The sequence below is a fragment of the Bombilactobacillus sp. ESL1187 genome (assembly GCF_058107155.1).
This window is the reverse complement of the sequence record NZ_JBYLTZ010000001.1, coordinates 1,499,456-1,557,126: the sequence shown is the minus strand read 5'-3', so window position 1 is coordinate 1,557,126 and position 57,671 is coordinate 1,499,456. Positions and strand designations below refer to the sequence as shown.

The following is a 57,671-nucleotide window of genomic DNA, read 5'->3' as shown; positions in this document are numbered from 1 at the left end:
ACGAAAACCCACTTCTCCAGTGGCTATCGGAACCAAAATGGCAACCGAAATGACAGTGACCCCCCAATTAATTCCTTGTGAACGAATCACACCCAGTAAATGCCCCGTTTGCGGTAAAGCTTTTAAAATTAATACCACTAATGTAGCAATTAATAATGAATTATTTTTGCTTAAAAAAGCTACTACTAAGATAATAGCTAAAAATAACCAACTCTCCATAAAATCTCCTCAATATTCAACATCTTACCATATAATCGTCTTTCTTGCTTGGCGACTCTTAGTGACAATTTGAAGGCAAAATAAAAAGCAGGAAATTAATCCTACTTTTTTACTAATTAATTAATTGAACTTTAAAGTGAGTTCGAAGCACCACGGTAAACATTACCACGACGTGAATCAACAGTAATAACTTCATCATCTTTAATTAACTTAGTAGCATCTTGAGCACCAACAATAACTGGAATACTTAAAGCAATTCCCACGACTGCAGCATTAGATGTTAAACCACCATTTTCTACCACTAAGGCACTAGCTTTTTCAATAGCTGGGAAATAGTCTTTATCAGTATTTTCGACAACCAAGATATCTTGATCACTCATTTTATCAATAGCTTCTTGAGCACTATGGGCAACAGTTACTTTACCAATTACTGTTTCATCACCAACGCCTTGGCCTTTGACTAAGTTAGAACCAATTAATTGAACTTTCATCAAATTAGTTGTACCACTTTCGCCAACTGGCACACCGGCAACAATTAAAATCAAATCGCCTTCCTTAGCAAAGCCTAATTCTTGAGCTTTTTGCGCTGCTAAGTCAAACATTTCATCTGTGTTTTCTGGACGATCTGCAACAACTGGATAAACACCCCAGTTAACTGTCAAACCACGTTGAACTTTTTCATCAAAAGTAACGGCTAAAATATCCGCACTTGGACGATATTTAGAAATCATCCGTGCTGTATAACCAGAATTAGTAGCTGTAACAATCGTCTTGATACCTAATTCTTGGGCTGTCCGCACTACAGATTCACCAATGGATTCTGTTGCGTTAGAACCCTTATATTCTTCAAAACGTTGTAAAGCTAAAGTATTGGCACCATCAAGTTGTTCTTGTGTCCGTACATCAATGCGGCTCATAGCATCAACAGCTTGCACAGGATAATCACCATTAGCACTTTCACCAGATAACATTGTGGCATCAGTACCATCTAACACAGCATTGGCAACATCAGTAACTTCAGCCCGTGTAGGACGTGGATTTTCTTGCATCGAGTCTAACATTTGTGTAGCAGTAATAACCGGCTTACCTAAAGCATTGCACTTTTTGATTAAATCTTTTTGAACAAATGGGACGTTTTCAAATGGAATTTCCACACCCATATCACCACGAGCAACCATCAAACCATCAGAAACCTTTAAGATTTCATCAATGTTATCAATACCTTCTTGTGATTCAATTTTAGGGAAAATTTGAACTTGTTCTTGATGCTTAGCTTCCAATAATTCACGAATGTCTAACACATCTTGAGCTTTCCGTACAAAACTAGCAGAGATGTAGTTAATGTTGTGATCTAAACCGAAGTTGATATCATCAGTATCTTTTTCGGTAATACCTGGTAAGCGAATTTCCACGCCAGGCGCATTAACACCCTTCTTAGAACCAATAACACCATCATTTTGTACAACAGTAACTAATTCTTTATGAGCTTCGTCTTTTTCAGTAATCTTTAAATCAACCAAACCATCATCGATTAAGACGTGACCACCAACATGAGTGTCATCATATAAACCAGGATAAGTCACTGCAATTTTTTCAGGATTACCTGTAAAATCAGGATCCATCGAAACGCGAATTACATCACCAGTATGAGCTTCAAACTTACCGCCTTCTTGAACAGTCGTCCGAATTTCTGCACCTTTAGTATCTAACATAATACCAACGATTTTACCAGTTAACTTTTCAGCTTCTTTAACCATTTTCATCCGTGACAAATGTTCTTCATGGTCACCATGAGAAAAGTTAAAGCGAAAGACATTAGCACCTGCTTCAATCAATTTAGAAATTGTTTCAACATCGTTACTTGCAGGTCCTAAAGTACTAACAATTTTAGTTCTTTTCATTAATTTTCTCCTCAAATAAATTAATCACACAACTTAATTAGCATACCAGAAAATATTACTTAGCTAAAGACTTGTTTATACCGTATAAGCTTAAATCTGGTTGATGTTTTTCGTCAAATAAATCGGTCATTGGATGATAGGTTAATTGATTATTTTCTGTACCAATAGCAATGCCGCCTTTACCTTCAGCCAACAAATCAACCGCATAAGCTCCCATTTTGCTAGCAAGTACGCGATCACGAGCTGTCGGAGAACCACCACGTTGGACATGACCTAAGACTGTACTTCGAGCATCAAAATCACCATATTGTTTTAATTGCTCCATAAATTCATCGGCATGCATGACTCCTTCAGCCAGCACAATAATTGTGTGCTTTTTGCCACGCGCCCGTAAAGCTTGAATATTTTGCGCAATTTGGGCAATATCGAATTCTTTTTCGGGAATAATAATCTCATCAGCACCACCAGCAACACCAGCCCACAAGGCAATATCACCAGCACCACGGCCCATCACTTCAATCACAAAAGTTCGTTCATGACTAGCCGCAGTATCACGAATTTTATCAATGGATTCCACTACAGTATTAACCGCAGTATCAAACCCAATTGTAAAATCAGTATACGGAATATCGTTATCAATGGTTCCTGGTAACCCAACCGCATTATAGCCATGCTCGGTTAAACGCAAAGCACCGTGATAAGAACCATCACCGCCGATAACCACTAGCGCATCAATACCAAACTTCTTCAATTGCTCAATTCCTTTAAGTTGGCCTTCAACTTGAGCAAACTCTGGATAACGAGCAGAATACAGCATAGTACCGCCCCGCGTAATAATATCACCAACGTCAGAACGTTCCATCTTAAAAATATCACCAGCGACTAATCCAGCATAACCATAATTAATCCCGTACACTTCAAAGCCTAGTGACATTGCTCGCCGCGCTACCGCACGAATAGCGGCATTCATTCCGGGCGCATCGCCACCACTAGTCATGACACCAATTTTTTTCATCATCACACCTCACAGTTAATGAAACTACATACAAAATATACCATTATTTTCGAAAAAAAACAGTACTACTTTCCAGAAAAGTTGCTTTATTGATAACTACAATTAGTTTTGCCGAAGGCCTGAATTAACGAATTGCGGCTTTGTTCATCGTATTTAATCCAATATTTTCGATTCAATAAAAAATTTTCACTATTTTCAGAAAAACAAGCAATTACTGGCGTCTCTCCGGGATATTTTTGGGTTAAAGTCATTAATTTTTTAATATGTTTTGGATCTTTTTTCTGAAATTTAACAAACACGCGATGTGGCGGCACCTTTTTTAATAACGGAGCTGCTTTGAATATTTTATCAGCGATTAATTCTGGGCGTTGCTGCTGATCGGTGGTAACTTTCACCCGTATTAGATACACCTGATTTTTAATTAAATCTATCGTTTGAAAAGTGCGGGGAAAGACCGTCACTTTAAGAGTTCCTAACTGATCGCTTCCGGTTACAAAAGCCATTTGTTGCCCTTTTTTAGTTCGAATCACTTTAATATTCTGAATAAATAACAAAATATTGGCCGTTTGACCAACAACCAATTGTTGGCTAGAAACAATGGGATACAGCCACTTTAAAGTCTGGTATTTATCAACCGGATGTCCCGAAATGTAACTACCTAAATATTGTTGTTCCTGATCCAATTTTTCCAAATGACTATAATCTGGAATTTTTTTAGCTTTGGGTTTTAAAACATCAAACAAAGAAATACTATTATGCGCCAAATGTAAGCTTTCCAAGAGATCCGGTAACTGGTCAACAATTTGTCTGCGATTTTCATGTAAGCGATCAAAACAACCACTTTTAATCAACGGCGTAATCAGTTCTACATTGCGAAAACGTTCATCAATTCGTTTGACAAAATCTAACAGACTTGTAAATTGACCTTGTTGTCGAACTTGCAAAATATTTTGCAAAAAATCACGACGAACGTGTTTAATAAACAATAACCCAAAACGTAAACTCTGCTGTTCAATCGTAAAATTGAGGGTACTTAAATTAATATCGGGGCTGAGCAGTTTAATCTTTTGTTGTCGTAAATCTTGTAAATAAATGATAGTTTTATCACTATTCAAATTAGCGTTTAATAAAGCTGCAAAAAAAGCCTGCGGATAATGAACCTTTAAATAAGCCAACGTATAAGCTAATTGACTATACGCTACCGAATGAGCTTTATTAAAACCGTAATTAGCAAACTTTTCTATATATTCAAAAACTTGCTGTGCATTTTTTAATTGATGACCGCGACTCACGGCTTGTTGGATAAATTGTTGCCGCTGTTGTTGCATAATTTGGCTATCTTTTTTGGCAATAGCACGGCGTAATAAATCCGCTTGGGCCAAGCTAAAACCGGCCATTTGCGCTACCACTTGCATAACCTGTTCTTGATAAATCAAAATACCATAAGTGGGTCGTAAAATTTCTTTCAAGGAATCATCAGGATAAGTAATAGGTTCTTGATGATGTTTGCGCGCTATAAAATGGGCAATATTTTGCATGGGACCAGGACGATACAAAGCATTAACTGCCACAATATCAGCAAAATCATCAGGTTTTAATTGGCGTAAAACCGAACGAATGCCGCGCGATTCAAATTGAAAGATACCGTCTGTTTGGGCCGTTTTAAAAAGTTGCAAAGTGTCTGGATCATTCAATGGAATTTGCATGGGGGCAATTGTGACTTGTTGAGATTGCTGAACTAATTCTAAAGCTTGCGCCAAAATTGTCAGATTACGTAAACCTAAAAAATCAATTTTTAAAAGTCCTAAAGCTTCCACATTACCCTTCGTTTGCTGAGTTAACCAAGTACCTTCACTCCCCCCCACTTGTAAAGCGACGGTGTCCGTTAATGGTTGTTGACTCAAGACAATCCCTGCAGCATGGGTCGAAAAATGTCGTGGTAAGCCTTCAATTTGCTGTGCTACCTGGAATAGAGTTTGATTTTGACTAGATTGTCCCACCAAAGTCCGTAACGCTGAAGATTGTTGATAAGCTGTAGCCAATTTAATCCCCAATTGCTGCGGAATTGCTTGAGACCAGCGCTTTAATTCAACCTGACTCAATCCCATTACACGTCCTACATCTCTTAAGGCCTGTTTAGCTGCAAAAGTACCAAACGTGATGATTTGCGCCATGTGTTCTTGACCATATTTTTGCTGCATATATTGCACTAGTTCTTCCCGGCGATTATCAGGAATATCCAAATCAATATCTGGCATATCAACGCGTTCTGGGTTTAAAAAGCGTTCAAATAATAAATCATATTTTAAAGGATCAATTTGGGTAATTTGTAAAGCAAAACTGACTAACGAACTAGCTGCTGAGCCCCGCCCTGGTCCGGTTAGAATCTGCAATTGATGTGCTTTTTGCACAACATCTCGAACAATCAAAAAATAATCCGCGTAACCCATTTGGTTAATAACTCGTAATTCATATGCTAACCGCTGCTGATAATTCTTTGGAATGGATTGGGGCGCAAAATACTGTTTTAATCCTGCTCGCGCCAGCTCAGTTAAATATTGAGCAGCAGTTAAATGTTTTGGCGTGGCAAAATGAGGTAACTGGGTGCGTTGAAACTGTAATTCGACTTGACATTCTTGTGCTAATGCTAAAGTTTGCTGCCAAGCTGTTTGTAAATTCAAATTAAGGCATTGCTTTTGACAAGCTTGGGCTGAACGTAACGAATGATCTTGCGTATTAGTTGTCGTCGTCAACTTATCTCCTGTTGCTACATGCTGCAATACCTCTTGACTAAAAGCATCTTGGGGTTGCAAGTATTGAACATCATCTAAAATCACACAAGCCAAATTTTGTAGTTGACTTAACCGCTGCCGTAAATTAATTTGCTCTGTTGTAAAATTACGTAAATCTAAACCAACATACAAATCATGGGGTTTGATTTGCTGTAACCGTTGTAAATATTCGGGTGCTTGTTGTTGATGGCGCGTTAATAAAACTTCTAATTCACTGCGCCCCTGAGGAACAATTAAGACTAAATCCGTTAATAATGAGGAAAATTGTGTTAAATCTAGCGCCGTCGTTTGTGTCTGAATTTGCGTAGATAATTTTAATAAATTATGATATCCACGAACATTTTTGGCAAGCACAATTAGTGGATAATCATTTTCTTGATCTAATAACCCGGGAATTAACAACGTCATCCCTAATAGCGGGCGTAAATGATTTTGCTTAGCTAACCGATAAAAGTCTACCAAACCATAGGTCACGTTAACATCTGTTAGAGCAACTGATTGATATCCCAATTGTTTTGCTTGCTGAATTAATTGTGGCAAGCGAATGGTACTTTGTAATAAAGAATAGCTACTTAAAACTTGCAACTGCGTTGTCATTAGCCAGTTCACCTCTTTAACTATTTTATCTTAAATTTCCATGAGTTTTCACGCAAATAAAGTGAATTTTGTGGTAAAATCCAATTATGAAAGTGAGATGAATAAGATGAGATATTTCACTAGTTTATTTTGGATTTTAATCTACGGACAAATCTTAGGTTATATGGGAGCAGCTTTAACTAGCACCCAATACCAACCGATGACCGCCTTAATTATTTCTATTGTATTTACGATTCTTTTCTGGATTTTAACGGCTGCGTTAGATTCACCTTCGAAAGCTAAAAAAGAGTAACTTTTGATTAAGTTACTCTTTTTTTATGGATTAACTAACTTAGTTCCAGTACATTGCCAGCTAGTTAACTATTCAGCCGTTAGGTAAAAATAGACTTGCTTTTGTGACAATGCCATTTTTAATACCCGATGTTGCGAATGAATGGCCTTAAAAGTAGTTTGTTGACTACGCGTTTTTGTTAATTCATGTTGCATTTGTTTCAATACTTGACGGCCATTAGCCCCTGATAAAGTACAGATAATCATTAACGATTGTACCAATGATTGCAAATCTTTGGGCTTTTTCAAGTTTTGCAAGGGTGCAATTAAGGTCAACCCCATTAATTGTTGATCTTGGACACTAGCCCGCAATGTTTGCTGTGGCGTGTGGAGCAGATCAGTAATCGTATTGGTCATTGTTAGTGGTAACACCCTTTGACGCATCATCATATTATATTTTTGAGCAAACTGCGCATAATTTCCCAAAGATTTCATTGCTTGAACAGGTACTTGTTTAGTCACTGTTTGTCCCTGTAAGCGACTACGCAATGTTACTTTTTGTTGGTGTTTAGTGCCCCAGACGTTAATCACAAAATTACCTTGTTGATTAGTTACTGCATGCCAAGAACTTTGAGTCCCTACACGGTAACTAATTTTAGCTTGTCGAGGAACGTGACCTTTAATCGTGGCTTGCATCACATTTACCGGGTAACTTTCCCGACTAGTTTTGAGATAATTATGATTAGAACAGGCAGTTAAGCCTAATAACAAGGGAAGAATAATGAGCCATAACCATCTTTTCATGAATTATCACCTGAATAAAATTTAAGACAGACTAACCGAATTAATCTGCCTTGAAATAATTATAATTAATTTGCTTGATTACTTGTTACTACTTGTTTGCCTTTGTAATAACCTTTTGGTGAAACATGATGGTTCATACGATATTCACCAGTCGTGGGATCAAATTGAATATTAGGTTGACTCAACTTGATATGACCCCGACGTTGGCGCTTCTTTTGTTTAGAAGTTTTTCTTGCTGGAACTGCCATATTTAATAACTCTCCTTTGATTAAACTTGCTTCTACAAATATATTTAAAATCAAATAACATTCGTAATTACTTATTCATGTTACTATCATTTCAGATAGAGGGCAAGTCCTTTTACTTATTTTTCCCGAGTTTTAGTCACAAGTTACTTTTTATTGCCTAATTTTTGCGTCAACATATCACCCAGATGTGGCACCAATTGATAAGCTACATAACCTAATTGCATAATGCGTGGCCGATTCAATTCTCGCACCGGTCGGCCGATACAATGAATAATAGCTTGTGCCAACTTTTGTGGATCTAATTTAATAGCACCTACCGACTTTAAGTAATTACCTGTGTGATCAGCAATCTTAAAAAAATTCGTGGCCACTGGCCCTGGATTAACCGTTGTCACCTGAATATTAAAAGGACGAAGTTCCAAGCGTAAACTGTCAGAAAAAGCAATGACCGCTGCTTTAGTTGCTGCATAGACAGCTGATTTGGGTGTGGGAATTTTACCCCCCATCGACCCCAAATTAATAATCTGTCCTAGACGTTGCTGCATCATGTGTTCTGCTACGTAACGGGTCAAAAGCATTGTGCCTAAAACATTGACCTTTAACATTTTGTTCCAGAGTGGGTATTCTGTAGTATTAAATTGAGAAAAATCGCCAAACCCTGCCGCATTAATCAGAATCTCAATTTGTTGATGGTGCGCAAAAATCTGCTCTAAAGTACGTTCCACATGCTTGGCAATGCTCACGTCTAAGCTGTAGCTTTCGACAAAGCCACTAGTTAGTGCTTGACATTGCCGGGTAATGCGCGCTAATTTTTCTTCATTGCGCGCGATTAAGATTAAATTAGCGTTTTTATGTGCTAATTGCCAAGCCAACTGTTGACCAATCCCTGATGATGCTCCAGTAATAATGACTGTTTGACTTTGCAAATGTTGTAAGGCCGCTATGTTCATGCTGACGTCTCCTCTGGGTGATGTAATTTAATTTCAAAGCGATCAAAATCTTTAACTACATAAGAATTAGGAAAAATTTGCCGAGCATCATGTAAAAGTTCATAAAACTTATTACCAACGTAACGTGCTGAAATATGATTCAACAACAATTGATTAACATGAGCCGCCCGGGCAATTTGTGCTGCCTGAGCACTAGTTGAATGAAAATGCTGGCGTGCCAATTTTTTTTCATGGCCAGCTAAAGTACTCTCATGTACTAATACATCAGCATTTTTGGCCAATTTAATGCTTGCTTGACAATAACGCGTATCACCAATAATCGCAACTACTCTGCCTGGTTGACTTGGACCAATAAAATCTGCCCCATTTAAAATGGTACCATCAGCAAGTTCCACTTGTTCCCCGCGCTTTAGTTGCCCCCAAATAGGCCCATTAGGCAAGTGATATTCCGCCAAACGATCAACCAATAATTCACCAACATGCGGCTTTTCTTCGACGCGATAACCATAGCACAAAATTCGGTGATCTAGTTTCTGACAGGTAACTTTAAAAGTACTATCTTCAAAAACGACCCCCGCATCTTTAATTTCATGATAATTAATGGTATAGCCTAAGTGGCTATCTGATAAGCGCAAACTAGTTTGCACATATTCTTTCAAGCCGACAGGACCATAAAGATCTAATGGTTGGTCACCACCTTGAAAAGAACGTGAAGACAATAGCCCTGGCAAACCAAAAATATGGTCGCCGTGCAAATGCGTAATAAAAATTTTATTAATTTTACGTGGTCGAATGGTTGTAGCCAAAATTTGCTGTTGTGTTCCTTCACCAGCGTCAAATAACCATACTTCATTGCGTTCATTTAATAATTTCAACGCCAAGCTAGACAAGTTTCTTCCCTTAGAAGGAACTCCCGCACCTGTTCCTAAAAATTCTAATTCCATATTTACTCTTCCATATTTTAATATTTCGTATGCTTCAAAATTTCTTGCGCAATCAGCAGACTATAATAAACCGATCCTTGGTCATTAGTATGCACCTGATCATCATAAAACCAATTAGGATGATGTTGACTAGTTGCATACCAATTAATAACTGTCAAATTAGAATAGTCGTGAGCTGCCTTTTTAAGGACTTGATTAACTGGTTTTTCCCATGAGCGAGTGGGGACATGAACATTAATCCAAAAAACTTGGCGCTGCTTACCAGCTAACTGCATCACTTGCTGAACTTGTTGAGAGCTAATAGCCCCGTTAGTCCCCATTCCAATTAAGATCGTTTGTGGCAAAGCCGCCTCTGCTTTATATTTTTGTAATAAATCAATTGCCACATCAATGCCGCGGCTCACGTCAGCATTAATTAACATTTTGGGAAAAATTGCTCGTAGTCCATCCGAACCATCTACCATCACTGAATCGCCAATTGCTAACGCTGATAGGTCTTGCGCTCTTTGTAAATCAAACTGCGTAATCCCCAGTTTTTGGTATTTAGAATTAACTGGATGACTCTTTGCCAAACTTTGCCATTTTTGAACCTGTTGTTGATTATGTTTCACGGTTGGTTTCTTCTTCAAGTCATGCAAAACTTGCTGATTGTGTTGCTTATTAATTTGATGATTATGCTTAATTTTTTGTGCTAACTGACTATGATTAGCATCACTAGCTTGTCCATTATCTTGGAACAGTCCCCAACTACCAGTCACAACTGCCGCTAGCACTAATACGGTGCCGACCACTTTGACAGAACGTTGCTTTTTGTGCTGTGACTTGCGGCCATAGGTACTTAATGGGCGCTCAACAAAATAATAAGAAATCAAACTAACTAAAAAGATTAATACAATTTCGATAACTGGGTATAAAAAGCGATGATCTGCCACGTTAGTAAACTTAGATTCAAAAAAAATCATCACCGGAAATTGGTATAGATACAAACCAAAGCTGAGTTTCCCAATCCAAGCAAACAGCGGATTAGTTAATAATTTATTCCAAATAGCCGCCGGATGCGCCACAATTGCGACTAAAATCGTAGTCAAGATCGAAAAGAGAAACATGCCACCTCGATAAGTAAAAGCGTCGGTGGCTTTCATTTTAAAAATAAAAAAGAGCATCAATGCTAAACAAATCGCACCACCAACATTTAACAGCTGACGATCAAATTGCCGCACATCTTGACGCAGTCGATTGCTGGGCCAAATAAATGCTAACGCACAACCTAATAAAATTGAGAACATGCGAGTATCAGTGCCATAATAAATCCGACTTGGATCAGCATGAGGATTATATAACAAGGCCATTAATCCCGCAGACACTAGTGTTAACACCAAAGTTACCAATAAAACTTTTTTAGCCGATAAAAAACGTAATAAAATTAAGATAATCAACGGCCATAACAAATAAAATTGCCCTTGAATTGATAAAGTCCACATATGTGTGAATGGTGATTCATTATTCGCAAAACGTTCAAAATAAGATTGACCGTGTGCGATTTGCCAAAAGTTATAAACATTCAACACATTAGTAGTAAAAATAGCTCGTAAATTTTTTAAGAGATTTTTTTGAAAAAATGCAATATAGGCACTTGCACTAAATAGCATCATCAATAATCCGGGATATAATCGTCGTATTCTTTTAAAGTAGTATTTTCCCAAGTTAAAATGACCTTGGTCCCTCAAAGAACGTAAAATTTGATCTGTAATTAAATAACCTGATAAAACTAAAAAGATCGGAACTCCTAAGTAACCTCCTGAAAACACTTCAGGATTTAAATGATACAAAATAACTCCAACAACACCTAGCGTTCTCAAACCGTCAAATCCGGTAATGTAACGTCGGCTTTTCTCCATTTGCTCCACTACGTCTAACACTCCAACTTATTATATTGCGATAGTCTGTTGATTACATAAACTCAAATTCAAAGTCATCAATTACTACAGTATCGCCCACTTGCGTTCCTGCATTAGTTAATGCCTCGTCAACACCCATCCGTTTGAGTTTGCGTGCAAAACGCATTATGCCATCTTGATAGTTCAAGTTACTACGTTGTAATAAAGAACTTACCGCTGCACTAGTGACCACAAAAGTATGTTCGTCAACTTGCTCAATCTGAATGTCATCGGCCGGTGCAGCTTGATACTTATAGGTCTTCTTTTCCGGTGTCGATTTTTCTGGTAATGCAGCAGTAAAATCAGGCGCAGTAGCTAAAACTTGAGCAGTTTTTTGCAATAATTGTTGCACTCCTGTGTGCGTTACACTAGAAATTTCAAAAACTTGTTCAATTTGCAATGTTTGTTTAAATTTCTGTAACCGATCATTTGCTCCCGGTAAATCCATCTTAGTTGCCACAATTATCTGCGGACGCTGCAATAATTTAGGATCATATTGTTTTAATTCTTCATTAATTTGTTGATAATCTGTTACGGGATCACGACCATTATTCGGATCCATATCAATTAAGTGTAAAATGACTCGCGTTCGTTCAATGTGCCGCAAAAATTGAAAACCCAGCCCCACACCCTGAGCTGCGCCAGTAATCAGTCCGGGTAAATCTGCCAAAACAAAATCCTGACCATCTGCTAAACGCACCATTCCTAGATTGGGCTTGAGTGTTGTAAATTGATAGGCTGCAATTTTCGGTTTAGCTTTTGTCGCTACTGATAATAGCGTTGATTTACCAACTGACGGAAAACCAACCAATCCCACATCTGCTAATAATTTTAATTCTAATTGAATCACGCGTTGTTCGCCAGGAGTTCCATTTTCCGCAATTTCCGGAGCGGTATAGCGAGACGTAGCAAAATGAATATTACCTCGTCCTCCGTGACCACCGTGAGCAACAATTAATTCCTGCTGATCGGATACCAAATCACCCAAAATTTCTCCCGTTTCAACATCACTAACTGTCGTCCCAGGAGGAACACTAACATAAACATCCTGTGCATTAGCTCCATGCATTGCCTTAGTCATGCCGTTTCCGCCAGCTGGGGCTTTAAATTGGTGTTGATAGCGAAAATCCATCAAGGTTCTTAAACCGGTATCTACTTTTAAAATAATATTGCCACCCTCACCACCGTCACCGCCGTAAGGGCCACCTTTAGCGACGTATTTTTCGTGTCGAAAAGCAACAGCACCGTCGCCACCGGCTCCTGCTTTAACTGTTATTTTGACATTATCTATAAACATGAAAACCTCCGCAAAACTCTTATCAAACACTAATTTTAACATAGTTTACTGGAAAAAGTGGTTGTTCCTTGAGAATAATAATGACGTTTTTTTGACGATTTTGATTGTTTTTGAATGGTTATGATTGATTTTGACAAAAAACAGAGTATGATATTTGTATGGAGGTAAGATGTAAGTGATTACAGAACGTCGACGGCAAATTATTTTAAACCAATTACAACAAAAAAATATTGTCACAGTGCATGACCTAGTTAAACTAACTGGCGCCTCAGAATCAACCATTCGTCGTGATTTGTATGAGCTAGAAGATCAGAAACTATTATCACGGATTCATGGTGGTGCCAAAAAAATCAATTCCTCATTGCTCGCAGAACCCAAAGTAGCTTTAAGAGCTACCATGGCTTTGCCTGAAAAACGAGCAATTGCAAAAGCTGCTGCTAATTTAGTTCACGATCATGAAGTTATTTTTTTAGATTCTGGAACTACAACTAATGCCATGATCCCTTTTTTAGCACATAAAAAGGATTTATTGGTCTTAACTAATAGTGTCGACAACGCTGCTTTATTAGCGGATCAACAATTGCACACTATCATGCTGGGGGGCTTTTTAAGAAGCTCTACTAAAGCCACTGTCGGTCAACATGTAACACAATATTTGAGTGATTGCCATTTAGATCAAGCTTTTTTAGGCACTAATGGCTTTGATGTCCAACATGGTTTTACGACGCCTGATCCTGAAGAATCATTAGTCAAGCAGGCAGCTGTTCGACAATCTGATCAGACTTACGTCTTAGCAGATAATTCCAAATATCAGCAAACGCGTTTTAGTAAATTTGCTAAATTAGATGACGCTATTTTAATTACTGATCATCTAGCTGCTGATATTAGTCAGCACCTTACCTCATATACTAAAATAATGGAGGTCCTGCAATGATCTATACCCTTACTGCAAATCCATCGATTGATTATGTTTTGCAGTTATCAAAAATGACTTTAGGTGAAGTCAATCGAGTAGAAAATGACGTTAAATTGCCTGGCGGCAAGGGGATCAACGTTTCACGGATTTTGCAAGAGTTACAACTGTCATCAACGGCTTTAGGCTTTATTGGTGGTGCAACGGGAGATTTGCTTACGCAACTGCTCAAAAAAGCTGCTGTCGTGACTGATTTTACCCAAGTTCACGGCGATACCCGCATTAATGTCAAGATCAAGGCCGATCAAGAAGAAACCGAAATCAATGGCCGCGGTCCACAAATCACCCCTGGAGAAAAAGCTAGTTTATTACAAAAAATCGCCCAAACAAAACAAGGCGACGTGGTTATTATGGCCGGTAGCACCCCACCAGGTTTAGACCAACAATTTTATTTAGACATTGCTCAGCAAGTTACTGCTAATGGTGCAGAATTTGTCATCGACACTACTGGTCAAGCCTTACTGGATACCTTAGCCTTTCATCCGTTAGTAATTAAACCAAATCATCACGAATTGGCTGAATTGTTTCAAACTAGTTTCCATGATTTAAACGATATCATTCAGGCGGCTCGTAAGCTGTTAACTCAAGGTGCTCAACATGCCTTAGTTTCAATGGCTGGTGATGGAGCCTTATTAGTGACACCGGATGCTGCCTATCAATGTAACGCACCTAAAGACATCGTGAAAAATTCGGTTGGTGCAGGTGATTCAATGATTGCTGGTTTTGTTGGTACTTATATGAAGACCCACGATGTTTTGGACAGTTTTCATGTCGGTGCTGCTTGTGGTTCTGCTACTGCATTTAGTGAAGATTTAGCGCAAATTACTAAAATCAAAGCCGTCTATCAACAAATTCAGGTTACTCAAATTCAATAATAAGTGAGGCGTTTAAAATGGATTTAAAAGAATTATTACGTAAAGACGTCATGATCATGGATTTAAAGGCGACTACCAAAGAAGCCGCTATTGATGAAATGGTCGCCAACTACGTCCAAAAAGGCGTCGTCGATGATGAAAAATTATTTAAAGCGGATATTTTAAAGCGTGAAGCCGAAACCAGTACTGGTATCGGTGATGGCATTGCCATGCCACATGCGCGCGATAAAGCTGTCAAACGGGCCACAGTTATGTTTGCCAAAAGTGCTCATGGCGTTGACTATGACGCTTTAGATGGTCAACCAGTTTACTTGTTCTTTATGATTGCTGCTCCCGATGGTGCTGATAGCCTGCATTTACAAGCTTTAGCCGCTTTATCAGCCTTATTGATTGATCCTAAGTTAGTCGCTGCTCTAAAAGAAGCAACAACTCCAGAACAAGTTCAAGAATTATTTGACCAAGCGCAAGCACAAAAAGAAGCAAAAGAAAAAGCGCAACAAGAAAAAAAGGCCCAGCAAGCTGCTAATCAGACAACTAATACTGACCGGGGCTATATCGTGGCAGTTTCTGCTTGCCCTAACGGAATTGCCCACACCTACATGGCAGAAGCTGGTTTAAAAGAAGCCGCCGAAAAATTAGGGGTCGACATTAAAGTCGAAACTAATGGTTCCGAAGGTGTCAAGAATAAATTAACGCCGGCTGAAATCAAACGCGCGGATGGCGTCGTGATTACTGCCGATAAAAAAGTTGAGATGGCACGGTTTGACGGTAAGAAATTAATCAACCGGCCTGTCATTGACGGTATTAATAAACCGGAAGAATTGATCCAAAAAATCGAAGCCGGTAATGCTCCCACTTACCATGCTAATCCGGATGAAGCTGATAGTAGCGACGGCGAAGTTGAAGGTAAGTCCATGTGGTCGCGCATTTACGCTGACTTAATGAATGGTATCTCTCACATGTTACCATTCGTGGTTGGTGGCGGAATCTTAATGGCCATTTCTTTCCTATTGGAAAACATGGCTGGTCCCAAATCAACAAGTTTCCTATTCTTTAATAGTATCGGTAATTACGCCTTTAACTTTTTAATTCCAGTTTTAGCAGCTTATATTGCCGTTTCAATGGCTGACTTACCTGCTTTAATGCCTGGTTTTGTAGCTGGTTTTATGGCTTCACAAGCTAGTGCTAGTTTTGTTCATTCATCTAGCCCTGCCGGCTTCATTGGTGGTTTAATCGGTGGTTTCTTAGCTGGTTGGGTAGTTGTTGGCATGAAGAAAGTCTTCAAATTTGTGCCTAAGTCACTTGAAGGTATGAAACCAATGCTGTTATATCCGGTCTTTGGTTTACTAATTGTCGGCGCCATTATGTACTTTGCTGTTGACCCAGTCTTTGCCGTGGTTAACCAAGCCATTACTGATTTCTTAACTCACATGGGTACTGGTAATGCTGTCTTATTAGGAGCCTTACTTGCTGGAATGATGTCTTTAGATATGGGTGGTCCTTTCAACAAAGCTGCTTATGCCTTTGCAATTGGTATTTTTACTAATACTAAAGATGGTGCTTTAATGGCTGCCGTAATGGCTGGTGGAATGATTCCGCCATTGGCAATTGCCTTAGCTGCAACCATTTGGAAAAACAAGTTCACCGAACAAGAGCATCAAGCTGCTATGAGTAACTATATTTTAGGTGCTGCTTTTATCACCGAAGGTGCCATTCCTTTTGCTGCCGGTGATCCATTGCACGTTATCGTTCCAAGTGTGATCGGTGCTGCTATTGGTGGTGGTTTAACTCAATTCTGGGGCGTTAACGTTCCCGCACCGCACGGTGGAATTTTTGTTTCACCATTATCCAATAAACCATGGTTATTCTTATTATCAGTCGTGATTGGAGCAGTCATTGCCGGTTTAATTTACGGTATTTGGAAACCTGCACTCAAAAAAGCTGAAGCAAAATAAATTTTCTTGGAAAAGTCCGTCATTATGATGCGGGCTTTTTTTGTATAACAAATCAAATTATTAAAAGTTTCGTTTGATCCCATCTTTTTTGTATAATTAATTTAACAATCAAATTTGATTAAGAGGTGATAATGATGATTTTAGAAGCTTGTGTTGGAGAATTTTCACAAGTTCCCAAAGTAATTAAGCGCGGTGCCAAACGCATTGAATTAAATGCCGATCTCGCCCAAGGTGGCATCACTCCTAGCTTAGGCGTTATCAAAGCAACCGTTGAATATGCCCACCAATATCGAATTCCCGTCATCGTCATGTTACGGCCCCGCGGACGAAATTTCATCTATAACGCCGCTGAGTTAAAAATTATGCATGAAGACGCCCAATTAATTGCTCAAGCTGGTGCCGATGGTGTGGCCGTGGGAACTTTAACTTCTGGAAAGCAAATTAATACTGCTGCTTTAGAATATGTTTTGGGTACTTTACCACTTATTAAGGTCTTTCATATGGCCTTTGACGACATTAAAAATCAACCAGCTGCCATGGACTGGTTGATTCAGCATAATTTTCAACGAATTTTAACGCATGGTGGTCCATTAAACAAACCATTAAATATTAAACACTTACAAGAATTAATCGAATATGCCAACGGCCGCATTGAAATTTTACCAGGCGGCGGCGTTACTCACAGTAATGTTCAAGATATTACCCACTTATTAGGTGTCGAACAAGCGCATGGTTCAAGAATTGTGTAAGGCAAAATAAAAAAGCAGCATTGGTGTCCAAATTTGACTCAATCACTACTTTTATTTGAGGACCGTTATTCTTAACCAGCTGGAACAATATCTTGACTGGACTGTTCTTGAACTTGACACAACCGGACATAAAAGTTGGCTTCAGCCAATGTCCGATAGGGAAAGACCCAAATTCCGGCTAAGCCCACAGTGATAGACACCAGCATTTCGTACCCAATAAAACTCAAGCTAAAAACAAAATACTCCCAACAATGACCTTTCATCATCTGACGACTCAAAGTAATTGCTTCACGATATTTAACAGGCTTATTATCTTGGACACTATCCCGATAAATATAAACTGCTTGTGAATAGCTAATCGCTTTCATAATTCCAGGGACAATCAGTAACAATGACCACAAACATATCCAAATTCCAGCCAAAATAGACACTAGCAAACTACCGATAAAAGTTTCGCCCCGTTCAAATAGCACCAAAGATTTAGTAAATGGCTTGGTTAGTGGGGCATCATTTCTCATCACATCAACTGCCGCCAAGCTACTACTCAAATTAAAAACTTGATAACCAATAAAAACTATTAATGCTGAACACATCATTAATGTACTAACTGGACGATTGCCTGATAAAGTGCGGACAGTATTCAGAATTACCAAAGCTAAATAAAAAAACAACGTTAATAAAAACATTTGTAGAAAAAAACTAAAGTGAAGATTTAATTTACTCTTCGCACTTTGCTTGATCTCTTTTCTGTTCATAAAAGTTTCTCCCCTAAAATTTTAATCTTCCAATGCAATTTCTTTTTCCCACTCTTGATAAACTTGATTAAAGCGTACCTCATCTTCATCACTGAAGCCTTTAAAAATAACTCGGTCAATGTCTTCACAATTAAAGAAAAATGTTTGTTTTGGATCAACTCCTTCGGGATAACCACACCCAAGATAATCAACAAACTGCTCACTTTGCGTTGTTTCATCTTGGTACATAACGCCCCGACCAATAATCATCATTTTTTTAGTACCCTCTTTAAGATAAACCAATGATCCTAAAGGTAACAGCTCTTTATTTTCCATATAATTATTTATTCCCCTACAATAATTTTTAATTGATTTTAAAACTGATTATTTGAAAATTAATATCACCTTCTTTCACTGAAGTCAGCTATCAAAATTTATTTCATTCGTTTTTTACGTCCAAAACTAACATGGTACTCTGCTTCATATTCGGATTGATATTTATAAAAGTAATACAACGGTACGATAACTTTAAATGGAAAATAAATAAACAGAAAGTAAAGTATCAGATACATAAAAAAAGGCACCATTATAAAGAAATAAAAAACATACTGTAAAGATCTATAATTTATTGAAAAATGTTTAACTATCATTTTTTTTAAAAAATCAAAAGTAAAAACAATAAGCAACAATAAGCCACTGTATTTAGCGATTATTCTTAACCAAGTATCTATTTTATCTATGCCTAATTTCTTTTGTGTACCATCATTAATTTTTTTGTAAAAACCAGAATAGTTTCTATAAACACTTTTCACAAATAAAATAAGCACTAATAAACAAGCCAAATAAAAAATTATTGAATTGATTAAGGTCATTTTATTAATTATTGCAAAATAAATAAATAAAATCATCATTACAAATACATTAATTAAACTAATTGTCTCTAATACATTAGTAATAATAGTTTCAATTATCCAATTTTTTGATATAAAGAAAACTATAATTAAAATAAAAATACTAAAAATCATTAACATAATAGAAATAAAAGCTAGTTTTTTCATAATTAAAGCCAACTTGCTATAAGATAGTGAAATAATTACTGCCAAAAAGATGCCAATAACGCCACAAAAAATTATTCCAAGTAAATCTTTAAAAGTCTGTTTGATAAAGCTCTTTTTTCTTATAGAATCTAACAACAAATTAATTGTATAGTTATTGGTTGCTAACTTTTTACTTTTTTCAAATGATAGATTGGACATATTTTTCATCCTTTATATATAATATTTTTCCAGTTAATTTTCGAAACTGTTTTACCAATACCAGTTTCAAAATTATGAGCATTGCTTTTAACTTGATCAACAAAATGAGGATTAAAAAACTTAGTTAACATTATTCCAGTACCACCTAAAGCTGCCAAAACTACTAATGGGGTACTAACGCCAACTAATGCCACCGTTAAAGCAGCACTAACTGGACCAAGTTCAAAAATACTATCAATCATTCCATCACTAACTGCTCGTCCTAAATCATGATGTTTTTGATCAGCATAATCTGCTCCGGTATTTAATATCACGTTCCAACCAAATGCTTTTGGAGTTCCATATTCTGTCAATCCTGATTTTTTAATTACTTTGAAACTGCCTAACATTGTTTTACCCACGTGTCCAAAACTACCATTCAAGACATCTGGTAAATACTTATTGAACTTATTAAAATAGCCCGTACCTTTTTTGACTCCTTGCCAAAACTTATTTAAATACTTTAAATTCCTAGCACCAGTTGCAATCGTATAAGCCGTTACTGATTGAACCAATCCTTTGACTAACTTAAGCTTCTCACTAATGGCCGTCATAATCTGGTCAGAATCTAAAATTGCCTTCATTGCTTTTTCAGGATCAGCTTTTGCCAAATTAATAACTAAACTATTTTTTATACTTACGATATCCAAGATTAACATTATATTCTTCTTCGTATTCTAATTGATATTTGTATAGGTAATAATAGGCTAAAAAAGTTTTTACCGGAAAAAAATAAAAATATAGATAAATTATAAATGTAATTGTAAGCGGAAAAAAGGAAATCAACATAAGCCAAACTTTAAAAGAATTGTTAGAAAATTTTCCTTCCAAAAAAAAATTATTAACTGTATAAATCAATATAAATAACAAAAATACAGCATTAAAAGAAAAGTAAACTTTGTAGAACAAATTAAATAGTAAGCTATTGGTATTAAAAAAAAGCTTAAATAGTCTAAAATAAGAATTACAAGTTATAAAAGCGCCAAATATGATAGCATTAAAATATAGTATTTGTAACAACATTTTTTCTAATCCCAAAAAATATCGTCGTATATCAAAAATAATATAAGTTACAATAATAATTGATATTATAAAAAATATTGGTAGTATAACTGCACTTTCTGAAATTCGTTTTAATATTACATTTTTATATAAAAAAGACCTAAAAAGCACTAAAGAAGATATTATAAATTGAAAAATCAAGAATATTGATATAGGCTTCATCAAAAATGTTTTGTTTAAATGACTTAATATAAAAAAAACCAGTTCTATAACATAGAGTATTAAAAATCCCAAAAAAGTATTTATGTTTTTCCTTTTTCTGCCATATATTTTATTTTTTGATTCATTTAACAAACTGTTAATTTCGAACTTAACTATTTTATGGCTCTGATTAAAAGATAAATTAAATATTTTCATAGCATATACACCTTATAACTCTAAAAAGAGAACTGCCTATTTATTTTAGAAACATCTTTACCATATTTTCTCTCTATTTTATAAATGTTATTTTTAGTCTTATCTATAATTGTAGGATTTCTAAATTTTTTATACAAAATAAAACCTCCAAATAATGAACCAACTGTTACAGATGCTAATACTATTTCTGGCGTAAGACTAACAAATGCTCCAACTGCAGCAACTGTTAACAATGCCCCTTTAACTGGTCCAGTATCAAAAATAGTATCAATCGCTCCATCACTAATAGCTCGTCCTAAATCATGGTGCTTTTGATCAGCATAATCTGCTCCAGTATTTAATATCCAATCCCAACCTAAAGCTTTCTTCGTCGCATATTCGGTAATTCCGGTTTTTTTGATAGCTTTAAAACTTCCTAGTGCCGTTTTACCAAGATGTCCCAGCCTGCCATTGATGACGTCCGGAACATATCTATTAAATTTATTAAAGTATCCCGTTCCCTTTTTAACCCCTTGCCAAAACTGATTTAATATCGTTAGTTCGCGTCCACTAGCGGAAATAGTCGCTGCTACTACCACCTTTCTAATTTCCTTAACTAATTTAGGACTCTCACTAATGGCAGTCATCATCTCTTTAGATTCCAAAATTGCTGTCAGAGCTTTTTTAGGATCAACTTTTGCTAACATCTTGATCCGTTTGTAGTCATCACTATTAACCACACCCTTAAGATTTTCGATCAACTTATTAATCAAGCGTTGTTCCTTTTGACTCTTGACTGTGTCAATACTTTTAATTTCCGATCCCAATTTCACAGTTTGTTGATTCAGGCCTTGCATCGTTGCTGTTGGGCGACGACTATTAAATTGCTGCAATTTCTCCACCGTTTTGTTAGCTGAGCGCACCATCTTTTTGACATCGTTCACAGGATCATTACTGAGACGCCGCAAGCTTACAATATCCGCAACAGAACTAATCGCTCGGTTACACTCTTCAAGCGCATCTTCTAGCGGTGCTTGGCTCGCTTTGAACTTAGTTGCAATTGCTTTGATGTAATTGGAATCTAACACCGCATCTGGACTGGAGTCCACTTCACTAGCAAACACTTGAATTAAACGTTGATACTGTTGCTGTAATTCCGTTAAGTCATTAACTAAATTATGATTTAAGGTTTGATGAGTTTTATTGGCATAATTGGCCATCGCACGCTTGGCTTGACCGGAAAAACCTGGTGTTTGTGGTACAGCCGTCATCTTCGTACTGACTGTAACCAAACTACTCTGCAGCGCCTGTCCTTTACGATCCAGCACTTGCTTATTATCAATCACCTCTTTGATACGGACTTTGACCATAATTAACGACCTCCCAGATCTTGTGCTAACTTCTGATCTTGTTTAACTAATTGTGCTTCTGTTTTTTTAAATTGTGCCACATCATTATTAACCACACTACAATACTTTTTAATCAGACTATCCATTTTATTACTTAATGTTAGCATCTGCATAAACGGTGCAGCATTAGTCTGGGAAAAGTGCTGTAACTTTAAATTCTTTTGTCCTAAATCAGTTGCCGCTCCCCGAGCCTCAGTCACCCTTTGTTCAAAAGCATTAATCTTAATTGCTATCTTTACCATTAACTTATCTCCTCATCAATTAACCGCTGCTAGCCGCGCACATTCTGCTTGTAATTCCTGAATTTTGTCATCAATTATGCTCATATTTTGTTGAAAAACATTATAATCGTGCCGACTACTTTGTTGAAATTGATCATAGTCATTAGCTAATTTATTTTTTCGCTCACCACGCCATTCGCTATTAGAAATAGACGTATAACCTGTTGTAATTTTATCAATGTTGGCTTTTAACTTAGTTTGGCCTTTTTGCAAATTGATTTTCGCTTTTTGTAATTTAGCAATCTTCATCCGTAATGCTCGAATTGCCACCGCATTTTTTCCCATTATTGAAACCCCCTCACTCTTTTCCAAACCAATCTTCCAATGACACTTGTCATCAATAAGATTCCTAAGATTAATAACCCCGTTGTTTGTTCATGCAAATCTGCAGTTTGCGGCAACGTTGCACTGTCTCCCTTAGTTGCCGAGTCGTTACTAGTCGGATCTATCGCGCCATTTGACTTGGGCGGTAGTTGTGTACCGCCGCCACCAGAATCATTGGTTCCACCATTATTTAAATTTTCAGTCGGTTGACTGGTTGAGCTCGAATTGGCATGGTCTGTAGTATTGGACTGATTAGTGTTAGCATCATTCTTACCTGAATCACTATCAGCATTATTATTAGAACCTGCTTTGTAATAAAGTGTTACTGTTTGTTTGTTGTTAGTAAAAGTCCCATTGTCTGCACCAACAATACGCTCAAACGAGTAACCGTTAATTTTCAAACGCTCAATTGTGTAGGTCTCACCCACATTGCCCCGTAAAATGACGTTATTAGCAATTTCTTCATTGGTTTTTTCATCTAAATACCGCACTGTTACATCTTGACCGGTTACTTGTTGATCTTTCTTATAAATAAAAGTAATTGTTTGAGGCTCTTTAGTATATGTGCCGGAAGTTTGCCCCTCAGCATGGTCGTAAATGTAGCCTGGGATATCTTTTTGGGACACAGTATAAGCATCACCAATTTTGCCAGCCATGACCAAGTCACTGGCTACACTCAGAGTAGAGTTTTCAATCAAATAGCGAACCGTTAACTTCCCTGTAGTCATTTTTCCCTTGTAAACCAAAGTTACAGTTTGGGGACTAGCGGTAAATTGCCCCGTTAAATTACCATCTGCTTTGACATATTCATAATTGTTCACCGCATAATTGTGCGGATCCACACTGTAATTACTACCCACATTGCCCGTAATTGTCACTGCATTCTGAATAGATTCACCCGCCTCATCCACAAATTGAACATTAACCGCACCAGTAGCCGCTACTTGGTTTTGATTATCGTTAACTGCACTATCTTTGGACCGGTAACTAAAATATACATACTGGGGCTCTTTAGCATACGTGCCGTTCACATTACCCGTCACATCTTTTAATTTCATATCATGAAATGTTTTTTCTTCAGCATAATAGGGAGCCCCAACTTGACCTTTTAAGGTAACACTGTCCATTGTTTGTCCAGTATCAAAGTTAATATATAAAACTGTCACACTTCCCATTTCCACGGGATCAGCCAACGGTCCACCAGCAGTTGGCTGCGTTTCAGTAATGGTTTTTTGTTTTACATAACTTTTTTGTAACTGCTGTAAGTTATCTGCTCGCGTGTTATTCAAGTTAAAAGTTTCAGCTTGAACACTAGTCCAACTACTAACTACTGTTCCCATCAATAAAGTGAATATCAAAAATATAGTCGTCAGTTTAATTTTCATATCCAATCTCCCCTAAATCCCTAATTTGCGCAATTTTGCTGCTGTAACTGTGTAAGTTCCCAACAAATCGCCTTGGACCACAGTCCGCAAATTACTAGTCGTCAAATTTTCACACGTTATCAGTGTAATTTGTGGTGCTACTAGCTGATCATCAATCAAGTCCACCCGTCGATTCGAAACACCGGTTAAAACCCTAGTTACTTGATATTTGTAAATCAATTTTAAATCTGTTAGATAAACCTTATTCCCGACTTTGACACGATGTAAATTATGAAAAATGGTTTGATTGTGCATATAGTGACCAGCCAAAGCGTAGTTTCCTGCTCCCATCACCTGCTTCGGCTTCATAGTGGCTACACCGTAAAGCAAGTTATCACCACGCGATCCGTAGCCTTTAAAAATTCGATTTTTCATTTGGACTGCAGGAATCGCCATGTAACCAATCGGCTGCACTGAATTATTCCACGCTCGTAATAAGTCTTGCGCCTTAATGGCATGAACTTCTTGTGGATCAAAATTAGCCTTTTGATGTTGATTATGCACAATTTTTTGCCGCGTCAGCATTTGATCTTGTTTTAAGTAGTGCGCCATCAACCAATCATGTCCTGGTGGACTACTAATTACGCCATAGCCAATTAAGCCTAAACTACAGATCATGATTAACCCAGACAAGAGCGCTTTTATTGTTTGCTTTTTCATAATTAACACTTCCTTTATTTGGGTATGCGAATTTTCTTATAAGATCGTCTTTTGAAGTAATAGCCCTCGTCATCCTTCAGATAATCTTCATTAGAGATATATTTAAAACTAACTAAATCTTGATCTGTTAAGCGCGTTCCCAGAATGCCAACTTTAATTTCCGCTTTTAAGGTTCGGGTTAACTCATCAAAACTACTGGTTAAATAACTAAGATAAGTATTAATGACAATGTGTAAGCCATTGGCTTGCCCCTGATGCAATAAATACAATAACTTAATCTGATTTTGTTCAGCGATGTTAACAATTTCTTCAAAATCGGCGAAATAAATTAAATATTCTTGCATTGTGTGCTCTGAACGAATGATTGCTTCCATTTGATGTAAAACCGCAACAATCTCAGACTCTGATTGTTGATTATCAATAATTATTGTGGCACAATGCTCGCTTTGGGCTAATTGCTGTCTAACTAAATTGTCATACAGATGTTGCTGTTCTTCGGTATCGTTTAAAATCACAAAATATTTATCTTGATCAAAATCAAAGACCACTGGCTTGGTTGTTGCTGTATCCAAACCTAACGCTAACTGTCGCTGACTGGTCGTTGCCATCATCTGGAAGCGTGCCAAAGTTAATTCTTCAGGAATCATAGGAATCTTATCAGGCCGTTTTCCTTGCCAACTGGCCTGCATTTGTTGTGCTAATTGTTTGACCTTTTCCAAGATTTCCAAAGAACTGCTACCTTTAGCTGGGAGCAAAGTTTGAAATAAGCGCACAGTATCTAACTTCATCAATCCTCGCCCCGGTTGATCATCAACAACCAGCTGCGAACGACCCACAATATCAGTAGTTTCATTCCGGTCAAATAAGAACAATGAGATTTGCGTTTTAATATTAGCCAATAATTGCATTCTCAAAGCTGCTTGGCGATTAGCAGTAATTATTAGATAAATCCCGACGTTAGCTCCCTCGCGAGTAATCTTGTCCAAAAGATAATTAAACTGCTCACTCCAAGCCACTTCTTTTGCTGAATCCATTGCGTCAACCACAATTGCAATAATCGGCAATTGCTCGGAAGTTGTTGTAAGATATTGTTCTAAACTGGCCACACCTACTAAACTCAATAATTGCTTGCGGTGATTCAATTCCTGCTCAATAATCTCTTGAAATTTTAAAATCTTTTCTGTTTCATCAATTCGAATCCAATCAGCCACCTGTGGTAAATCGCGCAAAGGTAACAAGCCATTGGTTCCAAAATCTAGTAAATAAACATTCAACAACTCGGGCGAATTTTGTTGGCATAAACTCAAGATCAAAGTTTGAACGAATGTACTTTTCCCATAACCAGGACTCCCAAAAATTGCTAAATGCTTGGCTTGCAGCATATCCAAAAGCAAAGGCCTTTGCGCTTGTTGGTCCGGATAATCAGTCATCGCAAGCGTCACTCGTAAATTAAATTGCGCCTGCGACCAATTCTGTTGATAATCAGTTTGAACATAATCTGGCAAAAATAATTGGGCTGCTAAAGGTGGTAACCATGGTCGAGGTAACCGCGCAATATTTTGATCTTGCGCAAATTGTGCAATGTAATTGATCACCGCCGTCAACTCAGAAACCTTCGTTGCTTGAGATTGCGTATCAAGATAGGTCAGACCACTTAAATCAACTGATAAGTTTTCATATTGGCCTAACTCATTAATTAAATAAAGCGGTGGCGCTGTGCGCTTTTTAGAAGCGACTGGTTGATAATCTTGTCCACTATATGCACTTTGAAACAACTCATAAATCTCATTATTACCAACTTGCAGATAGGCGCGCCCTGGTTCAACAATTGAAGCTGCATCCGGCGTATGCAAAATTTCATTGGAATCCGCTTGATCTTGAACCTTTAGCGCAATTTTAAAGCGAGAATTACTCCAAATTTGTTCGTTAACCACTCCACTCGGCTTTTGCGTTGCAAGAATTAAGTGGATACCTAATGAACGCCCAATGCGCGCTGTTGAAACTAATTCCTGCATAAAATCGGGTTGTTCGGATTTTAATTCAGCAAATTCATCACTAATTAAAAATAAATGGGGCATAGCTTCTTCGGCAACGCCGTCATGATACAATTTTTGATACTCATTAATATGATTAACTTGATATTGGCCAAATAACTGTTGCCGCTTTTCTAGCTCAGCTTTGATTGACGCTAAAGCTCTTAAACTTTGACTACCATCTAAGTTTGTAATGGTCCCTAATAAGTGCGGTAATTCACTGAAAAGGTTCGCCATGCCACCGCCCTTGTAATCAATCAACAAAAAGGCCACGTTGTCGGGATGAAAGTTAATTGCTAATGAAGCAATATACGATTGAATTAATTCGGATTTTCCTGAACCTGTCGTTCCGGCAATTAAACCGTGTGGGCCATGTGCCCGTTCATGCAAATCCAATTTAACTAAATCATCTTTACCACGTAGTCCTAACGGAACAGCTAAACTTTTATAGGGAAGATTGACTGACCAACGTTTTTGCAACTGCAATTCTGCCACGGTTTTAATATCGTACAATTCCAATAAACCCACAGATGTTGGTAAAGAATTTTTGAGACTTTCTTTATGGTCTAAGGCGGCTAAATGCCGCACAGTCGCCTCTAAATCAATTGTTTCCAGAGCGTCAGGAACCAATTTTTGAGAAGTTAGTTGACCGTTCTCAATCACAATTTCTGCCTGTTGACTATCATAATATTCGACCACTGTCTCAACATGTTCCGGTAAATCAGCCAACGTTTGCTTCACAAAGATCACTGCGACATCAAGTTCAGAAATATCGTGTGACAAATATTCCATAATACCATGATTAATAATCAATTCTTCATTTTGTACAATCAAAATGTAATACGGTGCGAAGCTAATTTTTTGATCTTTGTTTTCTTTTTCTTTCACAGCTTGTTCGCGTTCTTTTAATAGTTGCAATAAGGCCGTTAATATTTGGTCACGCGTTTGATCATCATCAACAAAATTTAACGTATTACTATCACTAGAACGAAAATGTTTTAACCATCGAAGCTCTTGCCAAAAATCTTGTTGCTGACTATCAAAAATTGGAACAAACCGGACATCATGGTAGCTTTGAAAGGCCGCAATTTGTAGCACCAAATTCTGCAAAGCCTGATTGACTTGGACTTGATCACCAATTAGTCCCACCCCTGCGGACAACAAACTAATTGCTAATGGCGAGTGTTCCACCTGAAGTGCCTGTTGATAAATCTTTTTTGCTTTGTCTAATAACGCATCATGCTTTAATTCTTGCGGCGAAAAATTAACTTGATATTGCCCAGTAAAATCACTTAACCCTAAACGGACCGTTAAAAAGTCCGTTTGAAATTTATTTTTCTCATAAATCCGCGCACTATTACGCAAAATCAATTGACTAATCGTTTGCGGTGATGGTAAGTGATAAGTTAAGGCCGAGCGCGTTTGGTGCTTTTGTGATTGAATCTCCACAATTTTAGTTTGTAAATAATCATGATAATCTTGCACTCTTTGATTAGCTTTTTGCTTTTGTTCTTTTTTATCATTAAAGTAACTACTAATCGCAAAAGCAGTCGTTGTCAAACTCATTGCTCCCATCATAATCATGGTGGTCATGTTATGGCTAATTACTGCCATTACAACCGAAGCAGCAACCATTACCAACGGTGGCATAATCGTTTTTAATAATTTATTTTTAGTAATTTCTGTAGGCATGGGTGGTGCATCTAAAGTTATTTTAGCCTTCGGTAAAGCGCGGATCACCCGCGGTGAGCGATGATACTCTGGATAATCATCTGAATAACAATGCTTTATTTGTTGCCGATAAAACAGGGTACTTTTGACAAATTGCTGCAACAAATCTTTCACGATTAACCAATTATCAGGCTGCAAAGTTATTTCTAACCCATCAATCGCCAGCACATCCCCATAAGTAAAATTAATTACTGTGGTTGTTATTAAACTATGATTTAAATAGACTGGCGTTTTAAAAGCGCCCATTACTTGAAACTGTTTGGCATCAGCTGTCTTTTGAATGAGAAAATCACAATTAATCGCTATTTGAATATCATTGAATGCGTTAGCTCCTAAACTTAAAGGCTGTCCCATGTTGAGCTGGTTAACATCAAAACTGAGTGGAATTAGTGTATCAGCCAAGATTAAAAGTTGGATATGTTGTTGAATTGTTATTACTTGTCCCAATTCTAATACTTGGTCAGCTAAGCAAAACTGAGCATCCGTATTAATCGTCAATTCAAGTGGTTGCTCTAGTTCTGGAACATAATAAGTATCATGATAATCAGTACTTAAAGTAAAATTATTTTGTTCAGTGGTATCTAATTTCAACACTGAGTAGCTCGTCTTTAACCAGATATATAATTGATAAATTTCAGCCATGTCTTCTATTCTTTCTGTAATTTTTTCGTATAAGCTTTAATTAGTTTCGAATATTTATTCAATAATCTCTGCTTCTTAGCACCGGTTAAATGCGGATTATTGTTCGCTTGTGAATATAATTTAGTATACGAAAACAAGATTAATTGCTGATCTCCTAAGTATTTGGCAGCATCCAATGACTGGTTAAAATTGCCTTGTCCATCATAAATCCAATATTTTAAATAGTTAGGATCAGAATTCATATTTAGTGATTTGTTAATATTAGCTTTTTGTTGATGATTGAGATTATCAACATGAACATAAGATTTGGCGAGCATTAATTGTTGAACTTTCGGCATTTGTTGAACTCTAATTTTGCTCAGGTGATTAATGGCCTGATCATAATCTTGCTGCAAATAAGAGCCCGTTCCTTCAGCTAAGGATTGTTTTTGCGGCACAACAACCATTAATAAATAAATCAGCGCTAAACCGACCAGTGTCGTGACCACTGATTCCAATAAAAATCCCCAGTGATAAAGATTAAATTGCTTTTTTGAGGCGACGACTAATTGCTTCTGTTCAACAGTCAAAGCTTGTTGATACAAAACTTGTAGCTGCTCTTTTAAAGTGGCAACGCTTTTGGCACGAATGATTTTCTGATACTTCAAACCAGCAAAACTCTTATCAGCCATTAAGCCTTTATACAAGCGATTAAATGTATACTTATTGGCTAACACCATCACGATAAAAGCTTTCAATTGCTTTAATAAATGAGCATGCGTTTGGGGCGTCACAATACCTACCGCTCCACGGTGTAAAACTTTGGGTCGTAAGTTGACGTCAAAAAAAATATTATCAGGGTGCACTACGGGCACAATTCGTGAATTACGTAATTGCCAAAGCTCTAGTAAATTCAAACATAAGCGAATTTTATCAACTCGCGATAAGTCGCTAGCCAATTGTTGAAAATTGTGCCAATCAGCAGCCACCTGATATTGCAGTTGCCAAGCTTGATCTTGTGGCTTGATTATTAATGGTACTAATTGATCTTGCTTTAATCCTAAATAATCAATCAATTGAGCATCTTGAACACTATCAGCCGTTAATTCTTCGGTAATGCTTCCTGATTTTAAATAATTGAATTGATATTGATAGCCATCAATTTCAAATCCTTGTCTTTGCTTAGCCAATTGCTGCTCCTCCACTAAAAAATTTGTAAAATATCGCCGTCTGCTAAAGGAAAGTCTGCTAATAAATCTGTGTTAACCAACAATAAGCTTTTCGTCTGCACTTTAATTACATTAAGTAATCTTGTATTGAGAGCAATTGCTCGTTGAGCTAAATCATCAATTAAGAGCGCAATTAGTTGATTGACTGTCAATTGTATGGGCAGTCTCAAATCTTGGACATAATGATTCGCAGCTGGGATCAAAATGGTGACGTTAATATATTTCATCGTTTAAAAAATCTCCTAATCATGCGTTTGTGCTTCCCTAACCAACAACCGATGCCAATAAAAAATAATGCCAGCATCATTAATAGAATGTATTTCAGTTTTCGCCATGAATTAGTCTGCTGATGACGTTTGGTATGAGCTGCCGAAATTGATTCTGGAACTTGAAAAAGTCGTCCTTTGGTGTGTTGAACTAATAAATCTGGTTTAGCAGACCATTGGTTAGTAAATAATTGCCGTTGCGTTAATTGCGTATTTTGTGAAAAACGCTGTCTTCGTTGGCGTTGTTGTTGCTCAAAACTATCCTGCCGAAAAAAGAAATCATTCGCACTCAGCTTAGCACTAGCTGAACTTGCCTCACTGGTATCTTGATTGCTGTTTAAAATCGTATTATTAATTGTCATCTTGCCGTCATCCAAAGACCTTCGGGCTGCCAAAAGATCAATATTTTGGAAACTCCATCCGCCAATAAGGATGATTACAACTAATAACCAGCTAAGTTTCAATTTCTGTAACATATAATTTTTCCTTAAATAACCAATTAACCATTAAACAAACTAATAGCAACACACTAAAAATCAGAATGATCAGGACATTATCTGCTTGATTAGTAAAAACATTTGAGTAAATGTCTTCTATTTGTTGAAATGGCGAAGTATATTTCAAAAAGAAACCAACTCCAGGACTTTTGGTTAAATATTGACCCAATGCCGGCGTGTAAAAAATATATTCAATAAAGAAGAAAACAAAAATAAATTTACCGACTGACCGCAAAAATTTGAATAACGCGATGGCGGCTTCAATCACTGTCGCTTGAATCAAAGTTTCGATTATTAACCACAGTTGTGGATACAAAAGGTGGCGCAATAACGGGCGCGTCGTCCAGGCCACTAAGAAACTAATTCCTAAAACTAAAATCAAAGCATATTGTTGGTACAACCCCAAACTGGTTGTCGGTAATTCCCAATGGTCTGCTACTTTAAATGGTTTAAGTTGGCGATTGTGCTGATCATTACCGACAATCAGCAACGCCGCAAAACCACCAATAATAATGTTAGCTAGTGTTAAAAAATAAGGAAAAATTGAACTAAGATTGCGAATTGTCCCCGCATTTTGAAATTTTAACGGCTGAGCCAGATTGCCGTAAATTTTGCGAGCAGCATTATCATCATTTTTAGTATTACTCATTGACTGACCAAAATTGTGATTGTAGTCAGCATTAGTGGCCACAACTTGCTGCCAATTATTAAGGAGTACCTTCGCTTGTTGCAGTAATTTATTACCATGCTGGACAAATGCTTTAGAATCATTATCAATCGTCGCTGTGGCTTGCGCTTGGTTCGTCAAGTTTTGATCTAATTGTTGCGATTGATTCAGCATTTGTTGTAAAGAAGCTTGTAATTGAGAATTTGTTTGTTCGGCCTGTGTACTACTTTGTTGTGCCAATTTCATCAGTGGCGAAAAATCTAACGGTGCGGGGTCACTTAACAATTGTGTATTGAACTCAACGACCGGTGAAATCATGGTTTGATGTTGCCGGTAACTAGCTAATTGTTCCTGATACAACTTTTGAATCTTAACAACCAATTGTTGAAAATCCGCCTGCGCTTGTTGGTTTTGTTGTAATTGTTCTTCATACTGCGTTTGTAATTTAGTGATGGAATCTTCAGCACTATGCACGTTGATTAAAATGGCTAATAATTTTTGCTCTAAATTCGCATCAAACGTAGAAACAGTCTTTACCGGTACTGCAGCTGTTGTCTTGGGCTCTAATTGTAAGCTGTTGAACGTGGTGATGAACGTATAAGCCTGATTTAAAGTAATGATGAAATCCAAATATGGTTGACTTAAATTGCCACTGTGATTCTGAACCAAGTTACTGAGTATTCCTTGCGTTAGTGCTGGAGCATCAATTGTCATGGCATAATTGACGGGTTGCTCAGTCAAAACTTGTGGATATAAAGTTAAGCTTTGTTGGTCGCCCAAATTATTAATAGCTAAACCTTGATCTTGAATAACTACTGGCAAATTATTTTCCTCCAGCTGACGTGCTAGGTTATTGAGGTCAACTTGGGTACTGCTGATATTCAAAAAGACGCTTTGATGGGCTGGCAGATTTAACACTAGGGGGTGATTAGCTGGTGGTAAAGTTGCTTGTTGAAGCGCAACTTCTTGTCCTTGAAAGGAACCTGTTGTTTGAAAGTTATTGACAGCAGCCCACTCGACTTGTAACCTTTGAGTTTGCTCTCTCGTTAACTCACCGTCGCTACTGATTTGTTGCAAAATTTGACTACTATTACTAGGTAGTTGCGTGATGGCTATATTAATCATTGTTTGCAATTGCTGCCGCACAGAACTAACTTGTTCATCACCAACTACACTAGTGCCATTGGCGTTACCTACTGCATTGGATTGCAATGTTGCTAAACATTGATTTAATTTATCCCGAGTTAACCCCAATTGTAGCTTTTGATTTTGCAATTCTTGAACCAGCGCATCATCAGTCTCTGATAACCAAACAGGTGAATTCAATAAGTCACTAATTTGTTTTTGCATAGCTGGAGCTTGTAATTGATTCAAATTAAAATAGTCATCATTGATAATGGTTTGAAAAGCATCATATTGATTAGATACTAAATCTAAAAAGTGCTGATTATTAGCTTGAATTACAGAATTAGCTTGCGTATTAAGTTCATTTAATTGCTGATTAGCTTGACTTTGCAGCTCTTGAGCTTGGGTATTAATTTGTTGCAAACCATTAATGCCTTGATTTTGCAATAAATTTTGTAATTGCTCAGCACCTGCATTATCCTTCGAATTGCTGACTGGATTATCGCTAGCATTGGGCTGCGTCTGACTATATTCTTTAATCAAAGCAGCCAAGGGATTATTCAGGTTACTTTTTAAATTACTACTCAACTGTTGTTCATTAATATTAACTACTTCTAGATGTCTTTGCGCTTGGTGCAAGTTAAACAAAATACTAGCTAGATACATTTCTGTAACTTTGTAATTGAGTTTATTTAAGATTTGATTATTCAATTGTGTAATCTTATTGCGTAAAGTAGGATTTTTATTTTCACGAATTTTATATAAAACCCGAATCTTTTTAAAATCAGCCGCTTGAAACTGGAGAATCTTATTAGAAAAATTAAATGGTAAAATCACAATCAAATCATACCGTCGATGCTTTAAGCCATTTTCAGCAACATCACGTGGAATGGAATACCACGAAATATCATGGTTGCGCGTTAATAGGTTGACAAAATCTCGGCCAAAATTATATTGTTTGCCATTAAATTGACCACCGTTATCTTCATTAACTAAGCCTACTTGCAATACTTTATTCGCATTCGGATCTTTGGTTTGCTTAGTTCTGAATGCAAATAAGGCAATCGTTAAAGTCACTAATATTATTAAAATAATCGCGACAATATTTTTATTGTTGGTTTGTATAAAATGTAATAGTCGTTTAATCAAAAACCTATCTTCCTGTACTATCATAGTTGAGTCATAGCTGGTTAAATTACTTAATAAACCAAGGTTATAAAGCTATGTACGGACTTTTATTACTTATGTAACGCCAAGAGCGATCCTTAATAAACCACTCTTGACTAAAACTAATTAACTCCAAGCTTGACCAATTTGATTATCAGCATCTTCCATTGCTTGCGCTGACTTATCCAACTGCGCCTTAATTTCTCTGAGGAGCTGTGAAAATTGTGTTACTTTTCCGGATAATTCTTGAAATTTCACATCATACTTTTCAAAAGCATTCCCCTTCCATTCAGCACGAATTTGTTCTTGAGTACTCTTTAAATCACTCAATACGTTATCTACACTGTCCGCTCCACGTGTATAATGCGTTGCTTGTGATCTCAGTTCTTCTGGTGTAACGGCTATTTGTCCTGCCACAGTAATCCCTCCTAAATTTAAACCTCTTAAAAAAGAGATAAGCATATTATATCAATAATATTAAAATTTTCATTATTTTTTTAATATTATTTTAGTCAATTATTAATATAAAAAGAACAGATTGTTATACTTTAAGAAAAGGCAAAGTTGAATTCTATTTAAATTTTCGAATAATGTACTAACTACTAATTTTTATAGTCAAAATTAATAGATTAGCATTGATAGCTTGAGTTAATTACTGCTAAAAGAACTAAAAAATAATAATAACTATTTATTATTCAATAGAATGTTTAAACGTCAGCTTCAAAATTACAATACAAAAAAAGTGTTGCTGAAATCATTCAGCAACACTTCAGATAATTCAAATATTTTAATAAAACTTCAAGCCACATTATTTCTAAAGCTAATTACTTAATTGTCCCCTTTGTAACTTTTATTTTTAGCACATTCTTTTTATTATGATTATTTTGCAGACGCTGGATTGTTTGACGCTTGAAAAAACTAATTTTGAGTTTACCCTTCCTCATTAGATGTACATCAGAAGTTCCTTTATCTAACGCTAAGGCTAATTCATCACCATGAAAAACATTCTGCCCGAGCAATTTAGTGTTCTTCAAAGTGACTTTCATCTTCAAATCTTCAAAATTAATATTAGATCCATTTAAAACAGCATCTTTGAATTTCAAATTTGTATCATCAAAACCATCACTAATGGTAGTAACATTAGTTAAATGACACTGATCAAATTGGTATTGACCATCATCATCATCAAACGCTACATTATTGAGGTTACTATTTTGTACCTGATAACGACCACCTTCGTTATCAATCCTCAACCTTTGGGTAACCGCCAGATTTTGCAAGTTGTACTGAGCATCAGAAGAATTTATCTTCAGTTGTTGAATGGACAAGTCATTGAGAGTCACCTGACCGTCGTCTAAACCAAGGTCTAACTTTTTGATAGCATCTTTGTTCGGTACCGTAATCGTAATCGTCGGTTTGGGTGAACTCAGCTTCACATGTTTGCGCACCCCATGATTTTTTTGTTCAATATACAAGTAATGATCTTGATTGCGAAAAGTTATAATATGATAGTTTGTCGGGAAATATGCCCGAAACTGTTTGCCCTGTTTGATATTGACATTGGCATCAACAATACCAATATGAACATGATCAAAGGGCTGATTACTTTGATATGTTCGCACATTAGCAGCTACGGATGTTGCACAATTATTGTTTACGCCTATCAAGACCGCAAACAATAATAGCACAATTGATATTAAGTATTGAATATAATATTTTGACTTCATTAAAAATTTTCTCCCCAAATAATTCAAATGATAAACATAAAAAGTTAAGGCAACAATAAAAACGAATTAAGCGTCATTTAAGCGTACCTTCTTCAACCTCAATTTTTAATCGATTATCTTTGCTCTGATTATGCTTTAAATTCTTAATTAAATTGCGTTTTGGCGCATTGACTGTTAATACGTCATCGTCCATTAAGCGTACATCAGGATTGATCTTGCCCAAAGTTAGGTGCATCTCATCACCATTAAAAACATTTTCCCCCAGAAATTGGGCACCATTAGTAGCTTTCATATATAGTTCATCAAAATTGACCTGCGCATTTTTTAAACTAGAATGATTCAAGCTTAAATGTGTATCATCCATATCATCACTAATCGTTTTGACGTTATCTAACTGACAATTAGCAAACTGATATCGCCCACTATCATCATCAAAAGTAAGATGCTGTAGCTGACTTTGCTGGAAATGATAGCTACTATCATCGCTACTAATTTTGAATTTTTGGGATACTGAAACCTTGTTCAAATCATAATGGGTATTTGAGGTATCCAGCTTAATTTGCTTAATTGACAAGCCACTAATAGACACGTGATCACAATCATCTACATCTAGATTTAATTTGTGAATAGAATTTTGATTCGGTACAGTAATGGTCAAAGTAGGTTTAGGAAATTTTTTTTGAACTTCATCTTCTTGATTAATATAAAGATAATTATTTTTATCACGAAAAGTTAACGTATGATACTTGGTCGGCAGCACCACATGAAACTTTTTGCCTAATTTAAAATTGATGTTTACATCAGCAATGTTGATATAAGCATGGTTAAACGACTGATAACTCTCATACTTAGTGGCACTAGCAGCAGAGACAAGATTACTGTTTGACGCCAATAAAATAGCTAAAAGTACTAACAAAAACGACAGCATTCCTTGCATATGCTTTAATTTCATTAACAATCACTCCTAAAGACGTAAAATTAACCTTTACTTAAAAATGTTAATAAAATCACTCATTTTTGTCAACGCTTTCTTTGAAGCTTACACCAAAACGCAGTTGTCTTTTGTCCGCTTTATTTTTCAGAATTTCTTTCCTCGCTAGCAATTATAACTACTCTTTGATGCAACTAATTTACTTACCAATCTTGCGCGTTGGTGTCAGAGACAACGATAATTTAATCGTTTGTGCTGTCGTTTGCGAAATTCCTAGTTTCATCAAATCTTCGACAGGAGCATCCTTAATTTTTTTAACTGAACCATAGTTTTTCAATAATTTAATCCGCGTTTTTGGCCCCACACCCTTAATACTTTCTAATTGTGAAGACAGCGCATTTTTGCTATGCGTTTGGCGGTGATAGGTAATAACAAAACGGTGCACTTCGTCTTGAATCCGTTGCAACAAATAAAAGCCTTGGCTTTTGCGATCTAACGGTACCACAGCCCCGTCCTCACCAGTAATCAGATGTGACGTACTATGATGGTCGTCTTTAACCATGCCTGCCACCGGAATGTGAATCCCTAATTCATTATGCAAAACATCTAAAATTACGCGTAGTTCGATCAAGCCCCCGTCCATCAAAATTAAATTCGGCAAGGGCTTATGTTCTTTTAATAACCGTGAATACCGACGATAAATCACTTCCCGCGTATTAGCAGCTTCATCCGCTCCATTATGTTGTTCTAAAATATCTTTAATTTTATACTTGCGATAATTGGACTTAACCGGCTTACCATCAACAAAGCTCACCATGGCCGAAACCGCATCAGCACCTTGAATATGCGAATGGTCAAAGGACTCAATCACATGCCCATACGGTAAACTTAAAGCATCAAAAATTTGCTTTTGAGCCCCAACTGTTTGGCGATTATCTAATTCTAATAGCCGAAACTTTTCTTCCAATGACAATTTAGCATTGTCTTTAGCCATTACCAACAAATCACGTTTGGTCCCCCGTTGCGGGGTTCGAAAAGGGACATGCAAAATTTCTGTCAATGAAGCTTGATCGATTTCTTTCGGAACTAAAATTTCACGCGGTAACACATTATTTTTCCGATTATAAAATTGTAAAATAAACGTTGCCAATTCTTCCTCGGGCGTATTAATGCAAGGAAAAATTCGTTTTTCACGTTTCATTAAGCGAGCTTGGCGAATGAAAAACACTTGAATAGAAATCCAGCCTTTATCAACATAAAAGTTGAATAAATCACGCGGTGTATGATCATTCGAAATAATTTTTTGCTTTTCCACGGTCTGTTCAATATAGTGGATTTGATCGCGTAATTCCGCTGCCCGTTCAAATTTTAAATCATCCGCCGCGGTGTTCATTTTTTGTGTTAATTGCTTTTTGATAGTCCCGACATTACCATTCAAAAAACTTTTAATTTTTTTGATTTGCTGTTCATATTTTTGCGTTGGTACTTCTTGAAAGCAGGCTCCCAAACACTGTCCCATATGGTAATATAAACACGGCCGGCCTTGATAACCACTACACCGTCTTAGAGGATAGACTTTCTGTAAAAAATTCAGGGTTTCTTCTGCCGCATACACGTTCGGATAAGGGCCAAAATAAAAACCACCATCTTTTTTGACTTGACCAGTGATAATCATCTGGGGGTTGCGTTCATTAGTAATTTTAATATATGGATACCCAGTCCCCTTCTTTAATTTAATATTAAAGTAGGGCTGATGCTTTTGAATTAAAGTAATTTCCAGTAAAAAAGCTTCCTTATCAGTTGACGTCACAATCGTTTCAAAATCGCGTATTTCACTGACTAACTTAGCCGTTTTGCCTTCATGCGAACTTTTAAAATAAGAGCGAACCCGATTTTTTAAATTTTTGGCTTTACCTACATAAATAATTTTCGCATTAATATCTTTCATCAAATAACAGCCCGGTCGATCTGGCAATAATGCTAGCTTATGCTCTAAATATTCTGTCGCCATTTTTTATCTCCTAATTGCGTCAACTATTGTTTATATTTTAACCCGTGTTTAACAAAATACCAATTGATTTACCAAATCTGAGTTTCAACAATAAATAGCTGAAATATGCTATACTGACAGAGTAATTAACCTAGTTAAAGAAGGTGAAATTGTGGGTCTAACTGTCAAACAAGAGAATAATTTTGAAAGTTTATTTGATAAATTTGCTTCTTTACCAGATGAAACTCAAAAAAATCTAGATGCCGTTAAACAAACCGAAAACAAATTGAAACAGGCTAAAGATCACAAGAAAAAATAATTAATAAAAATGAGGTCGAAATCAAAGTTCTAGCACTCAACTGCCAAATGACTTTGAATTCAACCTCTATTTTTTTACTATTGCATTAATTATTTAGCATAACCTTCAGGGTGTCTTTGTAACCAACGCCAAGCAGAATCAATAATAGTATCAATATCCGTATACTGGGACTTCCAACCTAAAATGTCTTGAATTTTACTACTATCAGCTACTAAAGAATCTGGATCACCACCACGGCGGGGCGCATCCACAGCTTTGATATTCACACCGGTAACTTTGCGCGCTGCCTCAACGATTTCCTTAACAGTGAAACCTTGTTTAGAACCAATGTTAAAGTAGTCACTTTGACCACCTTGCCGTAAATATTTGAGACCTAAGTAATGAGCTTGAACTAAGTCTAAGACATGTACATAATCGCGCACATTATAACCATCACGAGTTTGATAATCATTACCGCACATATCGACATGATCACGTTGGCCTAAAGCAGCTTGCAATACAATCGGAATCAAATGTGTTTCCGGACGATGATCTTCACCCAAGTCACCATCTAACCGGGCCCCTGCCACATTAAAGTACCGAAAAGCTAACCACTGAATGTCATATGCCGCGCCGTCCCAACGCATGATTTGCTCCATCATCAATTTCGTTAGTCCATAAGGATTAATGGGATCTTTGGGGTCATCTTCTTTAATTGGAACTTGCTTTGGCGTACCATAAACCGCGGCTGAAGATGAAAAGATCAACTTTTTAACTTGATGGTCATTCATCACGTGAATCAAATTAATTAGACCGACTACATTGTTATCAAAATAGTCATTAGGCTTTTCAATTGATTCGGGTACTTGAATATAAGCACAGAAATGAAAAACTGCCTCAATATCTTGTTCTGTAAAAACTTGCTCCAAAAAGTCCCGGTCACGAATATCGCCTTGGTAGAATGGCACACTGGCCGGAACCGCATCACGATGACCGCGACTTAAATTATCGACCACGACCACGTCCTCTTGCTCTTGCACCAATAAGTCTACCATGTGTGAGCCAATGTAACCCGCACCACCTAAAACTAAAACTGCCATTGTCAAACCTCCATTGAGAAAACGTCTATTATTTCATTTAATTTTATTATAATCACTTCCCAGAATGAATACCAATTAATTCCAGTTTCATACCAAAAGCCTATCAATTTAGGATTTAGCAAAAGATATTGACTCTACATAACTAAAAATCCTCGAAATTAAGTTTCATTTCGGGGATTTTTAATTTCTACGAATCTGATCAATTATTTCGTACAACTAACATCATTTGACCAAACACCCAACCCTAATTGGCAATATTGTCAATCTTTTCCAAACGCGTTTGAGGAGGTTGTTGCTCCTTAGATAAGTCAATAATTGGCACACTATTATCAATCACACCAGAATTATCACCAATTAATTGAATCGTACCAGCAGCGTCTTGGATTAAACGGTTATTGGTATCTAAGAATTCTTTCGAATAACCTTTAACTAAGAAGTTCCCTAAGCTAGTTTCAACGTGGTCGTTAAAATCAATTAAATCCGCACTGGAGTTAACAATCGTTAAATTAAAACTAACTTCCAGTCCACAAGTTGCTTGCACTTTTGAATAAACGCCGACCCCATCATCAAAATTTAGTAAAATTGTTAGTTTGGAATTATCTGCATACTGTTGTAACCTTTTCTGAACAGACTGATCAAGCTTTACAAACATCCTGCAACCTCCTTGTAGTTTTCTAACTAGAATGGCGTTATTATAACACCATAATTACTTTAAGACTGGTGGGAGGCCTTCAAAAATGAACTATGAACAGCAACTGAGCACATTAAAGCAAATGCTCTTAACTGCACGCAAGACCGTTTTAATTACAGGTGCGGGTTTATCAACTGCTAGCGGTTATCCTGATTTAAACGCCATGAACCAGCTAGCTTTGCACAATCCAATTGCTTGCGTACCTTTAATGGAACTTTTGACGAACCGGTTTGCTCAACAGCAGCCTCAAACGTTTTATCAATTATACCGCTTGACCCATTTTCGTCCCGCTAGTCAACCCAGCATTGCTCACAAAATTATTAATCAATTAACTGAACAACAGTATTTTCAAGGTATTATCACTTATAACTTAGATCATCTACACGCTTTAGCTGGGACGCAAAACGTCGTTGAATATTGGGGCAGTATTAATGAAAACTATTGTGTCAAACAGCATCACCTTTTTGATCTGAACTTCATCCAACAACACACTGTCCCCTATTGTCCCATTGATCATTCACTAATTTTACCGGTTTTTGTTTTACGGAATATGGTGGCAATCAAAGAACGCGTCTTAGCCGGAAACAAATTAATCCAAACAGCCGATTTAATTATTGCTTTAGGAACAAAATTGGGACACGGCTTACCCGCTAATCAAGCTCAATTAGTCGTTTTAAATGATCAACCTATTAATGTCCCACAACAGATCCATCTCTTCATCAATGGTTCACTTGACCAGATTTTAACTGATTTAAAAGCCAGTTTATAAATTATTAAGCCCCACCATAAAAAAACTAGAACCACTTTGCCAGTTAGTTCTAGTTTTTTTTAAATATACTAATATCAGTTAACAATGATCTGCAATCCAAGTCCAAACTTCATCGCGGCCTGCTTTGGTCATTGAGCTAAATAATTGTAATGAATCACGTTGATTCAAGTCTAACGTATGGTTAACTAGTGAGACCGTTTTATTCCATTGATTGCGTTTAACCTTATCCATCTTCGTGGCCACTACCAATGTCGGAATTTTATAGTAACTGACGAATTGATACATAGAAACATCATCTGCACTGGGCGCCCGGCGACCATCTACTAGAATAATCATTCCCCGTAATTGTTTGCGCGTGGTCAAATATTCTTCAATCATTGCGCCAAACGCCGCCCGCTTTTGTTTGGAAACTTTCGCATAACCATAACCGGGAACATCAACCAGGTATAACTGCTGATTAATTCCGTAAAAATTCAAAGTTTGCGTTTTACCGGGAGTACTAGAAGTACGTGCAAAATTTTTCCGTTGAATTAAAGTATTAATTAAGGATGATTTGCCAACGTTAGAGCGCCCCGCCAAGGCAATTTCAGGCCAACCATCAGTAGGATACTGACTAGCACTCACGGCACTTAAGTCCATAGTAACATCTTTAATCTGCATTAGTTTAGGCAACCTTACCTTTACTATCATATAGTGAAGGCTTTTGTGAACCTTCAACTGACTTTTTCGTAACCACCACGCGCTTAATATCGTCCCGACTAGGCACTTCATACATCGTATCCATCAAAGTGGCTTCAATAATTGATCTTAAGCCCCGCGCACCAGTATTGCGCTTCAAAGCTAAATCGGCCATTGCTTCTAAAGCATTTTGATTAAACTCTAGCTTGACATCATTTAAAGCAAATAAGCGTTGATATTGCTTAACTAGGGCATTCTTAGGTTGGGTTAAGATTTGAACTAAATCATTCCGGGTTAATTGATCCAAAGTCGTAATAACTGGAATCCGGCCAATAAATTCAGGAATAATCCCAAACTTCATTAAATCTTCCGGAATAACTTGACTCATTAACTGGGCTGAATCATCGACATTTACTTGTTGACTATTGTCCATGCCAAAGCCAATCGTTTTTTCACCCAGGCGATTTTTAATAATTTCTTCAATGCCGTCAAAAGCCCCACCAACAATGAACAAAATATTGCGCGTATTAATTTGAATCATTTCTTGTTGTGGATGTTTCCGACCGCCCTGTGGTGGAACATTAGCAATCGTACCTTCTAAAATCTTTAATAAAGCTTGCTGCACTCCTTCACCAGAAACATCACGGGTAATGGAAACATTCTCGCTTTTTTTCGCAACTTTATCAATTTCATCAATATAAATAATGCCGTGTTCGGCTTTGTCGACATCAAAATCCGCATTTTGCAATAACTTCAACAAAATATTTTCAACATCTTCACCAACATAGCCCGCTTCTGTTAACGTAGTAGCGTCAGCAATAGCAAAAGGAACTTGTAAAATTTTGGCTAAAGTTTGTGCTAAATAAGTTTTACCAGAACCTGTTGGTCCGATTAACGCAATATTACTTTTTTGCATTTCTACGGCTTGATCGTCATCTTTAACTTGACTATTGACACGTAAATAATGGTTATAAACTGCCACTGCCAAATTTTTCTTAGCTTGTTGTTGACCAATGACATATTGATCCAAAATGGCCATAATTTCTTTGGGTGCAGGTAAATCCGTAATTTCGAGAGTTTCTTCTTCATCGACTGCATCATCAATAATTTGTTTACATAAATCAACACATTCATTACAAATATAAACTCCAGGACCAGCAACAATTCGTTGGACTTGGTCTTGGGACTTACCACAAAACGAGCAAACAATTGCCCCGTTATCACTGGTACTATCAAACATAAAATTATTTCCTCCCAATTTCAGTCTCAAGCTATCTTTTTTGCAATAAAAAGCTTAGCATAGACCTTAAGAAAAGTAAAAAAAGAAACTTTTACTCTTCTTAATTATACACGAAAGTAGGGAGCACAGATATGAATAAGGTTGGAATTATTGGACAAGGTCATGTTGGAGCCACGACGGCATTAGTAATGGCGCAAAGAGGACAAGTCGGCAAATTAGTTTTGGTCGATAAGAATATGAAAAAGGCTCAGTCAGAGCAATTGGACTTACAAGATCAAATTGCATTATTACCTAACGACATGACAATTGAAATTCAAGATTATCAAGCCGAGAATTGGTCTCAGTTAAGCGATTTAGATGCGTTAATTTTTTGTCCTGGTAAAATCTCAGCTTTACTAGATCATGGTGGCGAGCGGGACTATGAACTAGGTTTAACTAGTCAGATGGTTCATGAAATTGCACCTAAAATTAAAGCCTCCGGTTTCAATGGTGTCATCGTCACAATCACCAATCCTTGCGATGTGATCGCCAAGTTATTACAAGAAGAAACTGGTTTAGCGCCACAGAAAATTATTGGTACGGGTATCGGTTTGGAAACTGCGCGGATGCACCGGGTAGTTGGCAAAGCCACTAATCATAATCCTCATGATGTTAGCGGTTACGTTTTAGGAGAACATGGGGACACTTTATTTGTCGCTTGGTCTAGTGTCAAGGTTGCTGGTCAAACGCTTGATAATTGGACGTTAGATTTACCACAACTAACTCATGACACAGCCAACGGTGGTTATGAAATCTTCTTTGGCAAAGAATATACTAACAACGGTATTGCCACGATTGTTAATCAGATTGTCGAAGCTGTCTTGACTGACGCCCAGGTTGCGATGCCCGTTAGTTCTTATGACGCACACAATGGAATTTATATTGGACAAGTTGCCGTAGTCGGCCAAACCGGCGTTAGCGCCATCGTTCCGGTGCCTTTAGATGCAACTGAACAACAAGCTTATCAAAAATCAGTAACTGCCATTAAAGCTAATTATGCTAAAGTTGCAAAGTAAATAGCTACTGATAATAATTAGTCAATAGTCAATAAAAAAAGCATCTTTCAATTCCTCCACAAAAATTCTGGGAAATGAAAAATGCTTTTTATTTGATCAAAATGATTATTTTTGTACTGCAGAGTCAGTCATTAAATCAACGACCTTCTTGATTGCAATGTCATGGTCAAGCATTTCTTCAGACAAAGCATTCTTGACAGCATCTTCTTGCATACCATAATCAGCTGCTAATTCTTTAACTTCTTGATCACGTTCTTCAGCCGTAATTTCAATATTTTCAGCTTTAACAATAGCTTCTAATAATAAGTTAGTCTTAACGCGCTTTTCAGCATCTTGACTAAATTGCTTCTTTAGATCATCTTCAGTGGTACCAGTCATTTGATAATACATTTGGGGATTAATACCCTGACGTTGCATGTTGCCCAAGTATTGATCAATTTGATTTTGAACATCAGTATCAATCATTGCTTGCGGAATTGCTTCGAAGGTTGCATTATCAATAGCTTTATCAACAGCTTCAGTTTCAATTGCATCTTCAGCCATTTGTTTCCGTTGCTTTTTCAAACGATCTTCAATCTTAGTTTTCAATTCTGCCAAAGTATCAACGTCTTCATCAACGTCTTTCGCAAAATCGTCATCTAATTTTGGTAATTCTTTGGTTTTAATTTCATGAATTGTCGTTTGGAAATGAGCCTCTTTACCCGCTAAATCTTTAGCTTGGTAGTCTTCTGGGAAAGTAACTTTGACATCCACTTCATCGCCACTTTCATGATCAATTAATTGATCTTCAAAGCCTGGAATGAAAGAATTCGAACCTAATTCTAATGAATAATTTTCGGCACTGCCACCATCAAAAGCTTTGCCATCAACTGTTCCTTTATAATCAATCACAACAGTATCACCTTTTTGTGATTTGCCGGATTCTTTCAAGACCAATTCAGCTTGTTGTTTTTGCAAACGTTCTAAATCTTTGTCAACATCCTCAGCAGAAACCGTAGTATCTTGCTTCTTAACTTCTAAACCTTTATAGTCACCCAAAGTTACTTCTGGTTCTACAGCGACGGTTGCAGAAATTTTCCAAGGTTGATCAGCTTCCATGCTATCAATTGAAATTTCTGGTTGGCCAACAGGTTTAATTTCAGTTTCATCAATTGCTTGAGAATATGCCATTGGTAAAACGGCATTTAAAGCATCTTGATATAATGCTTCTTCACCATACATTTGATCAAAGACCACACGTGGCACTTTACCCTTCCGAAAACCCGGAATATTTAAAGTTTTGCGTACACGTTTAAATGCGGTATCTAATCCTTGTTTAATTGTCTCTTGATCAATTTCAAAAGTTAATTTGCCATCTTGATCTTTTTCTTTCGTCCATTCAGCTTTAGCAGCCATAATATCCCTCCGGTACTAATTATCTCATACTTTATCCATCTTACCCTAAATAAAATAACTTGTAAATGTTCCAAAGCGTTATTAGACCAAAATTTATGTACAAAAAAAGTCTGGCGCACCAGACTTTTAGTTGCCATGAAAATTAGTCTAAAATTTCAGTAACAACACCGGCACCAACAGTACGTCCACCTTCACGGACAGTAAACTTAGTACCTTTTTCGATAGCAACTGGAGCAATTAAGTCAACTTCAAAAGTTACATTATCACCAGGCATAACCATTTCAACGCCATCAGGTAATTCAATAACACCAGTAACATCAGTTGTATGGAAATAGAATTGTGGACGATAGTTAGAGAAGAATGGAGTATGACGTCCACCTTCTTCTTTAGTTAAGATGTAGACTTCACCCTTAAACTTGTTATGAGTTTGGATGGAACCTGGCTTAGCCAAAACTTGACCACGTTCGATTTGATCACGGTTGATACCACGTAACAAGACACCAACGTTATCGCCGGCTTCACCTAAATCAAGCGTCTTACGGAACATTTCCAAACCAGTAACTGTTGAATGACCATCTTCATCATGCAAGCCAACAATGTCAACTTCATCACCGATCTTAACTTCGCCACGGTCAATACGACCAGAAGCAACAGTACCACGACCAGTAATTGTGAAGACATCTTCAACAGGCATCAAGAATGGCTTGTCATTACTACGTTGAGGTGTAGGAATGTAGTCATCAATCGTATCCATTAACTTTTCAATGACCTTAACTTGTTCAGGGTCACCTTCCAAAGCCTTCAAAGCGGATCCACGGATAACTGGAATGTCATCCCCAGGATAATCGTATTCGGATAATAATTCCCGAACTTCCATTTCAACTAAGTCAACTAATTCATCATCGTCAACTAAGTCAGTCTTGTTTAAGAAGACTACGATGTAGTCAACACCAACTTGGTGAGCTAACAAGATATGTTCACGAGTCTGAGGCATTGGGCCATCAGTTGCAGCAACAACCAAAATTGCGCCGTCCATTTGAGCAGCACCAGTGATCATGTTTTTAACGTAGTCAGCATGTCCTGGGGCATCAATATGAGCGTAATGACGCTTTTCAGTTTCATATTCAACGTGAGCAGTGTTGATTGTAATCCCACGTTCTTTTTCTTCTGGAGCCTTGTCAATATCAGAATAATCTTCAGCTTTAGCTAAACCTTTATCAGCCAAAACTTTAGTAATTGCAGCTGTTAAAGTTGTTTTACCGTGGTCAACGTGACCGATTGTACCGATATTTACATGGGGCTTAGTTCTTTCATAATGTTCTTTTTCTGCCATGAAAAGAAACCTCCTGTTTGTCATCTGAATTATCTTCACAAAAAAATATAAAGAGTATTGCAAAGACAACTCTTTATGCAAGAATTATACTACTTTTGGTTCCAAAAACAAAGCGATACCGACCAAAAATATACTCTTAGTAGTATACAAACTGAGTTATCAAATGTAAACCAATTTTCTAAATTAATTGAATAAACTTAATAATTCATCTAATTTATCCAACCACTTATCTACTTTAACAGCTTTTGCTGGTTTTTCAAGTGATTGGGTATTTTTTTCATTCTCCCAGCGAGATTTGATCCGCTGCAACCATAAATCTGGATCGCAAATAATCTGATCCGTAAACGGATATAACATTGCCGCTAATAAATTGGTTTCATCCTTTAAACGATTATCCACTAGCTGTTTTTGCCAACTAACTAAACTATTCAATTGATAAATTAACGGGGTTTTTGCTGGCAAAAACTTTTTGTCAGTACCATAAAAATTAATTTTAACGAGATGTTGAATTTGTAACTTGACTAAATCTTCCGTCAAGCCCGCTTTCAATAACGGATGCAAATAAGGGTTTTGCAAAAGCACTTGACTGCTTTGTTCAAAATCCCAACTCGTTAAACAATGTAATTGTAAAATCAAATTAGATTGTTGCATTAAAGGCAAGGTTACAATGGATAAAATCTGCTGTTTTAACTGTTTAATTTCAGCTAAATGTCGTTGATAGTAACGCTGTTGATGTTGGTCAATTACTGTTTGTAACTTTTTTTTAATAGAATTTAAATCCGACGGCGCTTGTAATAATAATTGTTGGGCCTGAAGGAAATTATTGATTCCAATCAAAACATCAATCACCAAGGCTAAATTCGATGCCGTAGTTAAAAAAAGCTCTACATCAGGCTGAAGTAATTGCCAAGCCAATTGATCCTGTTGGGCTTGATGTCTTGCTTTAACTAACGCCAATTGGACGGAAAAGCTCGGTTGGAGTAGATAAGCCTGATCTAACGATTCCGCAGCGGCTAAATAATTCTTTGTTCGTTGATATTCTTGGGCTGCTTGTAATAGAGCTTGATAGCTTTTTTCTTCCAAGTTTGATTACCTCTAGCTAGATAGTAAAAAAGTCAAATTACTAAACAATAAGCTTCTTTAGCATTTGACTTCTTTACACATAACTTCATTAATTATTGATGACTATGCTGCGCTTTACGATGCCGATTTTGGTTAACTTCCATGATAACTGGCAAGATAACTGGATGACTCTTAGTTTGTTCCCATAAATAATGATTCAAGTCTTCACGAACGTCTTGTTTCAGTTCCGACCAATCAAAATCTTTATGCAATAAGTTATGTTCTACTGCTCGCACAACCACCTCGCGACTGCCAGCCAGTAATTCCGGCTTTTCTTCCAAACCAGCAAAACCACGGCCTGTAATCTGTGGCTGAGACATAATTTTCTTTTTCTTGCGATCAATAGTTACTACAGCAATAAAGACACCATCTTGGGACAATAATTGCCGATCGCGCAAAACAATGGTTCCAATATCACCAATGCCCACACCATCAATCATAGTATCACCAGCAGTTACTGCTTGAGCTAAATGAAACTGTTGTTTTTCATAACTTAAAACATCACCATTTTTTAAAACAAAGACATGATCTTGATCTAATCCGGTTTCTAAAGCAATATGCAAATGCGCATCCAAATTACGGTATTCACCCTGAATCGGAACTACATTTTGAGGTCGTAAAATATTAATCATCAACTGCAAATCACTTTTGGCAGCATGTCCCGAGGTATACAACCCCGAGTCACTTAAACTTTTAACTTCACCGCCCGCACGAAAAATCAAGTCCCGCGTTTTGGCAACCGTCGTTTCCATTGCATGTGATGGTGTCGTCGTTAGAAAGACTAAATCGCCCTCTTCAATATGGTAAAAATGATGATGACTAGTAGCCATTTTTTGTAAAATCTTGATTGGTTCGCCCATGCGGCCAGTTTCAATAATGACAACTTGATTTTTGGGTAATTTTTCAGCTTGACGCGCACTGACTAATAAACCATCTGGCACCGTCAAATAATTTAACTTAATCGCCGTCCGTACAATTTTTGATGCACTTTGACCTGTCAACACCACTTTTCGCTGCGTCTTCTGCGCAGCATTAAAGATTTGTTGCATCCGTAAAATATTAGAAGCGACCGAAGCGACAATTATCCGCCCCGTTTGGTATTCAAAAGTTTCCCAAATATAATTATAGATATCCCGCTCATCCGCTGCTGGATAAGGTGATTCGGCATTAGCCGAATCACTTAATAAGGCTAAAACTGGTTCTCGACCAATATCGGCCAAACGCTGATAATCAGTTTGATAAATTGAATCTGCTGATTGATCAAATTTAAAATCACCCGTATAAACCACTTGACCAACTGGTGTCCGAACCACTACTCCCAAAGAATCAGGAATCGAATGCGTTGTTTTGAAAAAGGAAATACTCAATTGCTCAAAATCAATCGCCGTTTGCGCGTCAATTACTTGAAAATTATTAAATTTACGACTATTTTTATTATTTTTAATTGCAATTTTGGCCAACTCAATTGTCAATTTGGAACCAAAAACGGGAATATCATAGTCTCCGACTAAATAAGGTAAAGCTCCAATTGCATCAGCATGACCATGTGTTAAAAAGACCCCGACTACTTTATCGATATTCTCTTGAATGTAAGTAAAATCTGGAATCACCACATCAATTCCCAATAATTCATTTTCCGGATATTGTAATCCACAATCTAAAATAACAATTTCATCCCCGTATTCAACGGCATACATATTTTTTCCGTTTTCTCGTAAGCCACTTAACGGAATTATTTTTAAATTTGCCAAATATCTCACCCTTCTGCTGTTAAGTATTTCAAAATCTTGCAAGATCTTGCTGTCACTTCGTGACTACCTGAATGCGTTTGTCTCATTGTAGCACAACTCTCTAATTTTTTATACAAAACACCAATCTGGAATTGACTTATCACTGTAAAATTTCAAAATTTGACTGGGGGATTGTCAGCAAAGAATTCTCAAATCCAAACCACAAAAAAACTGTTCGAATAAATTCGAACAGTTCCTTAAATTTTGGATAATTATTAACGACGTAAGCCTAAACTTTGAATCAAATTACGGTAACGATTAATATCGCTCTTCCGTAAGTAAGCTAATAAATTACGACGATGACCGATCTTCTTTAACAAACCAACATAAGAATGATGATCCTTCTTGTTGATCTTCAAATGATCGTTCAAATTGTTAATTTCATAAGTTAAAATTGCAATTTGGACTTCTGGAGAACCAGTATCGCCTGCTTTACGACCGTACTTTTCAATTAATTCTTGTTTCTTTGCTTTAGTTATTGCCATGTCAAAAACCACCTTCATAAAATTAATTCAGCTAAACTGTGCTTGCGCCGGTGTCACAACAAACAAAGCATAGCTAATACATAGTTGAATATAACTTAAGCTGTCGAAAAAATCAAGAATTTATTTCAGAATGATTGCAAATCGAAGCTGATTTTAGTATACTTTTAGGGTATTGGGATGGTCACGGAGGTGAATTGAACATGCCACAAATTAAATCAGCTATTAAGCGTGTACGGACATCTGCCAAAGCAAATGAACGTAATACTGCTCAACGTAGTGCAATGCGTTCTACTATTAAGAAGTTTGAAACTGCTGCTGCTAATGGCGCTGAAGATACTCAAGAATTATATCGTCAAGCTGCACGTGCCATTGATATGGCTAAGTCCAAGGGCTTAATTAAACAAAACAAAGCTGCACGTGATAAATCACGTTTGGCCGCTAAAATTAAATAATTAACCCTAAAAAAGACGGACCTTAGCCCGTCTTTTTATTTGTAATGAACGCAATCATGAACAATTCAAATAATTGCGTTTTATTGGCCTGACCTGTCTTCATTTGATAGTCCATTTCGATTAAGTCGGAAAGGGCTTTTTTTAATTGTCCTAAATCGTAATTTTTAATTCGCTGTAACGCTAATTTCACTCGATAAGGATGAATCTGTAAAAACTGTGCCAATTTTCCTTGTGACATTCCCTGACCAGCCAAAATCTTCACTTGCAACAATACCCGAATTTGACTTTGAGCTAATGCTGTCAACAAAATTGGATCATTATTTAAGATCAACAATTGTTGGTATAAATTTTCAGCTTGCCGTAAATTATGCTGTAAAATGGCATCTAACAAATCAAAAACATTATCATCCAAAGACTGGGGCACTAATTGTTGCACCATAGCTAAATCAATAATTTTTTGCTTTTGCGCATATAAAAACAATTTCTTTAATTCTGAATTGGCGAGTGAATAGTCCCCTTTGGTTCGTTGAATTAATGCTGTTAAAGCCGCCGGCACAATCGTAAAGCCTTGAGCCGTAATCTGTTTTTGCAGAGTACTTTGTAAAGACTGAGTGGTTAATTTTTGCACATCGATTACTTGTGCTTTTTGCTTCAATACTTTCGTAATTTTTTTACGCTGATCTAATTTTTCATATGGCGCAAAAATCACAAAAATAGTTGTTGATTGTGGATCTTGTACATAGTCTATGAGTGCTGCCACATTTTGCTCAATTCCCGTTTTATTTTTATTACCACTCAAAAAGATTGGATTAGTAACTAGTACCAAACGATGCTCACCTAGAAAGGGTAAAGTATTAGCTTCACCAACAGCTTCTTGCACATCGACTTGCTCTAAATCAAATTCCGCCACATTTAACTCTTGTTCTTCCGGCGTCAAATATTGCACAAAAATTTGTCGTACTTGTTGCATCAGTTCACTTTCAGAACCCACGACTAAATACAAGGGTGCGATTTGTTGTTGCTTTAATGATTGTTGTAATTCATTGACTTTCATTTAATTCTTTCCTTGAAAAAACTCGCCATTTCTCCTGGTGGTCATAATTGTAATTCCAAGTAATCATACCATGTTTTGCTGTACTTAAATTAGGAATGTGCAATTTTTTGAGTGTCCGTAGTGTTTCCGGACTAGGATGACCATAACGATTATGGCGCCCGACAGAGATTAATACTAATTTTGGTTTAATTTGTTGTAAAAAGCGTTGAGAACTGGCTGTTTTACTACCATGATGCCCCGCCTTTAAAAAATCAATTCTAGGAGCATGTTGCTTAAATAATTTTAATTCGTGGGCACGATCTAAATCACCCGTAAAAAGCCATTTCTTGCCCTGTAAACTCACTATTAAACTCAGTGAATCTTCGTTTTTTCCATTAGATAAATGTGGAGGCCAGACCACTTGCATAAAATCTTGATGGGGTAATAAAATTTGATCATGGACATGTAATCTAACAATTGCAATTTTATGCATAAACGGTTGTAATTGCCGTACAACTGCCGGTATTTTTTGCATCCCGTCTGCTAAATAAACATGCTTAACCGGAAAATTTTGTAATAAAACTTTCAAATCACCAATATGATCAGCATCTTGATGTGATAAAAACACCCCATCCAAATGCGTAATAGCTCGATACCGCAAGTATGGAATGGTAATAGATTGAACCCGATTATTAGTCGAATGATAGTGACCAAAATTTAATTTTCCACCAGTATCAATCAAATAGGTGCGTTTTAAAAAAGGCGTCGTAATTAAAATACTATCGCCCTGTCCCACGTCTATCAAACTAACTTCACCGGTCATTGGATAGCGGTTAAACAAAATAATGCAACAATAACCAATCAGCAAGCCTAATAAAACTGTTTTGGTGGGATGTTGAGCGATAACTAAGGTCATAAATAACAGCAGTAATAAAACTACCAGATTAATTTTACCAACCGTCACTTGCGACCAGGAAGCATGGGCTAATACTTGAATTGGCGCATAAATCAAAGTAAACAAAGATTCCAGCGGAGTAATCAACCAATTAGCTTGCCTTAAAAAAACACTAATTAAAGTTAGCGGGATAATCATTTTTTCAAAGATCGGTGTCAAACATAAATTAGCTAAAAACGTTAACCAGCTAAAACTGTAATTATGAAAAATTAAAATTGGTAAACTCAATAAATTCATCAGCAATGATTGTTGCCACACCGTTTTCTGTTGCAAGACAATTAAGCCATAAGCTAATAAATAACTCAATTGTCCTGCCAATGTCCACAGGACTTGTGGCATCAAAAAACTATGAATAATCAAAGTCCCCGCAAAGATATCATTGCGGGATAAATACCAACGATATTTCTCATTTAACATTTTTAAAATTTGGCTGATACAAGCTCGCCAAACACCTATACCACTACCGGTTAATACAACAATCGCTGGTAAGCTGACTAAAATTAGCCAATCAACATACTCTTTACGAAGTTTACAAGCCCCTGCCAATTGGCTGATCCAATTAACCAATAAGTAAATATGCAACCCCGAAATACTAAAGATATGAATAATACCTAAGTTTGTTAATCCTTGCCGCAAATCTTGCTCTTGATTATCAAATTGTCCCAATAACAAACTACTAGCATTTAAACGTAACCAATGTGGTAAATGGTACACTTGTAACAACAAGCGATAACGCCAAATGTGTAACCACTCAATTATTCCCCGGGGAGCTCGTAACTTGATTTGAACATGTTGAGCGGTAGCTTGATAATAAATCTTTTGCGTTCGTTCATATTTTTGAAAATCAAATTCTCCTGGATTAGTGGCGGGCTTGATTTTTTGCCAAACAAAATCTCCCTGTAGGATAATAATTTGGGGGGATTTCACTTGAAAATTACTATTGATTCCAACATTAACTTTCTGTGAACCATTAATTTGTCCTTGACCATACAACCAATTAGTTCGGTTGGTAACTTGATCAGGATAAACTGTAATGACATGAGTTTGTGGTTGAGCAATATGCGGTTGTTGACCGATTATCCACCCCAGCACTCCCATCACCGTTAGCAGCACTAAAACTGAATATTTTTGATGGCGTAAGACAATGCCAATCACACCGATACCTAAAATCAGCCACCAAACATTCTGAGTGATTACAAAAGCAATGGTTAATTGTAAAAAAAGAGCTCCAAATAAATACCAACCTCGTTCAAACACACAATTGATCCTTCAAATTGTCCACGGTCTTTTCACCAAATCCTTTGACATTAGTCAGATCTTCCACTTTAGTAAAACTACCATGATCTTGCCGATACTGAATAATTGCCTGTGCTTTTTTCGGTCCTAAACCATTAACTTGCTGCAATTCTTCAGCCGTTGCAGAATTTAAATTAACACTTGCATTGGCTGTCGTAGTCGCGGTTGTGGCAGCGGCATTCGCATTCGGTGCAGCTGTGGTTTGATCTGGGACAATGACTTGACTTTGATCATGCAATTTTTGAGCTTGATTAATACCCTTGAGATTAGCATTAGCCGTGGGACCCCCGGCATGTTGAATAGCATCATAAATCCGCGCCGATGCCAATAAATGATAAACTCCCGGCTTATTCACTTCACCTTGCACATCAACAACAATCGTCGTTGGAGATTTTTTAGGAGTAGATTTAACCATGGTTGTCTGTTGCACTGTTGGCGGATCATTTTTCGTCGATATTAAGGAACTGGGCCAAAATTTCCACAATACTACCGCCAAAATTATTAGTCCTCCAACTAACCACTGCCAATAAGCTACTAACCAATTTTTTATTTTCTGCATTCTTCATCACCCAATTTTAATTACAAAAAAAACGCCCCTTTTTTTCTAAGGATGCGTTTTTAAATAATGAATGGCCTGTTTTAAATTAGAGATTGGTACAACCTTCATCGAAGAATGCAACTTTTGAGCCGTTTTTTTAGCCAATTGATAATTACTTTGGTAATGTGCATCAAGTTTTAATTTAGCTGGCGTTACTGGATCACGTGGTGCCAAAAAGATCTTAGCACCTTTGCGGTCAGCTGCCACCACCTTTTTATCAATCCCGCCAATCGGACCCACTTGACCTTGTGGCGTAATAGTCCCCGTGCCAGCTACTATTTGCCCTTGGGTCAAATTTTGTTGAGTTAATTGCTCGTAAATTTGCAACGTAAACATCAGTCCTGCCGACGGTCCTCCAACAGAACCAGCGTTAATTGTCACCTGAGGATTAGTTTGAACTTGAACTTTATCAACTAATTGAATCCCTAAACCAGATTTCTTTTCATGTGGCAAACGCATCAGTTTTTGATGTGCTGTTTGGATTCTGCCTCGGTGTTGATAAGTAACTGCTACTTTCTCAGTGGCTTTTTTACGTTGAAGATAATGCATTAATCCCTGAGAACTTTGAAAAGCCCGGCCATTAACTTTAGTAATGACATCACCCACGTGTAAAGAATGCTGAAAATGGGAGTTTTTTAAAACTGACAAAACATAAACACCTTGATAGCGTTGCTTAACCGGCCGATGAATTTCTTTAAAGGCGGCAGCAATGGCATTATTACTGGCATTTTTCATATAATACTTCTGCATTTGCGCATATTCAGTTGTATTATCGTTAGCCATTAAATCTTGTTGACTCAAGACCTCATGATAAGGTAAAACGTGCGCTATTAGCCAAGTGATAGGCGTCGCCTGCATCACTTGTACTGTCGTAAATAATAACGGTGACGACTTGCTATGATGATTAACGGTGATCACCTGATCAGTATGACTAGCTGAGCCGGGAGACTCAATAAAAGCGGGCAAGGGCCAAAAAAATAGTAACATTAATAATCCCACAACTATCAACGTTATTAACCAATGTTTAGCTTTCATTGTTGAGACTGCAACTTCTGCGTTAATGCTTTGGCTACGACCTCGGGAACCAGACCATCCACTTGCCCACCGTAAGCAATCACTTCCTTAACCATACTGGAAGATAAATACATATACTGGGGTTTAGCTACTAAATAAATTGTTTCTAAATCAGCATTTTGCAATTGATTAATTTGTTGCATTGAAATCTCATAATTTAAATCATCCGCTGTGCGCAAGCCGCGCACCAACCAATGTGCTTGTAATTGTTGCGCAACCGTGGCTAATAACTGATCAGCAGCCAATTGTACATGAACATTATCTAACTGTAAGGAAGCAACCGCTTGGTTTAATAACGTTAATTTTTCTGTAAAGGAAAAAGTATATTTTTTACTCGTATTATTTAAAATCACTACATATAACTGATCCAATAAACGGCTCGCACGCGTGATAATATCTAAATGACCATTAGTTACAGGGTCAAAACTACCAGCATAAACACCAATTTTTTTCACCATTTCCGTTATTACCTCTTTAATTTAATTGCCATACTTGAACATAGGTCTGATTATATTGCTTGTCTGCAATGACTGTAAATTGCTGCAAATCAGGTGGTTGTAAAGCATAATCCGTTTCAATCACAATAAGGGCTCCCGATGCCATTAAGCCTAATTGCATCGCTTGTTGAACTAATTTTACAGTAACGTGTTGTGCATAAGGTGGGTCGAGGAGTAGCAGATCTAGTTGGACTTGTTTTTGTTGTAAAGCTGTCAAAGCCTTTTCTGCGGTCATTTTTAGCAATTGAAACTGAGATTCAGCATGTGTTTTCAAAACATTAGCTTGAATGGTTTGTTGAGCTTGCCGGCTAGAATCGACTAAATACATTTGTTCGACCCCTCTGGAAACAGCTTCAATCCCCAAAGATCCCGTGCCGGCAAACAAATCACAACCAGTAGTAACAGCGGATAAATATGGCGCCAAAATATTAAACATGGCTTCTTTAACTTTTGCCCCCGTTGGTCGCGTATTACGCCCTTTAACTGGTAATAAATTTAACCCGTGGAAAGTTCCGGCGATCACTCGCATTACTCGTTACCCCCATTATTATTTATCCGTTTATCTTGTTCTTCCGGAATTAATAAACTAGCCACGTTCCCAATCTTATCATCAAAATCCGTTTCTAAATCTTGCCGGGGTGACAATTCAATTTTGGTAACAAATGATAACTTTTCAATGACCTTAATTTGACTCTGGAGATTAGCTTGATCTAAATACATGATGGCATAATTCATTTTAAAGGACACATATATTACTGTCCCAAAACGGCGCAAT

At 37.0% G+C, this 57,671-nt stretch carries 53 protein-coding genes (2 of these 53 running past the window's edge); 9 read left to right on the top strand and 44 right to left on the bottom strand.

The annotated features are described in order from the left end of the window. The 4 genes from AC3B5B_RS07285 to dnaE all read right to left on the bottom strand — a co-directional run. Positions 1 to 219: the start of a DUF441 domain-containing protein gene (locus AC3B5B_RS07285; protein WP_489757904.1), read on the bottom strand. It extends 243 nt beyond the left edge of the window; only the first 219 of its 462 coding nucleotides appear in the window; it begins with the start codon at positions 217 to 219; its stop codon lies off the left edge, out of view. 131 nt (positions 220 to 350) lie between these two features. Then, complete coding sequence (gene pyk, locus AC3B5B_RS07280) at positions 351 to 2,120, bottom strand: pyruvate kinase (protein WP_489757903.1); 1,770 nt, start codon at positions 2,118 to 2,120, stop codon at positions 351 to 353. Between the two features lie 55 nt (positions 2,121 to 2,175). Next, positions 2,176 to 3,135 carry a 6-phosphofructokinase gene (gene pfkA, locus AC3B5B_RS07275; protein WP_489757902.1) on the bottom strand — a complete coding sequence of 320 codons (960 nt, stop codon included), beginning with the start codon at positions 3,133 to 3,135 and terminating at the stop codon, positions 2,176 to 2,178. Between the two features lie 86 nt (positions 3,136 to 3,221). Continuing rightward, entirely contained in the window at positions 3,222 to 6,524 is a 3,303-nt protein-coding gene (gene dnaE, locus AC3B5B_RS07270) for a DNA polymerase III subunit alpha (RefSeq protein ID WP_489769740.1), read from the bottom strand. A 106-nt stretch (positions 6,525 to 6,630) separates the two neighbouring features. Between dnaE and AC3B5B_RS07265 the strand changes: the two genes are divergently transcribed. Further along, positions 6,631 to 6,816, top strand: coding sequence for a YjzD family protein (locus AC3B5B_RS07265; RefSeq protein ID WP_489757900.1), 186 nt, complete (start codon positions 6,631 to 6,633; stop codon positions 6,814 to 6,816). A 68-nt stretch (positions 6,817 to 6,884) separates the two neighbouring features. Here the strand turns inward: AC3B5B_RS07265 and AC3B5B_RS07260 are convergent, their stop codons facing one another. The 6 genes from AC3B5B_RS07260 to obgE form a co-directional block, all read right to left on the bottom strand. Further along, a complete protein-coding gene (locus tag AC3B5B_RS07260) occupies positions 6,885 to 7,598 on the bottom strand; it encodes a hypothetical protein (RefSeq protein WP_489757899.1) in 714 nt (237 codons plus the stop codon). Between the two features lie 65 nt (positions 7,599 to 7,663). Then, a complete protein-coding gene (gene rpmF / locus AC3B5B_RS07255; protein ID WP_489757898.1) occupies positions 7,664 to 7,846 on the bottom strand; it encodes a 50S ribosomal protein L32 in 183 nt (60 codons plus the stop codon). A 143-nt stretch (positions 7,847 to 7,989) separates the two neighbouring features. Next, positions 7,990 to 8,796 (bottom strand): SDR family NAD(P)-dependent oxidoreductase, encoded by an 807-nt coding sequence (locus AC3B5B_RS07250; protein ID WP_489769739.1) that lies wholly within the window; start codon positions 8,794 to 8,796, stop codon positions 7,990 to 7,992. Then, on the bottom strand, positions 8,793 to 9,740 hold the full coding sequence (gene rnz, locus AC3B5B_RS07245) for a ribonuclease Z (protein ID WP_489769738.1): 948 nt from the start codon (positions 9,738 to 9,740) through the stop codon (positions 8,793 to 8,795). The genes AC3B5B_RS07250 and rnz overlap by 4 nt, the downstream gene beginning before the upstream one ends. Before the next feature lie 17 nt (positions 9,741 to 9,757). Continuing rightward, entirely contained in the window at positions 9,758 to 11,638 is a 1,881-nt protein-coding gene (locus AC3B5B_RS07240) for an acyltransferase family protein (RefSeq protein ID WP_489769737.1), read from the bottom strand. Between the two features lie 52 nt (positions 11,639 to 11,690). Further along, on the bottom strand, positions 11,691 to 12,974 hold the full coding sequence (gene obgE, locus AC3B5B_RS07235; protein ID WP_489757894.1) for a GTPase ObgE: 1,284 nt from the start codon (positions 12,972 to 12,974) through the stop codon (positions 11,691 to 11,693). 175 nt (positions 12,975 to 13,149) lie between these two features. On the opposite strand from obgE, the gene AC3B5B_RS07230 reads away from it, so the two are divergent. The 4 genes from AC3B5B_RS07230 (at position 13,150) to AC3B5B_RS07215 (ending at position 17,526) form a co-directional block, all read left to right on the top strand. Further along, positions 13,150 to 13,908, top strand: a complete 759-nt coding sequence (locus tag AC3B5B_RS07230; protein WP_489769736.1) for a DeoR/GlpR family DNA-binding transcription regulator — start codon at positions 13,150 to 13,152, stop codon at positions 13,906 to 13,908. After that, on the top strand, positions 13,905 to 14,822 hold the full coding sequence (gene pfkB, locus AC3B5B_RS07225) for a 1-phosphofructokinase (protein ID WP_489769735.1): 918 nt from the start codon (positions 13,905 to 13,907) through the stop codon (positions 14,820 to 14,822). Before AC3B5B_RS07230 ends, pfkB begins: the two co-directional genes overlap by 4 nt. A gap of 17 nt (positions 14,823 to 14,839) precedes the next feature. Continuing rightward, complete coding sequence (locus AC3B5B_RS07220) at positions 14,840 to 16,777, top strand: PTS fructose transporter subunit IIABC (RefSeq protein ID WP_489769734.1); 1,938 nt, start codon at positions 14,840 to 14,842, stop codon at positions 16,775 to 16,777. Between the two features lie 131 nt (positions 16,778 to 16,908). After that, the gene (locus AC3B5B_RS07215) at positions 16,909 to 17,526 is read left to right on the top strand and encodes a copper homeostasis protein CutC (protein ID WP_489757890.1); all 618 of its coding nucleotides are present in this window, start codon (positions 16,909 to 16,911) and stop codon (positions 17,524 to 17,526) included. 71 nt (positions 17,527 to 17,597) lie between these two features. On the opposite strand, the gene AC3B5B_RS07210 is transcribed toward AC3B5B_RS07215, so the two are convergent. The 18 genes from AC3B5B_RS07210 to uvrC all read right to left on the bottom strand — a co-directional run bounded on the left by AC3B5B_RS07210 (position 17,598) and on the right by uvrC (position 39,056). Beyond that, positions 17,598 to 18,281, bottom strand: a complete 684-nt coding sequence (locus AC3B5B_RS07210; RefSeq protein WP_489769733.1) for a DUF975 family protein — start codon at positions 18,279 to 18,281, stop codon at positions 17,598 to 17,600. Between the two features lie 21 nt (positions 18,282 to 18,302). Then, a complete protein-coding gene (locus AC3B5B_RS07205) occupies positions 18,303 to 18,596 on the bottom strand; it encodes a DUF4176 domain-containing protein (protein ID WP_489769732.1) in 294 nt (97 codons plus the stop codon). Positions 18,597 to 18,694: 98 nt separating this feature from the next. Further along, a complete protein-coding gene (locus AC3B5B_RS07200; RefSeq protein WP_489769731.1) occupies positions 18,695 to 19,516 on the bottom strand; it encodes a hypothetical protein in 822 nt (273 codons plus the stop codon). 5 nt (positions 19,517 to 19,521) lie between these two features. Beyond that, positions 19,522 to 20,214 (bottom strand): hypothetical protein, encoded by a 693-nt coding sequence (locus AC3B5B_RS07195; protein WP_489769730.1) that lies wholly within the window; start codon positions 20,212 to 20,214, stop codon positions 19,522 to 19,524. A 780-nt stretch (positions 20,215 to 20,994) separates the two neighbouring features. After that, positions 20,995 to 22,323 (bottom strand): T7SS effector LXG polymorphic toxin, encoded by a 1,329-nt coding sequence (locus tag AC3B5B_RS07190; protein WP_489769729.1) that lies wholly within the window; start codon positions 22,321 to 22,323, stop codon positions 20,995 to 20,997. A 2-nt stretch (positions 22,324 to 22,325) separates the two neighbouring features. Further along, the gene (locus AC3B5B_RS07185; protein WP_489757885.1) at positions 22,326 to 22,604 is read right to left on the bottom strand and encodes a TIGR04197 family type VII secretion effector; all 279 of its coding nucleotides are present in this window, start codon (positions 22,602 to 22,604) and stop codon (positions 22,326 to 22,328) included. Positions 22,605 to 22,619: 15 nt separating this feature from the next. Next, entirely contained in the window at positions 22,620 to 22,928 is a 309-nt protein-coding gene (locus tag AC3B5B_RS07180) for a YwqH-like family protein (RefSeq protein WP_489769728.1), read from the bottom strand. After that, positions 22,928 to 24,352, bottom strand: a complete 1,425-nt coding sequence (locus tag AC3B5B_RS07175) for a MucBP domain-containing protein (protein WP_489757883.1) — start codon at positions 24,350 to 24,352, stop codon at positions 22,928 to 22,930. Before AC3B5B_RS07175 ends, AC3B5B_RS07180 begins: the two co-directional genes overlap by 1 nt. A gap of 12 nt (positions 24,353 to 24,364) precedes the next feature. Further along, complete coding sequence (locus tag AC3B5B_RS07170) at positions 24,365 to 25,051, bottom strand: class A sortase (RefSeq protein ID WP_489769727.1); 687 nt, start codon at positions 25,049 to 25,051, stop codon at positions 24,365 to 24,367. A gap of 14 nt (positions 25,052 to 25,065) precedes the next feature. After that, positions 25,066 to 29,457, bottom strand: coding sequence for a type VII secretion protein EssC (gene essC, locus AC3B5B_RS07165; RefSeq protein ID WP_489769726.1), 4,392 nt, complete (start codon positions 29,455 to 29,457; stop codon positions 25,066 to 25,068). Positions 29,458 to 29,462: 5 nt separating this feature from the next. Continuing rightward, the gene (gene essB / locus AC3B5B_RS07160; RefSeq protein WP_489769725.1) at positions 29,463 to 30,626 is read right to left on the bottom strand and encodes a type VII secretion protein EssB; all 1,164 of its coding nucleotides are present in this window, start codon (positions 30,624 to 30,626) and stop codon (positions 29,463 to 29,465) included. A 14-nt stretch (positions 30,627 to 30,640) separates the two neighbouring features. Beyond that, positions 30,641 to 30,892 carry an EsaB/YukD family protein gene (locus AC3B5B_RS07155; protein WP_489757879.1) on the bottom strand — a complete coding sequence of 84 codons (252 nt, stop codon included), beginning with the start codon at positions 30,890 to 30,892 and terminating at the stop codon, positions 30,641 to 30,643. After that, positions 30,889 to 31,407 carry a hypothetical protein gene (locus AC3B5B_RS07150; RefSeq protein ID WP_489769724.1) on the bottom strand — a complete coding sequence of 173 codons (519 nt, stop codon included), beginning with the start codon at positions 31,405 to 31,407 and terminating at the stop codon, positions 30,889 to 30,891. Before AC3B5B_RS07150 ends, AC3B5B_RS07155 begins: the two co-directional genes overlap by 4 nt. Beyond that, positions 31,385 to 34,369: a type VII secretion protein EsaA gene (gene esaA, locus AC3B5B_RS07145; protein WP_489769723.1), complete on the bottom strand. Its 2,985-nt coding sequence runs from the start codon at positions 34,367 to 34,369 to the stop codon at positions 31,385 to 31,387. The genes AC3B5B_RS07150 and esaA overlap by 23 nt, the downstream gene beginning before the upstream one ends. Positions 34,370 to 34,513: 144 nt before the next feature. Next, on the bottom strand, positions 34,514 to 34,804 hold the full coding sequence (locus AC3B5B_RS07140; protein ID WP_489757876.1) for a WXG100 family type VII secretion target: 291 nt from the start codon (positions 34,802 to 34,804) through the stop codon (positions 34,514 to 34,516). Between the two features lie 407 nt (positions 34,805 to 35,211). Further along, positions 35,212 to 36,114 (bottom strand): DUF4097 family beta strand repeat-containing protein, encoded by a 903-nt coding sequence (locus AC3B5B_RS07135; protein WP_489769722.1) that lies wholly within the window; start codon positions 36,112 to 36,114, stop codon positions 35,212 to 35,214. Positions 36,115 to 36,187: 73 nt separating this feature from the next. Further along, the gene (locus tag AC3B5B_RS07130) at positions 36,188 to 37,066 is read right to left on the bottom strand and encodes a hypothetical protein (protein WP_489757874.1); all 879 of its coding nucleotides are present in this window, start codon (positions 37,064 to 37,066) and stop codon (positions 36,188 to 36,190) included. A gap of 178 nt (positions 37,067 to 37,244) precedes the next feature. Continuing rightward, positions 37,245 to 39,056: an excinuclease ABC subunit UvrC gene (gene uvrC / locus AC3B5B_RS07125; protein ID WP_489769721.1), complete on the bottom strand. Its 1,812-nt coding sequence runs from the start codon at positions 39,054 to 39,056 to the stop codon at positions 37,245 to 37,247. A gap of 151 nt (positions 39,057 to 39,207) precedes the next feature. Here uvrC and AC3B5B_RS07120 point away from each other — a divergent pair, with 151 nt between their 5' ends. Continuing rightward, on the top strand, positions 39,208 to 39,354 hold the full coding sequence (locus AC3B5B_RS07120; RefSeq protein ID WP_489757872.1) for an SPJ_0845 family protein: 147 nt from the start codon (positions 39,208 to 39,210) through the stop codon (positions 39,352 to 39,354). An 89-nt stretch (positions 39,355 to 39,443) separates the two neighbouring features. On the opposite strand, the gene galE is transcribed toward AC3B5B_RS07120, so the two are convergent. Continuing rightward, positions 39,444 to 40,433: a UDP-glucose 4-epimerase GalE gene (galE, locus tag AC3B5B_RS07115; RefSeq protein WP_489757871.1), complete on the bottom strand. Its 990-nt coding sequence runs from the start codon at positions 40,431 to 40,433 to the stop codon at positions 39,444 to 39,446. Between the two features lie 244 nt (positions 40,434 to 40,677). After that, positions 40,678 to 41,085, bottom strand: coding sequence for an iron-sulfur cluster biosynthesis family protein (locus tag AC3B5B_RS07110; protein WP_489757870.1), 408 nt, complete (start codon positions 41,083 to 41,085; stop codon positions 40,678 to 40,680). Between the two features lie 85 nt (positions 41,086 to 41,170). On the opposite strand from AC3B5B_RS07110, the gene AC3B5B_RS07105 reads away from it, so the two are divergent. Beyond that, positions 41,171 to 41,893 carry an SIR2 family NAD-dependent protein deacylase gene (locus AC3B5B_RS07105; protein ID WP_489769720.1) on the top strand — a complete coding sequence of 241 codons (723 nt, stop codon included), beginning with the start codon at positions 41,171 to 41,173 and terminating at the stop codon, positions 41,891 to 41,893. A gap of 78 nt (positions 41,894 to 41,971) precedes the next feature. Here AC3B5B_RS07105 and yihA read toward each other — a convergent pair whose 3' ends face one another. Both yihA and clpX read right to left on the bottom strand, forming a co-directional pair. Next, positions 41,972 to 42,553 (bottom strand): ribosome biogenesis GTP-binding protein YihA/YsxC, encoded by a 582-nt coding sequence (yihA, locus tag AC3B5B_RS07100; protein WP_489757868.1) that lies wholly within the window; start codon positions 42,551 to 42,553, stop codon positions 41,972 to 41,974. 4 nt (positions 42,554 to 42,557) lie between these two features. Then, the gene (clpX, locus tag AC3B5B_RS07095) at positions 42,558 to 43,811 is read right to left on the bottom strand and encodes an ATP-dependent Clp protease ATP-binding subunit ClpX (protein WP_489757867.1); all 1,254 of its coding nucleotides are present in this window, start codon (positions 43,809 to 43,811) and stop codon (positions 42,558 to 42,560) included. Positions 43,812 to 43,942: 131 nt separating this feature from the next. On the opposite strand from clpX, the gene AC3B5B_RS07090 reads away from it, so the two are divergent. Further along, entirely contained in the window at positions 43,943 to 44,866 is a 924-nt protein-coding gene (locus AC3B5B_RS07090) for a lactate/malate family dehydrogenase (RefSeq protein WP_489769719.1), read from the top strand. A 105-nt stretch (positions 44,867 to 44,971) separates the two neighbouring features. Here AC3B5B_RS07090 and tig read toward each other — a convergent pair whose 3' ends face one another. The 5 genes from tig to rpsO form a co-directional block, all read right to left on the bottom strand. Beyond that, positions 44,972 to 46,261 (bottom strand): trigger factor, encoded by a 1,290-nt coding sequence (tig, locus tag AC3B5B_RS07085; protein ID WP_489757865.1) that lies wholly within the window; start codon positions 46,259 to 46,261, stop codon positions 44,972 to 44,974. Between the two features lie 142 nt (positions 46,262 to 46,403). After that, entirely contained in the window at positions 46,404 to 47,594 is a 1,191-nt protein-coding gene (gene tuf / locus AC3B5B_RS07080) for an elongation factor Tu (protein WP_489757864.1), read from the bottom strand. A 183-nt stretch (positions 47,595 to 47,777) separates the two neighbouring features. Continuing rightward, entirely contained in the window at positions 47,778 to 48,677 is a 900-nt protein-coding gene (locus tag AC3B5B_RS07075) for a hypothetical protein (protein WP_489757863.1), read from the bottom strand. A gap of 92 nt (positions 48,678 to 48,769) precedes the next feature. Next, on the bottom strand, positions 48,770 to 50,467 hold the full coding sequence (locus AC3B5B_RS07070; protein WP_489757862.1) for a ribonuclease J: 1,698 nt from the start codon (positions 50,465 to 50,467) through the stop codon (positions 48,770 to 48,772). A gap of 254 nt (positions 50,468 to 50,721) precedes the next feature. Beyond that, entirely contained in the window at positions 50,722 to 50,991 is a 270-nt protein-coding gene (gene rpsO, locus AC3B5B_RS07065; protein ID WP_489757861.1) for a 30S ribosomal protein S15, read from the bottom strand. 200 nt (positions 50,992 to 51,191) lie between these two features. Here rpsO and rpsT point away from each other — a divergent pair, with 200 nt between their 5' ends. Next, on the top strand, positions 51,192 to 51,443 hold the full coding sequence (gene rpsT, locus AC3B5B_RS07060; protein ID WP_489757860.1) for a 30S ribosomal protein S20: 252 nt from the start codon (positions 51,192 to 51,194) through the stop codon (positions 51,441 to 51,443). Between the two features lie 22 nt (positions 51,444 to 51,465). Here the strand turns inward: rpsT and holA are convergent, their stop codons facing one another. The 7 genes in view from holA to AC3B5B_RS07025 are tightly spaced (at most 45 nt apart) and all read right to left on the bottom strand, a layout consistent with a single transcriptional unit that may run on beyond the window. Further along, positions 51,466 to 52,497, bottom strand: coding sequence for a DNA polymerase III subunit delta (gene holA, locus AC3B5B_RS07055; protein ID WP_489769718.1), 1,032 nt, complete (start codon positions 52,495 to 52,497; stop codon positions 51,466 to 51,468). After that, the gene (locus tag AC3B5B_RS07050) at positions 52,484 to 54,688 is read right to left on the bottom strand and encodes a DNA internalization-related competence protein ComEC/Rec2 (protein ID WP_489769717.1); all 2,205 of its coding nucleotides are present in this window, start codon (positions 54,686 to 54,688) and stop codon (positions 52,484 to 52,486) included. The genes holA and AC3B5B_RS07050 overlap by 14 nt, the downstream gene beginning before the upstream one ends. After that, entirely contained in the window at positions 54,681 to 55,286 is a 606-nt protein-coding gene (locus AC3B5B_RS07045; RefSeq protein ID WP_489769716.1) for a ComEA family DNA-binding protein, read from the bottom strand. Before AC3B5B_RS07045 ends, AC3B5B_RS07050 begins: the two co-directional genes overlap by 8 nt. A 45-nt stretch (positions 55,287 to 55,331) precedes the next feature. Continuing rightward, the gene (locus AC3B5B_RS07040) at positions 55,332 to 56,360 is read right to left on the bottom strand and encodes a SepM family pheromone-processing serine protease (protein WP_489769715.1); all 1,029 of its coding nucleotides are present in this window, start codon (positions 56,358 to 56,360) and stop codon (positions 55,332 to 55,334) included. Continuing rightward, the gene (gene coaD / locus AC3B5B_RS07035) at positions 56,357 to 56,857 is read right to left on the bottom strand and encodes a pantetheine-phosphate adenylyltransferase (RefSeq protein WP_489757855.1); all 501 of its coding nucleotides are present in this window, start codon (positions 56,855 to 56,857) and stop codon (positions 56,357 to 56,359) included. The genes AC3B5B_RS07040 and coaD overlap by 4 nt, the downstream gene beginning before the upstream one ends. Before the next feature lie 16 nt (positions 56,858 to 56,873). Next, positions 56,874 to 57,425 (bottom strand): 16S rRNA (guanine(966)-N(2))-methyltransferase RsmD, encoded by a 552-nt coding sequence (gene rsmD / locus AC3B5B_RS07030; RefSeq protein ID WP_489769714.1) that lies wholly within the window; start codon positions 57,423 to 57,425, stop codon positions 56,874 to 56,876. Beyond that, positions 57,425 to 57,671, bottom strand: the 3' portion of a protein-coding gene (locus tag AC3B5B_RS07025) for a YlbG family protein (RefSeq protein ID WP_489757853.1). 62 nt of this gene lie beyond the right edge of the window; only the last 247 of its 309 coding nucleotides appear in the window; the start codon falls outside the window, past its right edge — the gene reads right to left on this strand; the stop codon is at positions 57,425 to 57,427. Before AC3B5B_RS07025 ends, rsmD begins: the two co-directional genes overlap by 1 nt.

Excerpts from the sequence above, each read along its gene's own strand:
- pyk (WP_489757903.1), bottom strand. The coding sequence starts at position 2,120 with ATGAAAAGAACTAAAATTGTTAGTACTTTAGGACCTGCAAGTAACGAT.
- pfkA (WP_489757902.1), bottom strand. The coding sequence starts at position 3,135 with ATGAAAAAAATTGGTGTCATGACTAGTGGTGGCGATGCGCCCGGAATG.
- dnaE (WP_489769740.1), bottom strand. The coding sequence starts at position 6,524 with ATGACAACGCAGTTGCAAGTTTTAAGTAGCTATTCTTTATTACAAAGT.
- AC3B5B_RS07265 (WP_489757900.1), top strand. The coding sequence starts at position 6,631 with ATGAGATATTTCACTAGTTTATTTTGGATTTTAATCTACGGACAAATC.
- AC3B5B_RS07260 (WP_489757899.1), bottom strand. The coding sequence starts at position 7,598 with ATGAAAAGATGGTTATGGCTCATTATTCTTCCCTTGTTATTAGGCTTA.
- rpmF (WP_489757898.1), bottom strand. The coding sequence starts at position 7,846 with ATGGCAGTTCCAGCAAGAAAAACTTCTAAACAAAAGAAGCGCCAACGT.
- AC3B5B_RS07250 (WP_489769739.1), bottom strand. The coding sequence starts at position 8,796 with ATGAACATAGCGGCCTTACAACATTTGCAAAGTCAAACAGTCATTATT.
- rnz (WP_489769738.1), bottom strand. The coding sequence starts at position 9,740 with ATGGAATTAGAATTTTTAGGAACAGGTGCGGGAGTTCCTTCTAAGGGA.
- AC3B5B_RS07240 (WP_489769737.1), bottom strand. The coding sequence starts at position 11,638 with ATGGAGAAAAGCCGACGTTACATTACCGGATTTGACGGTTTGAGAACG.
- obgE (WP_489757894.1), bottom strand. The coding sequence starts at position 12,974 with ATGTTTATAGATAATGTCAAAATAACAGTTAAAGCAGGAGCCGGTGGC.
- pfkB (WP_489769735.1), top strand. The coding sequence starts at position 13,905 with ATGATCTATACCCTTACTGCAAATCCATCGATTGATTATGTTTTGCAG.
- AC3B5B_RS07220 (WP_489769734.1), top strand. The coding sequence starts at position 14,840 with ATGGATTTAAAAGAATTATTACGTAAAGACGTCATGATCATGGATTTA.
- AC3B5B_RS07215 (WP_489757890.1), top strand. The coding sequence starts at position 16,909 with ATGATGATTTTAGAAGCTTGTGTTGGAGAATTTTCACAAGTTCCCAAA.
- AC3B5B_RS07210 (WP_489769733.1), bottom strand. The coding sequence starts at position 18,281 with ATGAACAGAAAAGAGATCAAGCAAAGTGCGAAGAGTAAATTAAATCTT.
- AC3B5B_RS07205 (WP_489769732.1), bottom strand. The coding sequence starts at position 18,596 with ATGGAAAATAAAGAGCTGTTACCTTTAGGATCATTGGTTTATCTTAAA.
- AC3B5B_RS07200 (WP_489769731.1), bottom strand. The coding sequence starts at position 19,516 with ATGTCCAATCTATCATTTGAAAAAAGTAAAAAGTTAGCAACCAATAAC.
- AC3B5B_RS07195 (WP_489769730.1), bottom strand. The coding sequence starts at position 20,214 with ATGTTAATCTTGGATATCGTAAGTATAAAAAATAGTTTAGTTATTAAT.
- AC3B5B_RS07190 (WP_489769729.1), bottom strand. The coding sequence starts at position 22,323 with ATGGTCAAAGTCCGTATCAAAGAGGTGATTGATAATAAGCAAGTGCTG.
- AC3B5B_RS07185 (WP_489757885.1), bottom strand. The coding sequence starts at position 22,604 with ATGGTAAAGATAGCAATTAAGATTAATGCTTTTGAACAAAGGGTGACT.
- AC3B5B_RS07180 (WP_489769728.1), bottom strand. The coding sequence starts at position 22,928 with ATGGGAAAAAATGCGGTGGCAATTCGAGCATTACGGATGAAGATTGCT.
- AC3B5B_RS07175 (WP_489757883.1), bottom strand. The coding sequence starts at position 24,352 with ATGAAAATTAAACTGACGACTATATTTTTGATATTCACTTTATTGATG.
- AC3B5B_RS07170 (WP_489769727.1), bottom strand. The coding sequence starts at position 25,051 with ATGAAAAAGCAAACAATAAAAGCGCTCTTGTCTGGGTTAATCATGATC.
- essC (WP_489769726.1), bottom strand. The coding sequence starts at position 29,457 with ATGGCTGAAATTTATCAATTATATATCTGGTTAAAGACGAGCTACTCA.
- AC3B5B_RS07155 (WP_489757879.1), bottom strand. The coding sequence starts at position 30,892 with ATGAAATATATTAACGTCACCATTTTGATCCCAGCTGCGAATCATTAT.
- AC3B5B_RS07150 (WP_489769724.1), bottom strand. The coding sequence starts at position 31,407 with ATGTTACAGAAATTGAAACTTAGCTGGTTATTAGTTGTAATCATCCTT.
- AC3B5B_RS07135 (WP_489769722.1), bottom strand. The coding sequence starts at position 36,114 with ATGAAGTCAAAATATTATATTCAATACTTAATATCAATTGTGCTATTA.
- AC3B5B_RS07130 (WP_489757874.1), bottom strand. The coding sequence starts at position 37,066 with ATGAAATTAAAGCATATGCAAGGAATGCTGTCGTTTTTGTTAGTACTT.
- uvrC (WP_489769721.1), bottom strand. The coding sequence starts at position 39,056 with ATGGCGACAGAATATTTAGAGCATAAGCTAGCATTATTGCCAGATCGA.
- galE (WP_489757871.1), bottom strand. The coding sequence starts at position 40,433 with ATGGCAGTTTTAGTTTTAGGTGGTGCGGGTTACATTGGCTCACACATG.
- AC3B5B_RS07110 (WP_489757870.1), bottom strand. The coding sequence starts at position 41,085 with ATGTTTGTAAAGCTTGATCAGTCTGTTCAGAAAAGGTTACAACAGTAT.
- AC3B5B_RS07105 (WP_489769720.1), top strand. The coding sequence starts at position 41,171 with ATGAACTATGAACAGCAACTGAGCACATTAAAGCAAATGCTCTTAACT.
- yihA (WP_489757868.1), bottom strand. The coding sequence starts at position 42,553 with ATGCAGATTAAAGATGTTACTATGGACTTAAGTGCCGTGAGTGCTAGT.
- clpX (WP_489757867.1), bottom strand. The coding sequence starts at position 43,811 with ATGTTTGATAGTACCAGTGATAACGGGGCAATTGTTTGCTCGTTTTGT.
- AC3B5B_RS07090 (WP_489769719.1), top strand. The coding sequence starts at position 43,943 with ATGAATAAGGTTGGAATTATTGGACAAGGTCATGTTGGAGCCACGACG.
- tig (WP_489757865.1), bottom strand. The coding sequence starts at position 46,261 with ATGGCTGCTAAAGCTGAATGGACGAAAGAAAAAGATCAAGATGGCAAA.
- tuf (WP_489757864.1), bottom strand. The coding sequence starts at position 47,594 with ATGGCAGAAAAAGAACATTATGAAAGAACTAAGCCCCATGTAAATATC.
- rpsO (WP_489757861.1), bottom strand. The coding sequence starts at position 50,991 with ATGGCAATAACTAAAGCAAAGAAACAAGAATTAATTGAAAAGTACGGT.
- rpsT (WP_489757860.1), top strand. The coding sequence starts at position 51,192 with ATGCCACAAATTAAATCAGCTATTAAGCGTGTACGGACATCTGCCAAA.
- holA (WP_489769718.1), bottom strand. The coding sequence starts at position 52,497 with ATGAAAGTCAATGAATTACAACAATCATTAAAGCAACAACAAATCGCA.
- AC3B5B_RS07045 (WP_489769716.1), bottom strand. The coding sequence starts at position 55,286 with ATGCAGAAAATAAAAAATTGGTTAGTAGCTTATTGGCAGTGGTTAGTT.
- AC3B5B_RS07040 (WP_489769715.1), bottom strand. The coding sequence starts at position 56,360 with ATGAAAGCTAAACATTGGTTAATAACGTTGATAGTTGTGGGATTATTA.
- coaD (WP_489757855.1), bottom strand. The coding sequence starts at position 56,857 with ATGGTGAAAAAAATTGGTGTTTATGCTGGTAGTTTTGACCCTGTAACT.
- rsmD (WP_489769714.1), bottom strand. The coding sequence starts at position 57,425 with ATGCGAGTGATCGCCGGAACTTTCCACGGGTTAAATTTATTACCAGTT.